The sequence below is a fragment of the Shinella zoogloeoides genome (assembly GCF_003574625.1).
Lineage (GTDB): Bacteria > Pseudomonadota > Alphaproteobacteria > Rhizobiales > Rhizobiaceae > Shinella > Shinella zoogloeoides_A.
The window spans coordinates 55,711-110,930 of record NZ_QNUJ01000008.1; the positions used below are offsets into that span (position 1 = coordinate 55,711).

Consider the following 55,220-nt stretch of genomic DNA (forward strand, 5'->3'; position numbering starts at 1 on the left):
GCGAGCCCGGCATGCTTCCTCCCGCAGTCCTTCGGCCTTTCCGGCGAGAATAGGCCAAAGCGGGCGGGAAGGAAATTGCGCCGAAGGTCGGGGTTGGAAATGTTCGCCTGTGCAAAGCGCCTGTAGATTGGCAATTGGCAGTTTCAACCCATGAAAAACTAAATTAGGCTGCTTCGGCCTCGCAGCAACAGGAGACCCTCATGCTCAATGAGTTCAAGGCGTTTATCGCCCGCGGCAATGTCATGGACCTCGCCGTGGGTGTCATCATCGGTGCAGCCTTCAACAAGATCGTCGAATCCGTCGTGAACGATCTGGTCATGCCGATCGTCGGCGCCCTGACAGGGGGAGGTTTCGACTTTTCCAACTACTTCATCGCGCTGTCGAGCAATGTGACGGCGACGTCGCTTGCCGCCGCCCGCGAACAGGGCGCGGTCTTCGCCTACGGCAATTTCATCACCGTCCTCATCAACTTCCTCATCCTCGCCTGGATCATTTTCCTGATGATCAAGGGCGTGAACCGCATGCGCACCTCGCTGGAGAAGGAAAAGGAAGCCGGCGCCGCCGAGCCCGCCCCGCCGCCGGAAGACGTGCTGCTCCTCACGGAAATCCGCGACCTGCTCAAGAGCCGCCCGGCGGTTTGAGGTCTTCAGCACCGCATTCAATGAAGAAAGGCCCGGTTTCCCGGGCCTTTTTGCCATGTATCAGGCCGTCGCGCCCACCGTCTTCGTCTGGTGGATCTCGACGAGGCTCGGGCCCTTGCGCCCGCCCGCCCGCTCCAGCGCCGCCGGCAGGTCCTTGACGTCCGCGAGCCGTTCGGAGGGCACGCCATAGGCGGTGCCGATGGCGATGAAGTCGGGGGCGGAGGGTTTGACGCCCTCCGGCGTGATGCCCGCGTCGATCATGTAGTTCTCGATTTCCTGGTAACCGTCATTGTTCCAGACGAGGAAGATGACGCGCGCCCCGGCATCCGCCGCCGAGCCGATCTCCGATAGCGAGAACTGCAGCCCGCCGTCGCCGACGAGGCAGATGATCGGCGCATCGGGCTCGGCCAGAGCCGCGCCGACGGCGGCGGGCGGAGCGTAGCCGAGCGCGCCGTAGCCCGTCGCGGCGTTGAACCAGCTTCGCGCGCGCGGCGCATCGCAATAGTAGTTGCCGGCATAGACGGCCTGCGTCGAATCGCCGACGACGATCGCCTTCGGCAGCGTGCGCCAGATCGCGTCGAGGACGCCGATCTCCGCCTGCATCTTGGGTGTCAGCTCCTTCCACGCCGCCTTGCGGGCGGTCTCGGCGCGGGATGCGCCCTCGCTGACCGGCTTGTGCCCTTCGAGGAAGCCGAGCATGCCGGCGGCCGCCGTCTTGGCGCTGGAGAAGATGGAAAGGCTGGTCTGCGGCGTGCGGGCGAGCTGCGCGGCGTCGATATCGACGCGGATCAGCGTCTTGAGCCGCGGGAAGCCGCCGTCGACATTGATGTCGTAGTCCGTCGGGCCGAATTCCGTGCCGAAGGCGACGACGAGGTCGGCCTCGGAAAGAAGCCGCCGCACCGCCTTCAGGCTGGGGCTGGCCGGCACGCACAGCGGATGGCCGGCGAGCATGCCGCGAGCGTTGACGGTGGTGACGACCGGCGCGCCGATGCGCTCGGCAAGCGCGCGGATCTCCTCTTCCGCCGTAATCGCCCCGCCGCCGGCGAGGATGACCGGGCGCGAGGCATTGGTGCAGAGAATGGCGGCGCGCTGCAGCGTTTCCGCATCGGCGCGCGGGCGCGTCGCGACGGCGGCGGGGAAGCTGCCGGTCTCGATGGGCTTGGCCATCACGTCGGTCGGGATCTCGATATGCACCGGGCCGGGGCGGCCGGAGAGCAGCACGGCGAAGGCGCGCTCGACGACGAGCGGCAGGTCGGCGGGGTTGAGCAGCGTGTGCGAATAGAGCGCCAGCGTCTTCATCATGCCCTGCTGGTCCGGCAGCTCGTGCAGCAGGCCGCGGCCGTGGCCGAGCGAATCGCGCTTGTTGACGCCGGAGATCACCAGCATCGGCACGGAATCCTGCCGCGCCTGCGCCATCGCCGTGATGGTGTTGGTCAGGCCCGGGCCGGTGATGACGAGGGCCACGCCCGGCTTGCCGGAAACGCGCGCATAGCCGTCGGCCATGAAGCCCGCGCCCTGTTCGTGGCGCGGCGTGATGTGGCGGATCTTCGAGGCGGCAAGGCCCCGGTAGAGCTCGACCGTGTGCACGCCCGGAATGCCGAACACCACCTCGACGCCGTTGGCTTCCAAAAGGTCGACGAGAACTTCACCGACTGTCTTCGTGGTCATGCGTAGCGCTCCTTGGGGCTCGTGGCACGGGTGGCAAGCGCGGTAATGCGCCGGCACGCCTCGTCGATATGGGTGTCCGGAACGGTGAGGCTGAGGCGGATGAAGCCTTCCGCCTGCTCGCCGAAGGAGGAGCCGGGCATCGTCGCCACGAATTCCTCGCGCAGCAGCGCCCAGGCGAAATCCTCGCCGCTCATGCCGGTCTGCGAGACGTCGACCACGATGAACATGCCGGCTTCCGGCGGCAGCGGCACGAGGCCGGGCGCGCGGGAGAGCGCATCGGCAAAGCGCGCGGCGCGCGCCTGATAGCTCCGGCGCATGGTGGCGGCGGTCGCGATGGGATTGTCGAGCGCATAGGCCGTCATGTCGGCGATGAAGGGCTGGCCGCCGAACAGCATGGTCTCGGATACGGCGAGCAGCCGCGCGCAGAACTCCGCCGGGCCGATCGCCCAGCCGCTGCGGAAGCCCGGCGCGGCGTGCGACTTGGAGATGGACGAGACGACGACGGTGCGCTCGGCAAGGTCCTCATGGTCGAAGGGCGAGGCGAAAGTACCGTGGAAGACGAGTTGCTCGTAGACCTCGTCGCAGACGATCCAGAGGTCGTGGCGGCGGCAGACGGCGCCGATTTCGGCGATCTCCTCCGCCGTCAGCACGGCCCCGGTCGGGTTGTGCGGCGTGTTGAGCAGCAGCACGCGGCATTCCGGCGTGATGGCGGCTTCGAGGTCGGCCCCCTTCATGTGGAATCCGTTTTCCGGGCGCAGCGGCACGGGCACGCAGCTTGCGCCCGTCGCACGGATGACGCCCTCGTAGCTGGCATAGAGCGGATCGCCGACAAGCACCGCGTCGCCCGCTTCCACGAGGCCGAGCATCACGGCGAAGAGGGCGGTCTGGGTGCCGGGAAAGCACAGGACGTTCTCCGCTGTCACGTCGCCGCGGCGCTTCTGGTACTTGCGCACCAGCGCACCGACGACGGCTGGCTCGCCCCGGCCGTTGGAATAGCGGTAACGGCCCGCATGCATGGCACGGATGGCTTCGGCGAGCAGCGTCGGGTCGGGCGCCACGTCCGGTTCGCCGATGGTCAGCTCGATGACGGGCTTGCCCTCGGCCTTCATGCGCCGCGCTTCGGCATGGATGGCCCATTTCTCCGAGCCGAGATTTTGAAGCCGGTCTGTGATGGATGCATAGCGCATGGCCGTCCTCCCTGGAAAATGTTGGTTTAGCCCGTCGCGGGCCTGAAGGTCAGTCCGAGAAGCGTCTCGATGGTGGAGAGCGCGATCTCGACGAGTTCGCTTTCGCCGAAGAGTTCGCCGGCAAGGCAGCCCTCCAGCCACAGGCCGTCGAGCAGGCCGTTGATGGCGATGGCGAGCCGCCGGCAACGCTCCGGCGAGGCGTCGACGCCGCGCTCGGCAAGGAAATCCGCGAGCAGCGCTTCCAGCGCGTTGCGGAAGCCGAGATAGCCTTCGCGGTGGATCGCGGCAAGCTCTGGATCGACGCTGACGCGGCTGATGAACGACGCCCATAGCGAAAGGCTGCGGCTGTTGGCGACCGGCTCCGTCAGGTTGATGACGATGAAATCGCGCAGCCGTGTTTCCGGATCACCCGTCACCCGCTCGGCCTTCTCGGTGAGCCGGGCGATGACGACGCGGTAGGCTTCCTGCAGGATATGTTCCTTGGACTGGAAGTAGTGCCGGATGAGGCCCGCCGTGACGCCCGCCTTGATGGCGATCTGCCGGACCGTCGCGCCCTCGAGGCCATATTCCGCGATGCAGTCGAGCGTCGCCTCGATCAGGTCGTGGCGGCGTTCGGCTTCGGGAGCGCGATGGAAGGTCCGGCGGGCCATTTGTCCTCCTGGTTTCAACGCAATTCCGGACGCAAAACCGTTTTACACTTTTGCTGGAATTGCTTTACGCCGCCCGGCGCAGCACCGGCCGCGTCAGGCAGGTCGGGCCGCCCTCGCAGGCGATGCACAGCGCGTCGGCCTCGAAGGTCTCGACCTTGCAGCCGGCCGCTTCCATCGCCGCCTTGGTGGCCGGGAAGCCTTCCACCATGATGACCTCGTGGGGCCGCGTCGGCAGCACGTTGAGCGACAGGCCGTTGCTGGCGTGGAACTCTTCCGCCGGGGCCTCGATGAGGCGCACGCCGCGCTTCTTCAGCATCTGGTAGAAGGCGGCCGGCAGGAGAGGCGCGAAGACGAGAGCGAGGTCCTCGGCAAGCGGGCTCATCACGCTCATCAGGTGGAGGCAGGCTTCCTCGCCCTGCCAGAGCGGCAGGTCGTAGGCGAGCACGCTGACGCCATGCGGCGCGAGCATCCGCATCAACTGGTCGATGCCTTCCTGGTTGGTGCGCACGCCGCGGCCGACGACGAGGGTCTTCGCGTCGAGCCAGATGCAGTCGCCGCCCTCGACGGTGCCGTCGCCCTCGATACGGCCGAGGATCGGGATCTGGCGCTCGGCATAGGCCTTTTCATGCAGGGCCGTTTCGGAAACGCGCAGCGGCTTGCCCATGCGCAGGAGGATCGCGCCGTGGTCGGACATCAGCGACGGGTCGTGCGTGAACATGGCGTCGGCGAGGCCATCGCCCTCGTCCTCCAGCCAGATGATCTCGGTGCCGGACTTTTCCACCAGCTCGGCAAAGGCCTTGTACTGGTGGACGGCGCGCGCGCCGTCGAAGGTCGGGCCGTAGTGCCACTTGGACGGGTCGGCGGCCTTCAGGCTTGCGCCCGGCCGGCGCATCAGCACGCGCAACAGAGGGGCCGACATTTCCTGCGAACCGTAGGCGGTCATTCAATGCTCCTCAAAGGAAAATTCATCTTGGACGGGCGCTGCCGGAAAAGTCAGCGATACGATTATTATACGCTTGAATAATTTCTTAACAAGTGCCACGATGGCTTCAACAAGACGAAACGACGGGCCGAAGATGCCCGCGGGAACGCTGAAAACAGGGGAATTTGGCATGGGTCATGCATCGATTTTCCGTGCGCTGGAGACGTCTCCGCGATGACGGAACGCGCCGAGGCAATCGCGGTCACGGACCTGCACAAGCGCTTCGGGCCTCTGGAGGTTCTCAAGGGCGTATCGCTGACCGCGCATGAGGGCGACGTCATCGCCATCATCGGCGGTTCCGGCTCCGGCAAGTCCACTTTTCTTCGCTGCATCAACATGCTGGAGCTGCCGAGCGCCGGCACGGTGACGATCCATGGCGAGACCATCGCCATGAAGAAGGACGGCCATGGCGGCATGATGCCCTCGGATCGCAGGCAGGTCCAGCGCATCCGCTCGCGCCTCGGCATGGTCTTCCAGAGCTTCAATCTGTGGCAGCACATGACGATCCTCGAAAACGTCATCGAGGCGCCGGTCCATGTGCTGGGCGTGAAGAAGGACGAGGCGGTCGAGCGGGCCGAGGCGCTGCTGCGCCGCGTCGGGCTCTACGAGAAGCGCGACGCCTATCCCGCCTTCCTGTCCGGCGGCCAGCAGCAGCGCGCGGCGATCGCCCGGGCGCTCGCCATCCAGCCCCATGTCATGCTCTTCGACGAGCCGACCTCCGCGCTCGACCCGGAACTGGTCGGCGAGGTGCTTTCCGTCATCGGCGACCTCGCCAAGGAGAAGCGCACGATGATCCTCGTCACCCACGAGATGAAGTTCGCGCGCAACGTGGCGAGCCATGTCGTGTTCCTGGCGGGCGGCGTCATCGAGGAACAGGGGCCGCCCGAGGAGATCTTCGGCGCGCCGAAATCCGAGCGGCTCAAGAAATTCATCAGCTCCATCCACTGAGAACCATAAGACCAACAGAGGGAAGAACATGAAGAATGCCCTGAAGACAATCGCCCTTGCCGCCGCCATCGGCCTTGCAGCCATTTCCGGCGCGGCCGCCGAACAGGTCCGCGTCGGCTTCGCCGCCGAGCCCTATCCGCCCTTCACCTCGCCGGATGCCTCGGGCAACTGGGAAGGCTGGGAAGTGGACTTCATGAAGGCGATGTGCGCCGAGGCAAAGCTCGACTGTGTCATCACGCCGGTCGCCTGGGACGGCATCATCCCGGCGCTGACCTCCAACAAGATCGACATGATCATCGGCTCGATGTCGATCACGCCGGAGCGCCAGCAGACCATCGACTTCTCCGACAAGTACTATAACACGCTGCCGGGCATCATCGGCCCGAAGGACCAGAAGTTCGAGCCGACGCCCGAGGGCCTTGCCGGCAAGACGCTCGGCGTGCAGGTGGCGACCATCCACCAGGTCTATGCCAACAAGTACTTCGCCCCGGCCGGCGTGACGGTCAAGGAATACCAGACGCAGGACGAGGCCAACAACGACCTCGCCGCCGGCCGCATCGATGCGGTGCAGGCCGATTCCGTGGCGATGCTGGAATTCCTCAAGTCCGAGCAGGGCGCTGCCTGCTGCGACATGAAGGGCATGGTCAAGGACGATCCGGAAGTTCTCGGCCTCGGTGTCGGTGTCGGCCTGCGCAAGGGCGAGACCGAGCTGAAGGACAAGGTCAACGCCGCGATCAAGGCGATCCGCGAGAACGGCAAGTACGAAGAGTTCTCGAAGAAGTATTTCGACTTCGACATCTACGGCGGCTGATTTCGCCTGCGGGGCGCTTGCCCCTCACCCTAACCCTCTCCCCGCTTGCGGGGAGAGGGGACGTGCCCAACGCAATGCCGGGGTCTTGGGAAACCGGTGCGGCATATTCCCTTCGCCCCGCAGCCAAGGAGAAGGCGGCTGGCAGGCCGGATGAGGGGCGAGCCTCTCCCCGAAGAAGAAACGCCGCGAAATTGACCTGAAGGAATCTGAACCCCCATGGCCGATGCCGGATCGCTGATCAACTGGAGCCTGCTAGCCATCCAACCGCCCGGCTGGGGCGGGGTCCTGCTCGGCGGGCTCTGGAATTCCATCCAGATCGCCGTCGGCGGCTATGGGCTCGGCCTCATCCTCGGCACCGGCGGCGCCATGGGCAAGCTCTATGGCGGGCCGGTCACGAAGGACCTGCTGGAGGTCTATACGACGCTCGTGCGCGCCGTACCGGAGCTCGTGCTGATCCTCATCCTCTATTATGCCGGCACGGACGTGCTGAACCAGATGTCCGCGGCCCTCGGCTGGGGGACGGTCGATATCAGCGGTCTTGCCGCCGGCATCTTCGTCATCGGCGTCGTGCAGGGCGCCTATTCCACCGAGGTGCTGCGCGGGGCGATCAAGGCGGTGCCGGCGGGCGAGATCGAGGCGGCGCGCGCCTATGGCATGTCGCCGGTGCAGATCATGCGCCGCGTCACCCTGCCCGCCATGTTGCCGCACGCCATTCCCGGCCTCTCCAATCTCTGGCTGATCGCCACGAAGGATACCGCGCTCTTGGCCGTCGTCGGCTTCAGCGAGCTGACGCTCGTCACGCGCCAGGCAGCGGGCAGCACCAAGGCCTATCTATTGTTCTTCTGCGCGGCCGGCGTGCTCTATCTGATGATCACGCTCGTCTCGAACGTGCTGATCGGCTTCATCGAGCGCCATTACCGGCGCGGCATGACGAGGCCGGCCTGATGAGCGAGCAAACCATCTCCGCCATGGCGCTGACCGAGCTGCCGTCCAAGCAGAGCTTCTTCAAGCCGCACCGCATCGTGCTGATGGCGATCGCCGCCATCCTCGTCTTCTGTGTCGTCTGGTTCATGCGCTGGGACTGGGTGCCGAGATATTCCGGCCGCCTTGCCTATGGCGTCGGCGTCACGCTGCTGATGCTGTTCAGCACCGCCTTTATCGGCTTCCTCCTCGCCGTTCCGATCGGCCTCGTGCAGGTGACGGGGCCGTGGCCGCTCAAGATGCTGGCGAAGGGCTTCTGCACCGTCATCCGCGGCACGCCGCTGCTCCTGCAGCTCTGGCTGCTCTATTACGGGCTCGGCTCGCTGTTTCCGCAGTTCCCGAGCATCCGCAGCTCCTTCCTGTGGCCCTATCTGCGCGAGGCCTGGCCCTATGGCGTGGCGGCGCTGACCATCTCCTTCGCCGCCTATGAGGGCGAGGTGATGCGTGGCGCCTTTGCCGGCGTGCCGCGCGGCGAGCTGGAGGCCGCCCGCGCCTATGGCATGAGCCCGTTCACGGCCTTCCGCCGCATCTGGCTGCCGCGCGCCGTGCACCGTGCCCTGCCGACGCTGAACGGCGAGACCGTTCTCCAGCTCAAGTCGACGCCGTTGGTCGCGACCATCACGGTGATCGACGTCTATGCCGTCATCTCCAAGGTGCGGCAGGAGACCTACATCACCTACGAGCCGCTGCTGCTGCTGGCGCTCATCTATCTCTGCCTGACCGCCATCCTGGTGGTCGCCTTCCGCTATTTCGAAAGCAAGATCCCGACGCGTGGTGCCTAGATGACGATCCATACGACCCTGCTCAATTCCATGCCGGAACTGGTGGCGATCCGCCGCGACCTGCATGAACACCCGGAACTCGGCCTCGAGGAGGTCCGCACCTCCGACGTCATCGCGGGGCATCTCGAAAGCTACGGCTACAAGGTGACGCGCGGCCTTGCGAAGACGGGCCTCGTCGCGACGCTGACGAACGGCACGGGCAGCAGGTCCATCGGCATCCGGGCCGATATCGACGCGCTGCCGATCCATGAGGAGACGGGCCTTGCCTATGCCAGCAAGACGCCTGGCAAGATGCATGCCTGTGGTCATGACGGCCACACCACCATGCTGCTCGGCGCGGCCAAGGCGATTGCCGAGCGGCGCAATTTCGACGGCACGGTGCACCTGATCTTCCAGCCGGCGGAGGAGAATTTCGGCGGGGCGAAGATCATGGTGGAGGAGGGGCTGTTCGAGAAATTCCCCTGCGACGCCGTCTTCGCGCTCCACAACGAGCCGAACCTGCCCTTCGGCCAGTTCGCGCTGCGCGAAGGGCCGATCATGGCGGCGGTCGACGAGGCGCGCATAACGGTCAACGGTGTCGGCGGCCACGGCGCCGAGCCGCAGGAGACGCTGGATCCCATCGTCTGCGGCGCTTCCATCGTCATGGCGCTGCAGACCATCGTGTCGCGCAACATCCATCCGCTCGATCCGACGGTGGTGACGGTCGGCTCGTTCCATGCGGGCTCGGCCAGCAACATCATCCCGAGCCGGGCGGAGATCGTCGTCGGCATCCGCTCCTTCGACCCGGCCGTGCGCGACGAGCTGGAGCGCCGCATCCGCCTCATCGCCGAGCGGCAGGCCGAGAGCTACGGCATGAGCGCGGCGGTGAACTACCAGCGCTTCTACGACGCGACCGTCAACCACAAGGCCGAGACCGATCTGGTGCGCGCCCTCGCCACCCGCTTCGCCGGCGCCGACAAGGTGGTCGATCTCGAGCGTCCCTTCATGGGCAGCGAGGACTTCGCCTATATGCTCAAGGCGCGGCCCGGCACCTATTTCTTCCTCGGCGGCAGCACCGGCGGGAACGACAGGTCGCTCCATCACCCCGCCTATAACTTCAACGACGATCTCCTGCCCGTCGGCGCCGCCTTCTGGACGGAACTCGCCGAGCACTACCTGCGCGCCGCCTGAGTTCGGCGGGCCTCCGCCCGCTGGTTCAGGCTCGGGATGTCGATGCGGCTCGCATGCATGGCGTCGGCGAAATGCCGCACGCGGGCGATTGTCGCGCTGCGGCAACGTGGGGCAGGGGGCCGGAATTGACCTTTCCCATTTCCGGTCCACATTCTTGCTGACGGCAGCCGAGAGGACTGCGGCGCTCGGAAAGGATGGGTCGAATGTTCGAAACGCTGGATGCAACGCTGCTCGCCCGGCTGCAATTCGCCTTCACGATCTCCTTTCACATCGTCTTTCCCGCCTTCTCGATCGGCCTTGCGAGCTATCTCGCCGTGCTGGAGGGCCTCTGGCTCTGGACGAAGGACGAAGTCTATTTCGCGCTCTTCAATTTCTGGAAGACGATCTTCGCGCTTACCTTCGGCATGGGCGTCGTGTCGGGCATCGTCATGTCCTACCAGTTCGGCACCAACTGGAGCGTCTTCGCCGACAAGGCGGGCCCGGTCATCGGGCCGCTGATGGGCTACGAGGTGCTGACTGCCTTCTTCCTCGAGGCGGGCTTCCTCGGCGTCATGCTGTTCGGCCTCAACCGCGTCGGCCCGAAGCTGCATTTCTTCGCCACGCTCATGGTCGCCCTCGGCACGCTGATTTCGGCGACCTGGATTCTCGCGGCCAATTCCTGGATGCAGACGCCCGCCGGCTTCTCCGTCAACGCGGCGGGCCAGTTCGTGCCCACCGACTGGTGGGCGGTGATCTTCAACCCGTCCTTCCCCTACCGGCTCGTGCATATGGTGCTGGCCGCCTACCTCACCACGGCCTTCGTGGTCGGCGGCGTCGGCGCCCTCCATCTCCTGCGCGGCGACGCGCCGAAGCGGGCGGGGAAGATGTTCTCGATGGCGATGTGGATGGCGGCGCTGGTCGCGCCCATCCAGATATTTGCCGGCGACATGCACGGCCTTAACACGCTGGAGCACCAGCCCGCCAAGGTCATGGCGATGGAAGGCCACTTCCAGAGCCATCCGGACGGCGCGCCGCTCATCCTCTTCGGCCTGCCGAATGCGGCCGAACAGCGCGTCGACTACGCTATCGAGATTCCTAAGCTGTCGAGCCTCATCCTCAAGCACGACCTGAATGCGCCGCTGGCGGGTCTCGATACGGTGCCGCGCGACCTGCAGCCGCCCGTCGCGGTCGTCTTCTGGTCCTTCCGCGTCATGGTCGCCATCGGCTTCGCCATGCTCGGCCTCGGCCTGTGGTCGCTCTGGTGTCGCTGGCGCGGCACCCTCGGCGAGAACCGCTGGCTGCATCGCGCCGCCGTGCTGATGGGGCCTGCCGGCTTCCTCGCCGTGCTCGCCGGCTGGGTGACGACGGAGGTCGGCCGCCAGCCCTACACGGTCTACGGCCACCTGCTGACGGCCGATTCCGTCGCGCCCGTCGACGCGCCGGCCGTCGCGACCTCGCTGATCGCCTTCATCATCGTCTATTTCCTCGTCTTCGGCGCGGGCACCTTCTACATCCTGCGCCTGATGGGCCGCCTGCCGCGCGATCCCCTGCCCGAGGAAGAAGGCCCCATCCGCACGGCCGGCATCACGCCTGCCGCCGCCGTCTCCAGCAAAGCCGGGAGCCATCGCCATGGTGCTTGACCTTCCCTTCCTCTGGGCGGCCATCATCGCCTTCGCGGTGCTCGCCTATGTCATCCTCGACGGTTTCGACCTCGGCGTCGGCATCCTCTTCCCCTTCTTCAAGCAAAAGCACGACCGCGACGTGATGATGAATTCCGTCGCGCCGGTCTGGGACGGCAACGAGACCTGGCTGGTGCTGGGCGGCGGCGGGCTGATGGCCGTCTTCCCGCTTGCCTATGCGACCATCCTGCCGGCGCTCTACATGCCGCTCATCCTCATGCTGCTCGGCCTCATCTTCCGCGGCGTCGCCTTCGAATACCGCTGGCGCACGAAGCGCGGCGAGTTTCTCTGGGACATCGCCTTTGCCGGCGGCTCCATGGTGGCCGCCTTCATGCAGGGCGTGGCGCTCGGCGCGCTGGTGCAGGGCATTCCCGTCACGGGCCGCGCCTATGCCGGCGGCTGGTGGGACTGGCTGACGCCCTTTTCCGTCGCGACCGGCATCGCCCTGCTCGTCGGCTATGGCCTGCTCGGCGCCACCTGGCTGGTGATGAAGACCACCGGCGAACTTGCCGCCCGCGCGCGCCGCTACGCCTTGCGCGCCGGCATCGGCACGCTCGCCGCCATGGGCGTCTTCAGTCTCTGGACGCCCTTCCTGGAGCCGCTCTATTTCGAGCGCTGGTTCGGCTGGCCGACCATCGTCTTCAGTCTGCTGGTGCCGCTGCTCGTGCTCGGCTGCTTCGCGATGCTGATCCATGGGCTAAAAACCGAGCACGATTCGCGGCCGTTCATCGCCGCGCTCGGCCTTTTCGTGCTCGGCTTTGCCGGCATCGGCATCAGCTTCTATCCCTATATCGTGCCGGCCTCGCTGACGATCTGGGAGGCCGCCGCGCCGGAGGAGAGCCTTGCCTTCCTCATCGTCGGCGCGGTCGTGCTCGTGCCGATGATCCTCGGCTACACCGCCTATGCCTACTGGGTCTTCCGCGGCAAGGTCGACCCGGAAGAGGGTTATCACTGATGGGGCAGGAGCGCTCGACGGTCACGAAACTGCTGTGGTTCGCCGGCCTGTGGGCGGGCGGCGTGCTCGCCGTCAGCCTCGTCGGGTTCGCCATCAAATTGGCGCTCGGGGCCTGACATCACCTTACGTGAGGGCGTCCAGCCTCGCGCCAGCTTTCTTGCCTAGGTTCCGCCTCGGCCAGCATGCAGGCCCGCAGGCGAAAGACAGGACCGCACCCTCCTTTTGCCCACCCCCGGGCCTGCATGTGGCCTTGCGACACGCAGCCGCCTTTTCCCCACACCATTCCTCTGCTATCCGGGTCCGCAAAACAGGAGACCGGAATGGCGAAGACTGCGGCAGACTGCACGACGATGGCGGAAATCCGGGAGAATATCGACCGGGTCGACAACGGGCTGATGGCGCTCTTCGCCGAACGCTGGACCTTCATCCGCCGCGCCGCCGAGATCAAGGCGGGCCTCGGCATTCCCGCCGACGTGCCGGAGCGCGTGAGGCAGGTGCGCGACAACGCCCACCGCAATGCCGAGGCGCACGGTCTCGAAGGCGGTTTCTATGAGGAGATCTGGGCGCAGCTCATCCAGCACGCCATCGCCTACGAGAAAGCGGAACTCGGCGAACCCTGATCGGGAGCGGAAGAGCTAGATCTGGTTGCGCCGGCCGAGATGGTCCTCCCAGTCGAGCGCGGTGCGCACGATGAAGGAAAGGTCGTCATGCTCGGGCATCCAGCCGAGCTCCTTCATGGCGACCGCCGGATCGGCGACGACGAGCACCGCGTCGCCCGGCCGCCGTTCGGCGAACCGCACCGGGAAGTCCTTGCCGGACGCGGCCCTGACCTTCTCCAGCACCTCCAGCACCGAGAAGCCGCGGCCATAACCGCAATTGGCGACGATCGACCCGCCGCCCGCCCGCATGCGCTGCAGCGCCTTCAGATGGGCATTGGCAAGGTCGGAGACGTGGATATAGTCGCGGATGCAGGTGCCGTCCGGCGTCGGATAGTCCGTGCCGTAGACCTCCATGCCCGTGCGCTTGCCGAGCGCGGCCTCGCAGGCGACCTTGATGAGATGGGTCGCGCCTTTGGTCGACTGGCCGGTACGCCCGCGCGGATCGGCTCCCGCCACGTTGAAGTAGCGTAGCGCCGTATAGGTGAAGTCATGCGCGGCGGCGGTATCGCGCAGCATGATCTCGGTCATCAGCTTGGAGGAGCCGTAGGGCGATTCCGGCCGGAGCGCGGCGGTCTCCGACACCGGCTCGGTGCCGTCCGGCGTGCCGTAGACGGCGGCGGTGGAGGAGAAGACGAAATGCGGCACCTTCGCCGCGACGGCCGCGGCGATCAGCGCGCGTGACTTGACCGTGTTGTTCTCGTAATAGGAGAGGGGATCGGCGACCGATTCCGGCACCACGATCGAGCCGGCGAAGTGGATGATCGCATCGATGCGGTTTTCCGCGAATATCTGCGCCAGCAGCGCGGCATCGGCGATGTCGCCCTCGTAGAACCGGGCTTCCGGCGCCAGCGCCCAGCGGAACCCGGTGGAGAGCCGGTCGAGCACCACGACGTCCTCGCCGGCATCGACCAGCGCCCAGACCATGTGGCTGCCGATATAGCCCGCCCCACCCGTTACCAGAACCGCCATGCAAACCTCCGAATCGCAAGAATAGCAGGCATATCAACCCGCCTGCCCATGGGACGCAACCGCAATTGCGCCCGGCCCTTTTCCCGTCCGAGAAAGGTAAGAATATGTCCGATCGCTTCATCGTGCTGTCCGGCTGCTCCGGCGGCGGAAAGTCCACCCTGCTGGAAGAGCTCGCCCGGCGCGGCCATGCCGTTGTCGAGGAGCCCGGCCGCCGCATCGTGCAGGAGGAACTGGCCGCCGGCGGCAGCGCGCTGCCCTGGCTCGACCTTGCCGCTTTTGCCCGCCGCGCGGTGGAGTTGGCGCTCGCCGACCGGCAGCGCATGGCCGGTCATCCCGGCCTCGTCTTCTTCGATCGCGGGCTGGTGGATGCCGCATCCGCGCTGGAAGCGTCCGGCGGCGAGCCGGTCCTGGCGGCGCTTGCCGCGGCACATCGCTACAACCGCAAGGTCTTCCTCACCCCACCCTGGCCGGAGATCTATGCCGGCGATGCGGAGCGCCGCCACGGCTTCGACGCCGCGCTCGCCGAATATGCCCGTCTCGAAAGGGCCTATCCCGCGCTCGGCTACGAGACGGTGAACCTGCCGAAGGCGCCGGTCATCGAGCGCGCCGATTTCCTGCTCGCTTGTCTGGCGGAATGATCAGCGCGCGGCGATGTAGCGGGCAAGCCGCTCGGCCGCTTCCGCGACCTGGCCGCTATCCCGAAGGAAGCAGGCCCGCATGAAGAACTCGCCGCCGGGACCGAAGGCCGTGCCCGGCGCAAGGCCGACATTGGTGCGGTCGACGATGTCGAGCGCGGCAAGGCGCGAATCCGTCACGCCGTCGATCTTCAGGAAGGCATAGAGCGCGCCGTCCGGCTTCAACGTTTCCACCCGGTTGGTGGTGATCAGCGCGTCGCAGAAGATGTCGCGGTTCCGCGCCGCCTTGTCGATATTCGCCTGCACGAAGGCATCGCCCTCGTCGAGCGCCACGACGGCGCCCTGCTGCAGGAACTGCGGCACGCCGGAGGTGGAATACTGGATGAGGTTTTCCAGAACCTGGCCGATTTCCGGAGGGGCGACGATCCAGCCGACGCGCCAGCCGGTCATCGACCAGTTCTTCGAGAAGGAATTGACGAAGATCACCCGGTCGCCGTCCTCCATCACGTCGAGAAAGGAGGGCGCCCGGCCGCCGGCATAGTGATAGAGCGCATAGATCTCGTCGGCCATGATCCACAGATCGTGCCGCCGGGCGATGGCGAGGAGGCTGGCAAGGTCCTCGCGCGTCGCCGTCCAGCCGGTCGGGTTCGACGGCGTATTGACGAAGAGCACGCGCGTCTTCGGCGTGATCGCGGCCTCGACGCGGCCAAGGTCGAGCTGCCAGCGCCCGCCGGTAAAATCGAGCGGCACGGCGATGGTGTTGGCGCCGGAAAGCTCCGCCGCCGCGGCAAAATTCGGCCATGCCGGCGTCAGGTAGACCATGTCGTCGCCCGGCGAGACGAGTGCCTCGATGGCAAGCTTGATCGCCTGCATGCCCGAGCCGACCACGTAGAAATGCTCGTCCGGCAACATCGCGCCGAAGCGCCGCGCATAGTAGCGCGACAGCGCCGCCCGAAGTTCCGGAATCCCCCGCTGCCAGGTGTAGAAGGTCTCGCCCCGCAGCAGCGCATCGGAAGCAGCGCGCGCGATGAATTCCGGCGTCGGCAGGTCCCCTTCGCCGACCCACAGCGGGATCAGCCCCTCGCGCCCGCGCGCATAGTTGACGACTTCGACGATCCCGCTCTCCGGCGCACGGAGCGAGCGGGGGCTGAGGCTTTCGACGATGGTCATGGCGTCACTCCGCAATCCCGCCTTCGCCCGGAACGGCGAGGTGCCCAGGATCCGGAGCTTTGTGTTTCAACCGCATTGTCCGATGCCGAAGCGATCCCGCCTCGGCTGCAAATGCTCTAGCGGTTTTTCCGCGGCCGTTCACGCGAGTTTCGCTGACGGATGCATCGAATTCGGTGATGGGAAGACACTCGCCCCTCGCTCAGCCGTCAAGCCCCATCAGGTCTTCCGCCCGCGGGCGGCGAAGGGGAACGTCCTTGAGGCTCTGGGCGACCTCGGCCAGCGCGGAAAGCGCATGCACGATGTTCTGCATGTCCCTTTCACGGGTGGCCGCGATGTCGATTGCGGGAAGGAAGGCAGGCTCTGACGATTCGGACTTCCGCATTGTCGCATCCTTTTCCGGATTGCTCTGCAAGGAAACGCCGGCTCCCACGACGCCCGGCTCACGAAATGTCACGCTCACTGTCACTCGAATGGTCTTTCACTCTGATTCGCCTAGCTTATCAGTTTTACCTTGCGTGAGAATCCCCTGAAACGAGATGGTGCTGTAAGCCGCGGAGGACGGGTCGGAAAAGCGTGCGATCACGCCGAAACGGCGATGGAATCGCAGGCAAAAGATCAGGAGACTTTGTGGCTTCTTGAGGGAAGAGATGGTGCCCGGAGGCGGATTTGAACCACCGACACGCGGATTTTCAACAGGACTGGGAACTATGACAACTTGGCTCGTCTTGTGCCGATTGGTTTCAACAAGATGTTGAGCGCCTTATATCCAGAGCTGCCGATCCGCATCATCCGATTTCAGCGTCACGCAGTCAAGATCAACGATTTTGACTCCCATAAGTTACCCATAGCTGGGCAAGCGAATAGTTAGCTTGGTGAACGAGGTCGCTCGCGGAAGGCACGTTCAAGAGTGACTGCATTGGGGCCGTGAATGGACAGTCGGCTCGTGGCGGCCGTCGTTCATTAGCATCATTCCTCGCGGACCTGTCACGAGTGTGGTGGTGGGGCCTTTGGCTAAACCTCGAATCCTGCGAAGATGTTTGGGAGGTAGAGGAGAGACTTCAGTTGGCCGCGCGATCAGCAACAGTTACCATTCCAGATGTAGAGGCGATGTCCGATGAAGAATTGGCCGAATTCGCCTTCATGCGCGACGGTAAATGGAGCAATCATACGAAGGCTCTACTGCGCCGGTTTAAGACCGAACGTCTGAGTCTGAACCGAGCATGGGCGGCGACTTGGCACGGTTGGTCATGTCCATGCTGCAAGCGCACGAAGCCGCAGATTGCGCGGCTCAATTCGGCCGGGGTGCTCCTATGCGAGCTTGAAGTGCATCACGATCACCTCGCCGATTGGGCGGGGAAGCTGTTCGAGGAATTGAACCCACTCACTGAAGACAAGGAATTCGCCGTTCAACGGTCGAAGGCAAAGACCGCCTTGCTCCAGTTTGTCGAGCGGTTCGAACGGACGCCCGTCTGCATTGATTGCAATCTGGCGGACAACAGGGCGAAGACGCTCATCGGTAAGGAGGTCGATGAGAACTTCACGTTCTCGCCGAAGGAAATAGCGGCCTTCATCAATGTCACGGACAACCACGTTCATGGGATCGACGTGGACAAGGCTCGCGAGATTTGGACACGCGTGAAGCCGGATTTCGAAGATCGACTCGACTTCACGGAGCGCATGGCGAAGCGTTTCGCAAACGGAAAGAACCGGCGCGAGATTGCACCGGTGCGGGTGAATTTCTGGATGGATGAAACTTCACTCCTCTGGGAACAGTTTTCCCGCGCCACACCGGGTCACGGGAATAGCTTCGGCTGGAGGTTGATCGAACGATCCGTCTCCAGAGACGCGATAGGTAAGTCGGCCAAGCGTAAGGTGATCATTCAGGGCAAACCGCCTACCGATGAAGAGTACGCGCGGGTCAATATCCAGAATAGGGAACAGAAGCATTGGCCGAAGGTCGGCGACGACTGGAAATGCGGATGCTGCCAGCGATCAAAGCGGGAAATATGCCGCAAATCCAGCAACTCCGGGAAATGGACGGCGAGAATCCATATCCTGTACGACTGGATCGCCGAGGAAGACCCGAGCGCGCTCTATTGGCGTGGGGCTGAGGCCATTGCGCATATGGTCATCGGAAGCCATGCCCCGGTGCTCGTCTGCCAAGACTGCCGGGAGGTTCAAACTCAGGCCAGCAAGCTTACGGGGCTAAGTTCGTGGTCCCTCACCGTACAGGACATCAACGCGGCGATCGTCAGCGTGACGCCTTACCAGCGGCACGAGGTGGACGAGGAGTTGGCGAAGGAGGCCGCTGAGAACAACCGCGAATTGGTTGTGGCCGTCACCGACTACCACGAACACGAGCGGGATGCCCGTGCCAAGCTGGGTCGTGCCAAATGGCTCGCTAAGCTGCACAGGTGTTCGTTTGAAGACATCATCCCGACGCTTGCCTTCGAGTATGCCGAAGCCGTCGAAGTCGAGATGGACGAAGGCCAAGCCTACATCACATGGCTTTTCGCAGAAGGGCAACGTTTTGAACAGTTGCGTTCTGCGGAGTAGATAACCGTCGCCTCGCGGAATTCGACCCGCCTCAGCCCGCTTCGCAGGCGACCACGTCTCCTCCTTCAAGCGGCAAGTAAAAATTACGCGCACCCCCACAATTCACAACTGTCCGTGACACTTGGGGATTTCCCGCTTGTTTATGATTTGTTCCTAATCATGTGCTATGTACGTTGCACAATGAACTGAGTCGGAGATTTTGGACCGATGAAGAAGCGTCATGAAGAGTGGTACAAGCTGACAGGTGAAACCAAGCCGAATGCTGCGAACACAGCATTGCCTCCTATCCGCGTGCTCGACCTGCCCGGTTTTCAGGGAATTGAAGATAAGCTTTGCATCTACACCCCGAACCGTGGCGCGCTGTCTCCAGAAATGGACGCCATGATCGATGACCTTTCGACGGCAACGTTCGGCATCACCGCGAACGATACTTTGTTCGAACTGCCTGAGAACTACAGCCGACTTTGCACCCGGAATATTGCATCTGGTCAACTAACAGGAACTTTACATCGATAAACATTCGCGGAAGTTCACATCAATATACCGGAATGGTGGACGATGTAGCAATTGTGGTGGGGCGACGGCTAAGAGGCATACGGGAAGCGGCCGGTCTCACCCAGGCGGAGCTTGCTGCTCTTGCTTTGAAATCTGTCGAGACCGTATCGAATTTCGAGCGTGGTAGGACATTGCCGAGTATTCGGACACTTGCGCTCTTAGCTGAGCGGCTTGACTGTTCGGTTGCTGACTTTTTTGATTTATCCCCCATAGCGCCGCGCCATGATGATCCGTTCATCGCGGCTGTAACCCTTAAGAGCAAACTTCTGAACGAGCGCGACAAGACGCTCCTCTTCGGAATTCTTGATCTCACGACTAACCAGTCGCGGGATTAATCCTGACAACCGAGCTCGTGTTCTCTTATTAGATGGATCGTCCTGAACCGAAGGAGACGATCATGATCGAGAAAGCCCCCGAAATCATCACTCTCAAAGCGTTGTGCGCCGAATTGAAGATCGACGCGAAAGAAGCGGGCGAAAGTTTGCGCGATGCAGTCCGCGATCCGAAGAAATATCCCGAACTGGTAAAGTCGCATAAGCCGCGCGCACCGCGGCAATGGCTGAAAGGATCACCAGGCGAAAAAGAAGCGAGAGGTCTCTTGGCGATAGCATGACAGTCTACCCAAGGTGGCCATGCCAATTCTAGGCAGTGGCCGCTTTGCGCAGTCGTTTCGCCACTCACCCGGCTTGCACGGCCTCCTTAAAACTGCCGCTCGGCTTATGTGGGCTACTTGTCCAGTTTGAGTTGGGGAGCAGCCGAGCCGGCTACGGTAGAAAAGTGCCCATATCGGCGTCTTCTCTTGTTCAATCGCATCATCTGGGCCGCTTTCACACAGAGAAGCTGTGTTTCGGCGTGAAAATAAAAAGGAAAATATTCTAATGAAGCGGGAGAAATAATTCAATTTTTGATAAATTATACTAAATCTATCATGGCTTCTCCGCCGTTTGATTAAGGTGCAGCAGAAAATTCTTATACGGCCGTCAACATTATGTCCCTGAGACCAAGCGCAAGTGCATTCTGACGCTGCCCATCGAGCGTTGGGGATATACAAACCATGACTGTCACGTTCGAGAGCGCGGGAAAGCCGTCGTCAGGTCCCAAAAGTCTTGTGCCGGGTAGTATGTCAGATCGAACAAGCGGAGAAACAGCAAGGCCGGCCTGAACGACAGCTTGAAGAGCGGATATATGAGCGCTCATATAAGCAATCTTGTATTCGCGACCAACTGACGCGAGCGCATTTATCGCCCATTTTCTGAAGATGCAGCCTTCTGGGAAAAGTGCCAGAGGAACCTGCTTGTGAAAATGGACGTTTGAATGCTCGGAGGTCACCCAGAACACAGGCTGCGTCTGCAATACCATTCCGTCTTTCGTATCCGTCTCAGATGAGAGGATCGATAGATCAAGCTCCCCGCGCGTTAGCATGGGTTTGAGTTCAACCGTGGGCGCGCAATGTAAGTATAGGCTAACGCTTGGGAACTCGTTTGAGAAGCGACTGAGAAAGCCTGGAAGAAGCGCTATATAGTCATCAGGTACCCCAAGTCTGACAGTCCCCGTAAGCTCACGGGATGTTGCGCGCTCGATAAGTTCGCCGGAAATTTTAAGTATTCGTCTCGCATCGGAGACGAGGTCACGGCCGCGTTCGTTAAGTTCGATTTTTCGACCTGAACGGACGAACAGGTTGGCACCTAAGTCCTCCTCAAGCTTCTTCAATTTGATGCTGACTGCGGATTCGCTGCGAAAAATGAGCTTTGCTGCTCCCTTGCAGGTGCCGGAATCGGCAAAGGCTACGATCGTCTGAAGTAGGTCGAGGTCAATTGTTTTCATCGCCAACAAGCTTTGGAAAACCGAAAGCTAAACTGAGATAATTTAGTTTTCCGCGAGAAAACCTAGCTGCTTAACTGAGCTCCTGTCAACGCACATGAGGGAGGGAAAGACAGCCTATGATTGCAGAAATCCGTAAAATCTCCGTCTCGATCGAAGAGACGTTGGAAGACATGGGTAAGAGGGTAAATCCCAAGGCAGTCAAGGTTGCAGTCGCAGCCGTGGTCAAGAACCCATTCGCTGGGCAATACGTCGACGACCTTTCCGGTCTTTATGACCTGGGCGCTGAGGTCGCGGACATCCTGACCAAGCGCGCGCAAGAGGCCCTTGGCTCCCTCGCGGGAGAAATCAGCGCTTATGGAAAAGGCGCGATCGTGGGCGTCGATGGGGAAATCGAGCATGCGGCAGCGCTTATCCATCCGAAATTTGGGGCGCCGGTCAGATCGGCAATCGGTGGCGGCAAAGCCATCATCCCATCGACCAAGAAAGTTGGTGGGCCAGGCGCTGCGATCACCATGCCACTCGTGAACCGCGACGACATCTGGGTTTTCGACGACATGGACGGCATCGAAATCAGCATCCCGGATGCGCCCCGGTCCGACGAGGTTGTCGTCGCGCTCGCCTTCGGCGTCAACGGCCGCCCCCTGAAGCGCATCAAGGGGGTATGACGGATGTTCAAAGCCGCAATTCTTCTCAAGCGAAAAGAGGGAGTTAGTGCGGAAGAGTTCGCCGATTGGTGGCTTAACCGACATGCCCCGCTCGCGCGAGACCTCCCGAAAGTTCGCCGGGTCGTGTTCAATCTGGTGAAGGACGGCCCGTACGACGGGATATCGGAACTCTGGTTCGACTCCGAAGAAGCGCTCCAGCAAGCCTACGCCTCGGACCATGGCAAGGCCGTCGCCGCCGACACGCTCTCAATGGTCGCTGAGCGGATACGCCTCCCCGTTTCGGAGCATGTGATCAAGGAGATGACGCCATGAACCAGCCTGTGCTTCAGAATTATCAGGAAACGAACCGAAGCCTGCTTGAGCGGGATAATCGGCATCTTCTGCATGCGCTACATAATCCGGAATCCCACCTTTCCGGTAACGCATGGGTCAAGGGGGATGGCACCGATCTGTACGACGGTGACGGTCGCCGATACATCGACGCAATGTCCGGCTTGTGGAACGTGACGCTCGGTCATGGCCGTAAGGAGCTGATCGACGCTGCCACTCGGCAATTGTCGACATTGGCTTACTGCTCGGGCTATTCGGGAAACACCAATCCGCGCGCGACGGAACTCGGCGAAAAGCTCGCGGAGATCACGTATCCCTCGATCAACCACTTCTTCTTCACATCAGGCGGTGGCGAATCCACCGATACGACGATCAAAGTGGCGCGCTCCTACTGGAAGGCCGTCGGCAAGCCGAACAAGGTGAAGATCATCAGCATGACCGGCGGATACCACGGCACCACGCTCGGTGCCATGTGTGCGACCGGAATGCCGTCCTATTGGGCAGCCTTCGAGCCCCGTATGCCTGGCTTCGTCCACATCCCGCTGCATCATCGCCATAGAGCCACGGCGCAGTCCGAAGATGAAGTCGCGGCTCTCGCCGCTGCGGATCTGGAAAACGCTCTCCTGGAGCAAGACCCGGAAACGGTTGCCCTTTTCATTATCGAGCCCGTCATGGGGGGCGGGGCCTATGTCGTTCCAGACGGCTATTTCAAGCGGGTGAGGGAAATCTGCGATCGACACAACATTCTTCTGGCTACCGATGAAGTCATTACCGGCTTCGGGCGGACCGGCAAAATGTTCGCGCTGGAGCATTGGGGCGTGCAGCCGGACATCGTGCAATTCGCAAAGGGGATTACCAGCGGGTACGTCCCACTCGGCGGGGTCGGCGTGTCTGATCGGATTTCTGAGGCGTTCGGTAACGTAAAAAATGCGCCGTGGATGCACTGCTACACTTACAGCGGACACCCAGTCGCCTGCGCGGTGGCCCTCGCAACGATCAATGTGCTTGAAAAGGAGCATCTTGTCGAACGGGCGGGAGCTCTCGGCGCTCGCCTTAAATCTCGTCTTGAAACACAACTCTCGGATAGCCTCCACGTCGGCGAGATCCGCGGTCTGGGTTTGGTCTTGGCCATTGATCTCGTTCAAGATCGCAGTGCCGGCACCCCCTTCGACGCCAAAGAGAACGCGGGACCGCGCGCGTTGGCGGCTTGCAGGGAGGCCGGCCTCATCACCCGTGGGCGGGGTGACACAATCTATCTCGGTCCTCCGTTCACTATCGCAGAAGGAGAAGTGGACCGGCTCGCCGACATCGTGACCGAAGCCGTGAGAGGTATCTAAACGCCGACCACGGACCTGCGCCCGAAAAATTGCCACTCACTAACAACAGGGGAACAACATGAAGTACGCATACGGAATTGGATTGCTGCTTGCCACTGTCGTCGGTTTTTCCAACCCGAGTCTGGCGGAAATCAAACTCGGCCTCGCGGGACCGCTGACAGGGCCGAATGCCTCGCTCGGCGCGCAGCTCAAACGCGGTGCCGAGCAGGCAGTCGCCGATATCAACGCCGAAGGCGGCATCCTCGGTGAGAAAATCGAAATCGTCGTCGGCGATGACGTTTCCGACCCACGACAAGGCGTTTCCGTTGCCAACCGATTTGTCGCCGAGGGCGTCAATTGGGTCGTTGGCCATATCAACTCCGGTGTTTCGATCCCGGCATCGGAAGTTTATCATGAAAACAATATTCTTCAGATCACGCCCGGATCTACGTCACCGACCTATACGGACCGCGGCATGTGGAACACCTTCCGAACCTGCGGACGCGATGATCAACAAGGCTCGGTGGCAGGCGACTTCATCGCAAAACATCTTGCCGGCAAAACGGTAGCCATCGTCCACGACAAGACGGCGTACGGGCAAGGGGTGGCGCAGGAGACACAGAAGGCACTGAACGGCGCAGGTGTGAAGGAAACCTTCTTCGAGGGTATCAGTCCCGGAGAGAAAGATTATACCGCCTTGGTGTCGAAGCTGAAGGAAGCGAAAGCCGATGTCGTATATTTCGGCGGCATGTATCCGGAAGCGGGGCTCATCATCCGCCAGATGAGAGACCAGAGCCTGGATACGGTCCTGGTTTCCGGCGACGGCATAGTGTCCAATGAATTCGCGAGCATCGCAGGGCCGGGATCGGCGGGAACGCTGATGACCTTTACCGCCGATCCCCGGAAGATCCCGGAAAACAAGCCGATCGTCGACAAATTCCTCGCCGCCGGTTTCAACCCCGAATCCTATACGCTTTACGCTTATGCGGCGGTGCAGATCATGAAGCAGGCCGCAGAAGCCGCTGGCTCCACCGACAGCCAGAAGATGGCAGAGGTCATGCACTCCGGCAAAGAGTTTGACACGGTGGCGGGCAAGATCAGCTACGACGAGAAAGGCGACATGAAGGACCCGCGTTACGTCGTCTATGAGTGGAAGCCCGATGCGACGGGCAAAATCGACTACGCTAACAACGAAGTCGAATGAAGGCGGGCTCCTCGAACCTGCAACGTGACGGTCGAGGGTTTACGTAACGGGCGACGTGGTTGGCCCGGCTGGGGCGACCGACGGGCATATTGCCGTGTTCGATGGAGCAACCGGCAAGGTGTTGAAAGATGGAGGCGCGCCGTTCAGTGGGGCCTACGCTGACCTTTCCGGCAAGCCCTCGCTTGGCGGCGCAGCGGCCCTCAACGTCGGGACCACGGCGGGAACGGTCGCTGCTGGTGACGACGCCCGCTTTTCGGCAGGCGGCAGCAGCAAGAACGAAGCTATCTTCGCGCTGGAGATAGCTGACCTTAAGGGTTCACGTCTCGGGATGGTTGGCGGCGTCGCGGATGCTTTCGATGACGAAAGTGGCGTGAATGTTGGTGGCTCGACAAACCAGTCCTACGATGCTGCGAATGATTGGTATGTGCCCGTAGCAGTGGAATCCAGCCAGATCTCTCCGCCCCTGACGTCCAACACTGGCGTCGGGGTAACGGTTTCCGCCTCGACGGTCTATGGGGCTGGGCAGGAGGCCTGGAGGGCGGCGGATGACGACAGCACCGACACGCATTGGCACTCGGGGAACGTCGCCCTTCCTGCGACTTGGTATTCGACTTTTTCGACGGCGCGTCGGCTGACGTCGTACCGCTTACGTTGGCGCGCAGCGACGTCAGCGCGGCCAACCGCATGGGAGATCTCCGGGTCCAATGATAACAGCAGTTGGACCGTCGTTGATACGAGAACCGGGCAGTCTCCCAATCCAAACGCCGGAGGGACATTGTATAAGATCGCTACCCCCGGATCTTATCTTTACTACCGTATAGTCTTTACCGCCTCCGACAACACTTTTGCGTCAATGCGAAACATCCAGTTGAATGTCGATTCAGCGCTCAACATGAGCTTGGTTTCCACTGCCTATCCGACGCCAATGGTGCCGCCAGTCGCGCGAATCGTTTTGCAGATCGTGCCAACTGACGCCATCGCCATCAATACCGACGTCACCGCAGAAGTGTCACGCGATGACGGCGCTACTTGGACAACCGCCGCGCTCGCCTTGGCCAGCAGCCTCAGCGGCATCGCTCTTTACGAGGACAACGATGTGAATCTCTCCTCCCAACCTTCCGGCACGTCAATGAAATGGCGCGTAAAAACCCTGAACAACAAGAACGTTGCCGTTTCTGGCGTCGTTATGCAGTGGAGTTAAAATGGCACCTCGAATTTTTGGAAATGTCGTGCGCGCTGAATGCGCTGTGATCCGCGTCACCGCCGAAGAGGCGATGGCGCACATGCAAGAGAAAATGAAAAAGGCGCAAGGCGCAGAAGCGGAGGCATTCAACAAAAAGTTGGAAAATCCACTTTCGCTTTTGCCTTACAAGCAAACGTGTCGCACAATGACGGCGTGGGAAAGATGAGAGCGTTCCAGCGCTCTCATCTCCCGCGGGCATAGCGCCAGTAGTCGGGGGAGCGGGAAATGCTGCGGTGTCAACGCACCCGCTTCCTCCGAACTACCCAAGCATTATGGCGCATGCTGTGGTGTGTCGCCTCCCCGCGAAACGAGTAATCCACAGACCAATTGCAGAATTTCGTTCTTGTATTGTTCCGTGCAGACGCGGAAGGCCTTGCGGCTGACGTGGTCTCGGGCGTGAGTACTTTACAAACCCCATTGCAAACCGACGGTTCCCATCCCTATCTGATCTAAGGGCAGAGGGGCGCATCGTGAGTTATCGGATTATCGCAGTTATTTTGCTTTTCGTATTGGTCGGCGCTTTGGGTGCCGCGACTTGGTTCCACGGAACTGGCTCGCTTTGTGAACCCGGAGAAGCATGTGTGCGAGAGTGGATTTCTGCGACAAGCGGGTGGGCGGCTGTGCTAGTGGCGCTGCCCACAATTCTCTATCTTTCACGGCAGGTGCGCGATGCGGACCGTCACCAGAAAACGAGCTTTGCAATCCAGATGCGAAGACATGCGATACTAGCAAATCGCACTCGAGACATTGCCTACACAGCAATTATGATGCTCGACTTGTACCTCAAGCGTGTTCCGGAGGGGCAGGCTCCAGACATCAGAGAGGTGGATAAAGAGACAGTCGTGGGGATTATTCATCACCTTAGAGATACGACTATATCGACTTTTGAGGGCGAAATCGCCAACCCTATGGGGCTGCCGGCCTATGGGACTTCGCTCATCGTCGAGAAAGGTTACGATGGTGACGACCGCGCCGCGTTCGCCGCTCCAGATATGGCAAGATCCTTTTTCGAGAGCATTGCGAAGCAAGCTGAAAGCTATCTATCGGAGGTGAAAACCATCACTGGGACCGGGTAGTTACAGGGCGCCTTTCCGACCAAAGCGACTGCGATCTCACGGTCGGTGGCGATGAGAGGGAGTTTTGAGAGGGGGTCGGTCACTCATACTTCCAGTTCGTCCATGTATCCCACCGCTTTAACTCTGCGCGCCCTTCCTTCGTTAGATACCATTGTTGCTCCCCACGAGGGTCGTTTTCGCCAGCTCGTACAACGCCGATCTCAGAAAGTTTCCGCATAGTCTTTTCGCCAGCCTGCGGGATGCGGTCAATGGTATTGCGTTTTCGGTTCTTGGACATAAAGCGCAGGACGCCCATTTCTCGGCCGTCGAGACCATATTGCGGCCGGTATTTGGCTCGCTCCGCGGTATTCCTTCGTGACCACTCTATCGTGCCTTTTGTCGCAGCGGCCTTCTCATATTCCTCGCGCCTTTCCTGTTCATCGACTTCGCGCCAGAACTTCGTTTCGTCTATCCATTCTTCTGCGACTTTGGTTAGGAACGGCGACGCATCAGTGGCACGTATCACCACGGCCCACCCTTCGTCTCCGTCGGCACTGTCGACGAATATCCGACGCTGAACACTGTAAAACTGAAAGGTCTCGCTGAGGATCTCGCGGCGGGCGATCGTGTCTCCCACGTTGGGGCATGCCCCACCGAAGCGACTGATTGGCCCGCCGCCCAGGGCCTCCAGTTTCCCATCGGGCAACAGCTCATAGAGCCTTATGGTGTAGTCGAGGCTCAATCCTGCCGATCCCGCAGGCGAACGCCGGGGCCGTTGCCGTTTTGGTCTATGAATATGACGCCCGCAGCCACAAGGGCTTGGCGGATGGCGGTGATGGCCTCGTTCGACACGATTCGTCGATTCTTCTCAAAATCGACCACGGTGGATAAGCCCAATTGTGCCGCCTCGGCCAGCGTCGGTTGCGTCCAATCTAAAAGAGCTCTCGCAGCTCGGCTCTGTGCAGGTGTCATCTATCAACATTTTCTGTTGACGCCCTAATGCGTCTGAGCTATCAACATATTATGTTGACGACTCAAACGCAACGAGGTGGTCCGAAATGACGAAGAACACGGTTAATGAATCCTTTCCGTTTGCAGCAATGGCGGCGCTCCATGCCGCGCTTAATGCGGTGGCTCGCGAGTATGAGCCCATGCCGGATGAGGCAATGGACTATATCAATGAGGCAATCGACATCGTTTCCCATGCCATCATAGCGGCTCCGGCAACTACTGAGGCTGAAGTCGCGCACAAGTTCAGGCATGCGGCGACTCTCATTGGTGATGAGGGAGGCATGTTTGTGCACGAACCCGCCGCGGTGCGCGCCGCTATGACTGCTCTGCGCGAACTCCGCTTCCGTGAGCATATTGAGAACTACGGCTGGCCTGTAAGCGGTTAATAGCCTGTCTCCCCAGGCCCGTTAGCTCAACCGGACAGAGCAGCAGCCTTGTTCGAGTCCGGGGCGGGCCACCATATTCGCCGTGACCGTTCCTCCTTTCCGGTCATGACGGCGCGCTCCCGGTTCTCCTCTGCCGGTCGAGCGCGGCCTTTTATTCCCTCGGCGCAAGCTGAGGGCGGAGCGGCGGAAGCCTGTCGGTATGCGAACGCTGTAAGATGCAGATGCGCCCGCTCCACATGAATCCCCGCACCTGCGCGCGATGGGGAGCGCCAGGGTGCGGTCCCGCCTGATAACAAGGGCGGGGGCTGCCGTGTCCTTTCCCTTCTTGTCGGGGACACGGCAGCTACACAGGGCTACCACAGCCTAGCGCGGTCTACCCCGCCCCCACACGTGCGGCGCGCTTGGCGACCCATCCGTGTTGCAAATGTGTTGCACGGAATTAATTGCAACACGTTGCAACCATTGAAAACATTGCGTTTTCTAGCAAACGTGTTGCAAGGCCGTTTTGAAGAGGAATTTAGGCTAAGCCTTTGAATTTTATGGTGCCCGGAGGCGGATTTGAACCACCGACACGCGGATTTTCAATCCGCTGCTCTACCAACTGAGCTATCCGGGCATCCGGCTTGGATTTCGAGTGAAATCCGTGGGGCGTTTGGTTTCGCCCCGGAAGCGAGCGGGGTTATAGCATCTTGCGAAAATGTGTCCAGCCCCATGGGCGGTTTTTTGCGGGAAAAATGGCGGGCTTTTCAAGTTGCGGAAAAGATTGCGTTTTTGCCTTTGCGGCAAGGCGTTACCGGTCGTCTTCGTCGGCTTTCGTCTCGTCGTCGGCGACGGGGATGGCATAGGAGCCGGAGAGCCAGCGGTTGAGGTCGACGTCGCGGCAGCGGTTGGAGCAGAAGGGATAGTTCTCGCGCGAGGAGGGGCGCCGGCAGATCGGGCAGGGGATAGCCTTGCGCAGGGGCGCCACGGTAGCGGAGGGCTTTTCGGTCTCGTCGGCCATGTCAGGCATCCGCCCAGCCGGCATGCACGTCGAAACCCTCGCCGGAAAGGAGGGCGAGCGTCTCGTAGAGCGGCAGGCCGACGACATTGGTATAGGAGCCCACCAGCTTGACGACGAAGCTGCCGGCAATGCCCTGGATGGCATAGCCGCCCGCCTTGCCGCGCCATTGGCCGGAGGCGAGGTAGTGCTCGATGTCGCTGGCCGAGAGGCGCTTGAAGCGCACCTTCGTGTCGATGACCCTCTGGCGCACGGTGCGATCCGGCGTGATGAGGCAGACGCCGGTGAAGACGCGGTGGCTGCGGCCGGAGAGAAGATGCAGCGCGCTGGAGGCCTCGTCGATCATCTCCGTCTTCGGCAGGATGCGCCGGCCGACGGAAACGACCGTGTCGGCCGCAAGGATGTAGCTGCCGGCAAAGGCCGGGTCGCCCTTGACGGCGGCGAGCGCCGCCTCGGCCTTGCCGGTCGACAGGCGCCGCGCCAGCGAGCGGGGATGCTCGGAGCGCTTCGGCGTCTCGTCGATATCCATCGGCATCAGGCGCGTGGGCGCAATGCCCGCCTGCGCGAGCAGTTCGACGCGGCGCGGCGAGCCGGAGGCGAGGATGAGCTTTTCGGTCTGCGCCATGATGTCTCCGGGAAAGCGCCGGGATGCGCCGGTCTTCGCTCTGCGGCGCAATGCCGGGCGAGGGCGCGGCCTCCGGGGCTTGCGGGAAGCCGCTTACTTGAAACGATAGGTGATGCGACCCTTGGTGAGGTCGTAGGGGGTCATCTCGACCAGCACCTTGTCGCCGGCGAGAACGCGGATGCGGTTCTTGCGCATGCGGCCCGCGGTGTGTGCGATGATCTCGTGCTCGTTTTCGAGCTTGACGCGGAAGGTCGCGTTCGGGAGCAGTTCCGTCACGACGCCGGGGAATTCGAGGACTTCTTCTTTTGCCATCTTTGAGCGATATTCCTGTGAGGTGGATTCGGGGAGGCAGGATGCCCGCCTCGAAAAGTTGCCGGAAACTACACAATCCCCGGTGCTTTGTGAACACCGAAGCGCCGGCTTTCTGCATTTGCCGTTCTTGCGGCCGTTTCCGCGTCAGCCGGGGCCTTTCAGCCGCTTCTCGATCAGCATCTTCAGGAACTCGCGAACGTCCCGGTAGGATGCCAGGATCTGCTCGCGCGTGCCGGTGGCGACCGTCGGATCGGGCGTCGGCCAGTACATCACGTCGACGGCCATGGAGCGCGTGAGCTCGAGGGCGGCATGGTGCGCCTCCGGGGCGAGCGTGACGATGAGGTCGAAGTAATCGTCCTCCAGCTCGTCGAGCGAATGGGGCGCATGGCGGCCGAGCGAAAGGCCGACCTCGCCGAGCACCGCGTCGACGAAGGGATCGCGCTCGCCGGGGCGCACGCCCGCCGAGGCGACATAGGTGCCGGGCAGGAGGCTGCGGGCGATCGTCTCGGCCATCGGCGAGCGCACAGCATTCATGCGGCACATGAAGAGGATCGAACGGGGCGTTCGCGGCCGGGCGTCCTGCACTGCCGGGAAGGCACCCTCCATCCGCTCACCCGCGCCAGTAGAGAACGCAGACGAGCGTGAACAGGCGCCGGGCCGTGTCGAAATCGAAACGGATCTTGCCGGAAAGCCTGTCCATTAATGTCTGCGATCCCTCGTTATGGATGCCGCGCCGGCCCATGTCGATCGCCTCGATCTGGCTTGGCGTGGCCGAGCGGATCGCCTGGTAGTAGCTCTCGCAGATCAGGAAGTAATCCTTCACGATGCGGCGGAAGGGCGTCAGCGAGAGGATATGGGTGGCGACTGCCTCGCCGGCCTCCGTGCGGATCGCGAAGACCAGCTTGGAATCGAGAAGCGAGATGTGCAGGCGGTAAGGGCCGCCAGCATGGCCGATCGGCTCGAAGGTGTTTTCCTCGATGAGGTCGAAGATGGCAACGGCACGCTCGTGCTCCACATCCGGCGTGGCCTGGCCGATCGTATCGTCCAGCACCACGTCGCAGAGGCGAAAGCTGCCCTTCGTGCCCATGCCTCACGTCTCCATGTTGAGCCGGATGGCGACGGAACGGGCGTGGGCGCCGAGCCCTTCGGCTTCGGCGAGCGTGACGGCGGCGGGGCCGAGGGCGCGAAGCTGGTCGGGGCCGAGGCGCAGGATCGACGTGCGCTTCATGTAGTCGAGCACCGAAAGACCCGAGGAGAAGCGCGCGGAGCGGGCGGTCGGCAGCACATGGTTGGAGCCGCCGACATAGTCGCCGATGACCTCCGGCGTATGGCGGCCGACGAAGATGGCGCCGGCGTTGCGGATTGCCGGCAGCAGGGCGTCGGGATCGGCGGTGGCGATCTCCAGATGCTCGGCGGCGATGCGGTTTGCCAGCGGCACGGCCTTTTTGAGATCGGGCACGAGAATGGTCGCACCGAAATCGCGCCAGCTTGCAGCGGCCGTCTCCGAACGCGCCAGCGTCTTGAGCTGGCGCTCGACGGCGGCCTCGACGGCATCGGCAAGGGCAGGGCTGTCGGTGACGAGGATCGACTGGGCGCCGACATCGTGCTCGGCCTGGGCGAGAAGGTCGGCGGCGAGCCAGTCCGGATCGTTGTCGCTATCTGCGATGATGAGGACTTCCGAGGGACCGGCGATCATGTCGATGCCGACCGTGCCGAAGACCTGGCGCTTGGCGGCGGCGACGAAGGCATTGCCGGGGCCGGTGATCTTGGCGACGGGGGCGATGGTCTGCGTGCCATAGGCGAGCGCGGCGACGGCCTGTGCACCGCCGATGCGGTAGATCTCGTCGACGCCGGCAATGCGCGCGGCGGCGAGCACGGCGGGGTTGATCTCGCCTTCCTTGGCCGGCACCACCATGACGATGCGCGGAACGCCGGCGACCTTGGCCGGCACGGCGTTCATCAGAACCGAACTCGGATAGCTCGCGGTGCCGCCCGGAACATAGAGGCCGACGGCGTCGATGGCTGTCCAGCGCGAGCCGAGGCCGACGCCGATATCGTCCTCGTAGATGTCGTCCTTCGGCATCAGGCGGGCATGGTGCTTCTCGATGCGCTGGGCGGCGAGCTCGAGCGCGGCGATGATCTTCGGATCGACGGCGTCATAGGCCGCCTCGATCCCCTCCAGCGACACGCGCATGGAGGTGGTCGAAAAATCGAGGCCGTCGAACTTCTTCGTATAGTCGGCGAGCGCCTTGTCGCCGCGGGCGCGCACATCGTCGATGATGGTGCGAACGATGGCGTTGACGTCCTCGGAGACCTCGCGCTTGGTGGTCAGGAAGGCAGCGAACCGGCTTTCGAAATCGCTGCTCTGGTAGTCAAGTCTGATCGCCAAGTCGCAAGTTCCCGTCGTCTCCCGGCGAAAAGCGCCGGACCAATGCCTTAAACCGCCGGATGGCGGGGTTTCAAGCTGGTTTCCCATGCTCCGCCGGTATCTGCAAGCTGAACTTCGACGCATTCCACATCGAGGGCGACGGAAGCATTGCCGGAGAGCACGAGTTCGAGCGTGCCGTCCGGGCCCTCGCCCTTCTGGGCGAAGTTCACGGCGAGGAGAGAGAAGACGCTTTCCTTGTCCTTGCGGTCGATACCGAGGGAGCGCACGGCGGTGACGCGCTTGAAGGCGATGACCGCGCGACGGCGCTCGAAGCTCTTGCCGCGCCCGCCGGCCTTTTCCCAGACGAAGCGGTTGACGACGACCGAAAAGACATGGTGGCGGGCGTCATAGGCAAGGCCGTCGGTCTTGAAGACCGCGTCCTGCAGGTGGGCCGAGACGACGGAGAGGTCTTCCGTGTCGAGGGCGAGCAGTTTCAGGCTGTCCATTGTGCGTCCTTCCCGCGGATATGCGGCATCTCGAAGTGTCAACCACGAGATAGGACGGCGCGCGGCGGACTGCAACTCCGCCGCGCGCAGAAGCTTAGTCGCTGACGCGTTCGACGATCGCACCGCAGCGCGTGAGCTTTTCTTCCAGCCGCTCGAAGCCTCGGTCGAGATGGTAGACGCGCGAGACCATTGTCTCGCCTTCGGCGGCAAGGCCGGCGATGACGAGCGAGACGGAGGCGCGCAGATCCGTCGCCATGACGGGCGCGCCGCGCAGGCGCTCGACGCCTTCGATCTTGGCCGTCTGGCCGGAGAGCGAGATCTTCGCGCCGAGACGGGCAAGCTCCTGCACATGCATGAAACGGTTTTCGAAGATCGTCTCGGTGATGTGCGAAATGCCGTTCGACTTGGTCATCAGGCCCATGAACTGCGCCTGGAGGTCCGTCGGGAAGCCCGGGAAAGGATCGGTCACGACATCGACCGGCTTGATGCCGCCGCCGTTGCGCACGATGCGGATGCCGCTTTCCGTCGAGGTGATCTCGGCGCCGGAACGGCGGATCGCTTCGAGTGCGGTGTCGAGCAGGGAGGCTTCCGTGCCTTCCAGAACGACGTCGCCGCCCGTCATGGCGACGGCCATGGCATAGGTGCCGGTCTCGATGCGATCAGGCAGCACGCGGTGGCGCGCGCCGGAAAGCTGGTCGACGCCTTCGATGGTGATGGTGGAGGTGCCGGCGCCGGAAATCTTCGCGCCCATGGCGTTGAGGCACTTGGCGAGATCCTGCACTTCAGGCTCGCGGGCGGCGTTGCCGATCACGGTCGTGCCGCGGGCAAGGGTCGCCGCCATCATCATGACATGCGTCGCGCCGACGGAAACCTTCGGGAAGCTGTAGCGCGCGCCGATCAGGCCGCCTTCGGGCGCCGTCGCCTCGACATAGCCGCCGTCGATCTCGATCTTCGCGCCGAGCGCGGCCAGCGCCTCGATGAAGAGGTCGACCGGACGCGTGCCGATGGCGCAGCCGCCCGGCAGCGAGACGCGGGCCTTGCCTTCGCGGGCGAGCAGCGGGCCGATGACCCAGAAGGAGGCGCGCATCTTCGAGACCAGCTCGTAGGGGGCGGTCGTATCGACGATGTTGCGCGAGGTGAAGTGGACGGTGCGCGAATAGCCTTCGCCCTGGCGCTCGCGGCGGCCGTTGACGGAGATGTCGGCGCCGTGGTTGCCGAGGATGCGGATGAGCTGCTCGACGTCGGCAAGATGCGGCACGTTTTCCAGCGTCAGCGTGTCGTCGGTGAGGAGCGAGGCGATCATCAGCGGCAATGCGGCATTCTTGGCGCCGGAGATCGGGATGATGCCCCGAAGCTCATTGCCGCCTACAATCCTGATACGATCCATGCGTGACTACGGGCCGTGCCCGCCTTTCCTAGTGAGTATAGGCTTTCGGAGATGGCGGCTTCTTAGAGCATCGCGATCGAAAAATGAAGACCGTGCCGGCCGCATGGTTATTTGCGCCCGGTTCCGGAAACCGTCCCCCGTAGCCTTCATGATGAAGACATCCCGACTAACCGTCCGATTCGTCTTTTTTTGCGGCAGGAAGACCCACCGTCTCGTCCGCATCGCCCGCGCGCCGGGCGCGCGCCTGCTGCTTGCGGCGCTGCAGATTGTCCCGCAGCGTCTTCGCCAGCCGCTCGGCCCGAAGCTCCGCTTCCGTCCTGATCTTCCGGCTTTCCGTCTCGTCTTTCCCGCTCATATCCCTTCTCATAATGAAATCCGCACCCCGAAAAAAGCGCCGCCCATATCAGATTTGTTACGATAATCGCGATTTGGCCGCTTGCACTGCCCGATCACCTGTGGCAATAGGCCCTCGCTCACGCGGAACAGCCCTGTTTCGCAAGATGCTGCTATAGCTCAGGGGTAGAGCACTCCCTTGGTAAGGGAGAGGCCGAGAGTTCAAATCTCTCTAGCAGCACCATTTTTCTCCCTGATAAATCGGCACTTGCGCGCATTTTTGTCATGCGGCGGCCTCGCGTCTCAATGCATGCACAAGCAACCTAGGGCGTGAACTGCACGGACTCAGCCGTGCAAACCTCTCGCAGTCCGTTCCGATCTGTTTCACATCGATATACAATCGGCTAACCGTCCCAATTCCTGGCGCATGGATTACTGGATGATGCCGACATAATGCGGGAGACGAGGATTGCGGCGGAAAGTCGAGCGTAAGGAGACGAACAATTGCGTATGATGATCGCCATCGCCTGTATCCTGATCTCCGGCCTAACCCTGACGAACTGCGCAGGGCGCCAGTGCAGCGATTGGCCGGGGACGTGCATAATTCAGTGATGGGCGCGCGCGCTGGCGCAGGCGTCAGGTCGCGATCTTTCCAGTCTCTCCTGCGCTTGTCGCCACCTTCTTGCGCGTCATGCCCGGCGGTTCTCCGACGATGCGTTTGAAGGCTCGGGCGAAGGCGGCTTGGGAGCTGAAGCCGAGGCGGCGGGCGGCGGTGTCTATGGTGAGTTTGTCGCGGCGGAACCATTGCTCGGCTAGGCGCATGCGTAAGGCGAGGACGTAGCGCTGCGGGGTGACGCCGGTTACCTCGACGAAGCGCTTGGCGAAGACGGAGCGGGAGCTGCCCATTTCCCGGGCCATGTCGGCGAGCGTCCAGTTGCGGCCGGGTTCGCGGTGGAGGGCGGCGATGACGCGGCCGAGCCGCGGGTCGCGCAGGGCCTCGATCCAGCCCGTGGCGTCGCCGCAGCCGCATTCCACCCAGCCGCGCACGATGGAGGCGGCGATGACGTCGGCAAGGCGCGCGAGGATGCCGGCGGAGCCGACGCGTTCCTCGGCCATTTCCCGTTCCATGGCGGCGAGCAGCGGCATCAGCTCCGGCTGGCGGCCGATCAGCGCGCCGACGGACATGACCTGCGGCATCAGGCCGACCAGCGGATGCAGTGTGTCGAGTTCGAATTCCATGCGGCCGGTGAAGATGAGGACGTCGTTTTCCCGGTTGGTCTCCTTGACGCAGGCCTCCACAGCCGCGACGTCCGAGCACAGCGGCTTTCGCGTATAGCTCTCGTAATCGCGGATCGTGACGTTCGCGGCGGTGACGATCTCGTGCATCTCGCCGCGCGGCAGGAGCACGGCATCGCCGCAGCAGAGCTCTCGCTGGATCTGCCCGGGCGCGCGCAGGAAAACGTTGCCGCGAGCGATGAAGTGGAAACGGGCTTCCGCCCGCACGGGAAAGCGGATGCCGAAGGGCGGGCTGAGTTGGAGCCGGCCGTAGCTGGCACCGCGCAGGCGCATGCCCATCAGGAGCTCGCTGACGGGGTCATGCGCATTTTTCGATGGGTCGGACGATCGATCAAACATTGCGGATAAAATGGCATTGTGCGTCTTGTGTTTCAACCCACTTCTGGAGCACGCACTGCAACAGGAAAGGGATGGCAGATGACGGATGCAACAATCGTGGCGGCGGAGAGCGAGGCGGATGCGCCCCCCGCCTGGGGCGCGGTCCTCGCGATGACGCTCGGCGTGTTCGGGCTGGTGGGCGCGGAGTTCCTGCCGGCGAGCCTGCTGACGCCGATGGCGGCGGACCTGCGCATCTCCGAGGGCATGGCCGGGCAGGCGGTGACGGCGACGGCCGCCGTCGCGCTGGTGACGAGCCTTCTCATCACCGTGGTGACGCGCAGGCTCGACCGGCGGCTTGTGCTCGTCGGGCTTTCGGTCCTGCTGATCTTCTCGAACCTTCTGGTCGCGATGGCGTCGAACCTTCCCATGCTGCTCGTCGGCCGTGTGCTGCTCGGCATGGCGCTCGGCGGCTTCTGGACGCTATCGGCGGCGACGATGATGCGGCTGGTGCCGGAACCCTATGTGGCCAAGGCCCTGTCGGTGATGTTCCTCGGCGTGTCGGCGGCGACGGTCTTCGCCGCGCCCGTCGGCAGCTATGTCGGCGACATCGTCGGCTGGCGGAATGTCTTCCTCGGCGCTGCCGTGCTCGGCGCGATCGCGCTCGTCGTGCAGCTTGCCACGCTCCCCTCGCTGCCGCCGCGCGGCCATTCGCGCTTCGGCACGCTCGTGGAGGTGCTGGCGCGGCCGGGCGTGGGTTTCGCGATGTTCGCGATCCTGCTCGTCTTCACCGGCCATTTCGCCTTCTTCACCTATATAAGGCCCTTCCTCGAAACGGTAACGGGGGTCGGCGTCGAGGGTGTCGCGGCCGTGCTGCTCGGCTTCGGCGTCGCCACCTTCTTCGGCAATTATCTCGGCGCGGTGCTGCTCGAACGCTCCATGCGCTTCACGCTCGCGATCATGCCGGTCGTGATGGCCGTGCTGGCGCTGTCGCTCTCGGCCTTCGGCGGCAATCTTGCGGGCGATGCGGCCATGGTCGCGCTCTGGGGCCTTGCCTTCGGCGCGGTGCCGGTCGCCTGGTCGACCTGGATCACCCGGGCAGTACCGGACGAAGCGGAAAGCGCCGGTGGCCTCTTCGTCGCGGCGATCAACTTCGCCATCGCGACGGGGGCGGCAGCCGGCGGAGCGCTGTTCGACGCGAGCGGCGTTGCGAGCGTCTTCGTCGCAAGCGGCGTCGTGCTGATCCTTGCCGCGCTGACCATCGTCTCGGCCGTCCGCACTCGCCCGGCATGACCACAGGCGGCGGCTCCGGCGAGCCGCCGCCACTATTCGGTGGCGCGAAAACCCGATATTGCGGAAGGATCGCTTCACCGGGGACATTTCATGGATTTCATGCGCCTGCTGCAGTCGCTGGAGGAACTGCTCTACGAGCTGGCATCCTGGCTCGTCTTCTATCCGGTGACGCTCTGGCGCACGCTCACCCGTCCGCGCGACATGATGCGCTATGCCGACAGCGAGCTGGGCGATACGCTCGAAAAGCGCTATACGGATACGCTGAGCCCGCCGCTCTTCCTGCTCCTGACCCTCCTCTTCGCCCACGGACTGGAACTGGCGCTGATCGCCCATCGGGACGACGGCATGCTGCCCGCCCTGCTGCGGGACGATGCGAACCTGCTGATCTTCCGCGCCTTCCTCTTCAGCATCTTCCCGCTGCTGATGGCGGTGCAGCTTCTGAGGCGGGCCGGCCTTGCGCTCGATCGCGAGACGCTGAAGGCCCCGTTCTACAGCCAGTGCTACGTCGCGGCGCCCTTCGCCTTCGGCTTCAGCGCCGGCATGAACATCATGCGGGCCGGCCGTCACGAGATGATCGTCGCGGGCGGCGCGATCGCGCTGCTTTCGCTGCTCTGGTATTTCGTCGTGGAGGTTCGCTGGTTCCGGCACGACCTCGGGATCGGGCGCTTCCTGGCGCTCTGGCTCGTGGTGCGGACGGTACTGGCGGCTTTCGCGCTGGTCGTTCTGGCCAGTTTGGCTCTCTCCTATGGACTGGGAAGCGGCCCGCACTGATTGGGCTGTCATCTTCCATCCGTTTCGGTCTAGAACACCGGTCGACGAAACTGGAAGGAGCGTTGCTGCACGATGACGAAGGCTGGAGATTTTTCGCGGGGAACGTTTGTCGGGCGCGTCTGGCGGCCGGATATGCAGGGGCCGGCGGTCGTGGCGCTGCGGGCCGGCAAGCTCTATGACATCACCTCCGGGGCCGCGCCTACCATGCGGGACCTGCTGGAGGCTGACGATCCGGCAGCGATCGTCCGCGCGGCCGGAGGTGAAGACCTCGGCGCGCTCGATGCGGTGCTGGAAGCCTCGGTCGAAGGCGCCGGCGATCTCTCCCGGCTCCATCTGCTCGCGCCCTGCGATCTCCAGGCGGTGAAGGCCTGCGGCGTCACCTTCGCCCGCTCGATGATCGAGCGCGTGATCGAGGAGAAGGCGGCGGGCGATCCGGCGCTGGCGGAGAAGATGCGCACGCGCGTCACGGCCATCATCGGCGACAGCCTGCGCGACCTGAAGGCGGGTTCGGAAGCCGCCGCGAAGGTCAAGGCCGCGCTGATCGAGGAAGGCGTCTGGTCGCAATATCTCGAAGTCGGCATCGGGCCGGATGCGGAGGTCTTCACCAAGGCCCCGGTGCTTGCCGCCGTCGGCTGGGGCGCGTCCGTCGGCTTGCACCCGATCTCCAGATGGAACAATCCGGAGCCGGAGGTCGTGCTCGCCGTCGACAGCGCCGGCCGCGTCAAGGGCGCGACGCTCGGCAACGACGTCAATCTGCGCGACGTCGAGGGCCGTTCGGCGCTGCTGCTCGGCAAGGCGAAGGACAACAATGCCTCCGCCGCCATCGGCCCCTTCATTCGCCTCTTCGACGAGACCTATTCCATCGAGGACGTGCGCAAGGCCGATCTCGATCTCCTGATCGAAGGCGAGGACGGCTTCGTGCTGAAGGGCCGCAGCACCATGCGCGAGATCAGCCGCGACCCACTCGACCTCGTTTCCCAGACCATCGGCCGGCATCACCAGTATCCGGACGGCTTCATGCTGTTCATGGGCACGCTGTTCGCGCCCGTCGAGGACCGCGACGCGCCGGGGCAGGGCTTCACCCACAAGATGGGCGACCGGGTGACGATCTCCAATGCGGAACTCGGCGCGCTGGTCAACACCGTGCGCCTTTCCACCGAATGCCCGCCATGGACCTTCGGTGTCTCCGCGCTGATGCGCAACCTCTCTTCGCGCGGCCTTCTCTGAGGCAATCGCAAATCCGCGATCGGCGGCCCGGAAATTAAGGGGCCGCTCCTCCCAATCCCCGCCAAAGCGACTACATTAGGAGAGTGGCTTTCGTGGAGGAGGGCCGCAGGCCGCGCGGCCGCGAGGGAGGATCGACATGTATGACGCCGGCATGAGCTTCGGGCTTGGCGAGGATATCGAGGCGCTGCGCGAGAGCGTGGGGCGCTTTGCGGCCGACAGGATCGCCCCGCAGGCCGCCGCGATCGACCGCAGCAACGACTTTCCGATGCCGCTCTGGCGGGAGCTGGGCGATCTCGGCCTTCTCGGCATCACCGCGCCGGAAAGTTTCGGCGGCGCCGGCATGGGCTATCTCGCCCATTGCGTGGCGATGGAGGAGATCAGCCGCGCCTCGGCCTCGGTCGGCCTCAGCTACGGCGCCCATTCCAATCTCTGCGTCAACCAGATCGTCCGCAATGCCTCGCCGGCGCAGCGGGAACGGTACCTGCCGAAGCTGATCTCCGGCGAACATGTCGGCGCGCTCGCCATGTCCGAGCCGGGGGCGGGGTCGGATGTCGTGTCCATGAAGCTGCGGGCGGAAAAGCGCGGCGACCGCTATGTGCTGAACGGCAACAAGATGTGGATCACCAATGGGCCTGACGCGGATGTACTGGTGGTCTATGCCAAGACCGATCCCGAGGCCGGCCCGCGCGGCATCACCGCCTTCCTCGTCGAGAAGGGCTTCAAGGGCTTCTCCACCGCGCAGAAGCTCGACAAGCTCGGCATGCGCGGCTCCAATACCTGCGAGCTGGTCTTCACCGACTGCGAGGTGCCGGAGGAGAACGTGATGGGCACCGTGGGACGCGGCGTCAACGTGCTGATGTCCGGCCTCGACTATGAGCGCGTCGTGCTGTCGGGCGGCCCGCTCGGCATCATGGCCGCCTGCCTCGATGTCGTGGTGCCCTATCTTCACGAGCGCAAGCAGTTCGACCGGCCCATCGGCGAGTTCCAGCTCATGCAGGGCAAGGTGGCCGACATGTATGTCGCGCTCAATGCCTGTCGCGCCTATGTCTATGCCGTGGCGAGCGCCTGCGACCGTGGCGAGACGACGCGCAAGGACGCCGCCGGCTGCATCCTTTATTCGGCCGAGATGGCGACCAAGCTGGCGCTGGAGGCCATCCAGTCGCTCGGCGGCAACGGTTATATCAACGATTATCCGACCGGCCGCCTGCTGCGCGATGCGAAACTCTACGAGATCGGCGCTGGCACCTCGGAAATCCGCCGCATGCTGATCGGCCGCGAAATCTTCCAGGAGACGCTGTGATGCCGGTTCTCCCTTCGGCCGTTAACACGCGCAGCGAGACCTTCGCGGCAAACCGCAAGGCGATGCTCGATGCGCTGGCCTTGGTGGAAGAGGCGGCGAGCCTTGCCATGGACGGCGGCGGGGCGAAGGCGCGCGAGCGCCACCTTTCCCGCGGCAAGCTGCTGCCGCGCGAGCGGGTGGCGCAGCTTCTCGACCCCGGCTCGCCCTTCCTCGAAATCGGCCTCACCGCCGGCCACGGCCTTTATGACGGCGCCTCGCCCTCCGGCGGCATGATTGCCGGCATCGGCCGCGTCTCCGGCCGCGAATGCATGATCGTCTGCAACGACGCAACGGTGAAGGGCGGCACCTATTATCCCATCACCGTGAAGAAGCATCTGCGCGCGCAGGAGATCGCGGCGCAGAACCGTCTGCCCTGCATCTACCTCGTCGATTCCGGCGGGGCGAACCTGCCCAACCAGGACGAGGTGTTTCCGGACCGCGATCATTTCGGCCGCATCTTCTACAACCAGGCGCAGATGTCCGCCGCCGGCATCCCGCAGGTCGCCGTGGTCATGGGAAGCTGCACGGCGGGCGGGGCCTATGTGCCCGCGATGAGCGACGAGACCGTCATCGTCGAGAACCAGGGCACGATCTTCCTCGCCGGCCCGCCTCTGGTAAAAGCTGCGACGGGTGAGGTGGTGACGGCGGAAGACCTTGGCGGCGGCGATGTCCACACCCGCCTTTCCGGCGTCGCGGACCATCTCGCGCGCGATGATCGCCATGCGCTCGGCATCGCTCGCCAGATCGCCGCCAATCTCAATACACGTAAGCCGGAGGTTACCACGTCAGGAGATGGCGACGCCCCGCTCTACGACCCGGAAGAGATTCTCGGCATCGTGCCGGCCGACACGCGCACGCCCTATGACGTGCGCGAGGTGATCGCCCGCGTGGTCGACGGCTCGCGTTTCGACGAGTTCAAGGCCCGCTTCGGCACCACGCTCGTCTGCGGCTTCGCGGCCCTCCACGGCCTGCCCGTCGGCATTGTCGCCAGCAACGGCGTGCTCTTCTCCGAGGCGGCGCTGAAGGGGGCGCATTTCATCGAGCTCTGCGCCCAGCGCGCCATTCCGCTTCTCTTCCTGCAGAACATCACCGGCTTCATGGTCGGCCGCAAATACGAGGCGGAGGGCATCGCCAAGCATGGCGCCAAGCTCGTCACCGCCGTCGCCACTGCAGACGTGCCGAAGATCACGGTGCTGATCGGCGGCTCCTATGGCGCGGGCAATTACGGTATGTGCGGTCGGGCCTATTCGCCGCGTTTCCTCTGGACCTGGCCGAACAGCCGCATCGCCGTCATGGGCGGCGAGCAGGCGGCCGGCGTGCTGGCGACCGTCAAGCGCGAGGGCATCGAGCGGGCGGGCGGGAGCTGGAGCATGGAGGAGGAGGCCGCCTTCAGGCAGCCGACCATCGACATGTTCGCTCGCCAGAGCCACCCGCTCTATGCCTCGGCAAGGCTCTGGGACGACGGCATCGTCGATCCGCGCCGGACGCGCGACGTTCTGGCGCTTTCGCTCTCGGCGGCGCTCAACGCGCCCGTCGAGCCCACCCGTTTCGGCGTCTTCAGGATGTAGAGGAGGCAAGTCATGAAACGCGAATCGATCAATGCCAAAAATGCACCCGCCCCGCGCGGCGGCTATTCGCAGGCCGTGAAGATCGAGGATTTCAAGACGCTGGTCTTCATCAGCGGCCAGATCCCCGTCTCGGACGACGACAAGGTGCCGGAGACGTTCGAGGATCAGGCCCGGCTCGTCTGGCGCAATGTCGATGCGCAACTGAAGGCGGCGGGCATGACCAAGGCCGACCTCGTCAAGGTCACGACCTTCCTTTCCGACCGGCACCACGCCACCGCCAACCGCGAGATCCGCAGCGAATATCTCGGCGCCGTCGCGCCGGCGTTGAGCGTCGTCATCACCTCGATCTTCGACGGAAAATGGCTGCTGGAAGTCGAAGCCGTCGCAGCCCAGTGAGAAGCGGAGCCGGGATGTTCAGGAAGATCCTCATCGCCAATCGCGGCGAAATAGCCTGCCGCATCATCCGCACCGCAAGGCGCATGGGTGTCGCGACGGTCGCCGTCTATTCGGATGCCGACCGGGCGGCGCTGCATGTCGGGATGGCCGACGAGGCAATCCGCATCGGCCCGGCGGAGGCGGCGAAGAGCTATCTGAACGGCCCGGCGATCATCGAAGCGGCGCGGGCGAGCGGTGCCGAGGCGGTGCATCCCGGCTACGGCTTCCTCTCGGAAAACCCCGATTTCGTCGAGGCGGTGGAGGCCGCCCGCCTCGTCTTCATCGGCCCCTCGGCCAATGCCATTCGGGCCATGGGCCTCAAGGACGCCGCCAAGGCGCTGATGGAAAAGGCCGGCGTGCCCGTTGTGCCCGGCTATCACGGTCACAGGCAGGAAGCGGCCTTCCTCGCCGGCGAGGCGGCGGCCATCGGCTACCCCGTGCTGATCAAGGCGCGCGCCGGCGGCGGCGGCAAGGGCATGCGGCGGGTGGATGATCCCGCCGATTTCTCCGCCGCGCTGGAAAGCGCCCGCCGCGAGGCCGAAAGCGCCTTTGGCGACGGCCGCGTGCTGGTCGAGAAATACATGGCCAAGCCCCGCCACATCGAGGTGCAGGTCTTCGGCGACGGGCATGGCGATGTCGTGCATCTCTTCGAGCGCGACTGCTCGCTCCAGCGCCGCCACCAGAAGGTGATCGAGGAAGCGCCGGCGCCCGGCATGACGGCGGAGATGCGCGCGGCAATGGGCGCGGCGGCCGTGCGCGCCGCGGCGGCGATCGGCTATAGCGGCGCGGGCACGGTGGAGTTCATCGCCGACGTTTCCGAGGGGCTCCGGCAGGACCGGTTCTATTTCATGGAAATGAACACGCGCCTGCAGGTGGAGCATCCGGTGACGGAGGCGATCACCGGCCTCGATCTCGTCGAGTGGCAGCTCCGCATCGCTGCCGGCGAGCCCCTGCCGAAGCGGCAGGAAGAGCTTGCCATCGACGGCTGGGCCTTCGAGGCGCGGCTTTATGCGGAAAATCCGGCCCGCGACTTCCTGCCCGCGACCGGCCGCCTCTCGGTCTTCGATGTGCCGGAGGGCGTGCGCGTGGATTCCGGCGTGCAGGCCGGCGATGTCATCACCCCCTATTACGATCCGATGATCGCCAAGGTGATCGCCCATGGCCGCGACCGCGCCGAGGCGCTGGCAAGGCTCGAAGGGGCGCTCCGGCAATGCCGTGTCGGCGGACTGGTGACCAATGCCGGCTTCCTCGCCCGCCTGTGCCGCCTGCCGGCCTTTGCGGCGGGGGACGTCGATACGGGCCTCATCGGCCGCGCGGGCGAAAGCCTGCTGGCGGAACCCGATGCCTCCGAGGAGGCCTTCGCGCTCGCCGCCCTCTCGGCGCTCGGCTTCCTCGAAGCCGCCACTGAACCCGATCCCTGGGGGCGGCTGCGCGGCTTCCGGCTGTGGGCCGAGGCGGCGCGAACGGCCTTCCTCGATCACGGCGGCGTGGAACATGCGCTGCGCGTGACGATCCGCGGCAAGGAGAATTTCCGGATCGAGCACAACGGCCTTGCGACGGACCTGCGCCTGCACTCCGTCGACGGATCGTCCCTCCAGGTAGATGTCGACGGCCATATCCTCCCGGCGACGGTTCACCGCGATGGGTCAGCCATCTCCGTCTTCTTCGGCGGCCACGGCCATGCCTTCGCGACTGCCGGAGAGGCCCGCCACCACGGCGAGGCGGCGGCGGGCGGCGACCGGCTTTCGGCGCCGATGCCGGGGCTGGTGCGGATCGTGGCGGTGGAGCCGGGCGCGCGCGTCGCAAGGGGCGAGCCGCTCGTCACCATGGAGGCGATGAAGATGGAACTGGTGCTGGCCGCTCCGCGCGACGGCGTGGTGGCGGCGGTGCCGGTGGCGGTGGGCGACCAGGTGGCGGAAGGCGCGCTGCTTCTCGCGCTGGAGCCCGAGGAGGCGACATGAAGCGGCGCATCGAAATCGTCGAAATGGCGGCTCGCGACGGCCTGCAGAACGAGAAGGCGATCATCCCGGCCGCCGACAAGATCGCCCTGATCGACCTCCTCTCCGGCTGCGGCTTCCGGCGCATCGAGGCGACGAGCTTCGTCAGCCCGAAATGGGTGCCGCAGCTTGCCGACGGCGCCGAGGTGATGGCCGGCATTCGCCGCCGGCCGGGCGTTTCCTATTCGGCGCTGGTGCCCAACATGAAGGGTTACGAGGCGGCGCGGGCGGCCCGTGCCGACGAGGTCGCCGTCTTCCTTTCGGCCTCCGAGGGCTTTTCGCAGGCCAATCTCAACTGCTCGATCGCCGAGAGCATCGAACGCGCCCGCCCGGTGGCCGAAGCGGCGCGGCAGGACGGTATTCCGCTGCGCGGCTATGTCAGCTGCGTCGTGCGCTGCCCCTATGACGGGCCGGTCGCGCCGCAGGCCGTGGCGGAGGTCGCCCGCCAGCTCCTCGACCTCGGCTGCCATGAGGTGAGCCTCGGCGACACGATCGGGCGCGGCTGGCCGAGCGAGGTGGCGGCCATGCTGGAGGCGGTGCTGGAGATCGCCGCGCCGGAAAACCTCGCCGGCCATTTTCACGATACGAGCGGAATGGCGCTCGACAATATCCGTGTCGCGCTCGATCATGGGCTCTCCGTCTTCGACGCCTCGGTCGGCGGGCTCGGCGGCTGCCCCTTCGCGCCCGGCGCGCGCGGCAATGTGGATACGCTCGCCGTCGCCGACATGCTGGCCGAGACGGATTACGAGACGGGGCTCGACCCGGAAAAGCTCGCCGCTGCCGCGGCCTTCGCCCGCCGCATCACCGGCATGCATCATGAGGAGGTGCAGCCATGAACTTCGAGACGATTTCCGTATCCGTCGACCGGCGCGGCGTCGCCGCCCTGACGCTGCGCCGCCACGCCCAGCACAATGCGCTGTCCGGCCTGATGATCCGCGAACTGACGGCCGTCGCCGGCCTGCTTTCCGAGGACCGGGCGGTGCGCGCCGTCGTCCTCACCGGGGAGGGCGAGAGCTTCTGCGCCGGCGGCGACCTCAACTGGATGAAGGAGCAGATCGCCGCGACGCGCGAGGAGCGCATCGCCGAGGCGCGCCGCCTCGCGCTGATGCTGAAGGCCCTGCGCGACCTGCCGAAGCCGCTCATCGCCCGTGTCAACGGGCAGGCCTATGGCGGCGGCGTCGGGCTCATCAGCGTCTGCGATGCGGCGATCGCCATGGAGGGCGCCCGCTTCGGCCTCACCGAAACCCGCCTCGGCCTCATCCCGGCGACGATCAGCCCCTATGTCGCCGCGCGCATCGGCCCCGCGGCCTTCCTGCGCTTCGCCACCTCCGCCCGCCTGTTCGATACGGCGACCGCACGGGACATCGGCCTCGTGAGCCGCATCGTGGCGCCGGAGGCGTTGGACGAGGCCGTGGAGGCAGAGGTCGTGCCCTATTTCGCAGCCTCGCCAAATGCAGTGGCAGCGGCGAAGGCGCTCGCCCATGCGCTCGCCCCGCCCATCGACGACAAGGTCATCGAGATGACGCTGACCCGGCTTGCCGATACCTGGGAGACGCCCGAGGCGGGTGAGGGGATTTCGGCCTTTCTGGAGAAGCGCAAGCCGGGTTGGGTGTTGGCCGACGCGAAGGCGTGACATTGCGGGTTTGGCTTGCCCCTCACCCTAACCCTCTCCCCGCAAGCGGGGAGAGGGGACGTGCCCCACGAACGGTTATTGCTTGAGGAAACCGGTGCGTCATATCCCCTTCGCCCCGCTTGCGGGGAGAAGGTGCCGGCAGGCGGATGAGGGGCATGCCGAAGACAAGAAGGAAATGCCTTCTTGTGCCGCCCCCTCATCCGACCCTTCGGGCCACTTCTCCCCGAGGGGAGAAGGGAAGGACGGCGACGTCGAATTCCATAGGCGATGACCTGGCCGCCTACGGGGAGCAGGGGGCGGGCCATTGGTTGAGGAAACCGGCGCGGCATATCTCCTTCGCCCCGCTTGCGGGGAGAAGGTGGCCGGCAGGCCGGATGAGGGGCAGACCCACCCTAAAATAAAGATCTCCCTACTCGATAAACACCCGCACGCTTGCCGCCCGCCCCGCGGCGTCGATCACCGTCAGCGTCGAGAAGCCTGCGCCTTCCGGCGTCCACTGCGTCGTGCGCCGGCGTGCGGCGTCGGGCAGCACCTTGCCGTTGGCGAGCCAGCGGAAGGGCGCGCGGCCGCCCTGGAGCTTCAGGACGAGCGGCGAGATCGCGCCCGCCGCCGTCGCGCCGAGTTCCACATGGGCGCCCTCCGGCGGATAGACGATTTGCGGCGCGGGCTCGCGCCCGGCGGTCGCGACGAGGCCGTTCGCGGTGGTGGAAAAGCGGCGCATGCTGGCCGGCAGTTCCGATTGCGCGATGCGCACGGCGCCCGCCGGCGCGCGGGGCAGCGCGGTGATGGCGATGCCGGAGCGCGAGAAGGCTTCGAAGAGGATGGGCGCGGCGGCGCCATAGCCCGTCAGGCCCGGCACGGCCCCGTTGTCGGCGCGGCCGACCCAGACGCCGAGCACATGCCGGCCGTCATAGCCGACCGACCAGGCGTCGCGGTAGCCGTAGCTCGTGCCGGTCTTGTAGGCGATGCCGAGCCGGCGGCTGCCGGTCGGCGGGATGACGGCGGACAGCACGTCCGAGACCTGCCAGACAGCGACGGGATCGAGCAGCGGATCGCCGTCGATGACGGCGGCATCGCCCGCGATGCCATCGCCGAGCCGGACCGGCATGCCGCGATTGGCGAGCGCGGCATAGAGCTGGGTGAGGTCGCGCAGCGTGATGCCGAGGCCGCCGAGGCCGATGGCAAGGCCGGGCGTCTCGCCCGGCGGCAGCTCGGGCCGCACCTCGGCGCGGCGGAAGCGCACCATCAGCCGCGTCGGGCCGACGGCGTCGAGCAGGCGCACGGCCGGTACGTTGAGGGACAGCTGCAGGGCCTTGCGCACGCTGATGTCGCCCTGGTAGGTCATGTCGAAATTGCGCGGGCGATAGCCGGAGAAATCGGCGGGACGGTCCTCGACGATGGTCTCCTGCGCGACGAGGCCTTCCTCGAAGGCGAGGCCGTAGATGAACGGTTTCAGCGCCGAGCCGGGCGAGCGGCGGATGCGCGTCATGTCGATCCAGCCGGCGCGGCTGCCGTCGAAATAATCCGCCGAGCCGACCTCGCCGAGGATCTCGCCGGTGCGGGCATCGGCCATCACCATGGCGATGGAGACCTTTGGGCCGAGCCGCTCGGCCGCCTCGCGGGCGACGGTCTCCAGCCCGTCCTGCACCGTGCGGTCGAGCGTGGTGCTGCGCGTGACCGCCTTCGGGTCCTTGCGCAGCGCGAGTTCCGAGAGATGGGCGGCGTAGGATGGAAGCTGCCGGCGGCGGGTGGGGATGGCCTCGGCGCTCGCGCGCTCGGCCTCGCCCTCGCCGATGATCTCCGAGACGGCCATGCGGTTCAGCACGCGCTCGCGCGCCTTTTCCGCGACGTCCCGGTGCCGGTCGGGCCGGCGCTTTTCAGGAAGCTGCGGCAGGGCGACGAGGAGGGCGGCCTCAGCGACGGAAAGCCGCTTCGGCTCCTTGCCGAACCAGGCGAGGCTTGCCGCCCGCACGCCTTCCAGATTGCCGCCATAGGGGGCGAGCGTCAGGTAGAGGTCGAGGATCTCGGCCTTGGAGAGCCGCCGTTCGAGTTGGACGGCGCGCGCCATCTGGCGCAGCTTGGCGAGCATCGACCGGCTCTCGCGCGGCTCGATCAGGCGGGCGACCTGCATGGAGAGCGTCGAGCCGCCCGAAACGATATGGCCGCTGGTGACGAACTGGCCGGCGGCGCGCAGCAGCGCCAGCGGATCGATGCCGGAATGCGCGTTGAAGCGCCGGTCCTCGTAGGCAAGCAGCATGCGGATGAACTGCGGATCGACATCGGCGGCGGTGGTCTTCAGCCGCCAGTGCCCCTGCGGCGTCGCGAAGGCGCGCAGCAGCCGGCCGTCACGGTCGAGCACTTCCTTCGAGACGGTATCCGCCACCGCGACGGGCGGCGGATAGGCGCGGTCCGCACGGTCGAGCCCGAAGGCGAGGGCGGCAATGGCCGCCGCCCCGCTCAGGGAACCGACGAGGAGCTTGCGCCAGAGCGCCATGGCGTCCCCTCCTACTCGGCCTTGACGACCTGCATGCGGCCGGTCGCCGTGCGGGCGGAGTATTGCGGACGATACATGTCCTCCACCTGCGCGGCCGGCAGGTCGTAGGTGCCGGGGGTCACGGCGCGCACGACATAGGCGAGCGTCACCTCGCGATTGTCGCCCTCGCTGCGGTTGAAGGCCGCCACGAAGCGGTCGTAGCGGAACTCCGTATGCGCCGCCTCGGTCTGGCCGAGCCAGTCGAAGTTGGAAAGCTTCGCGCTGTCGACGAGGCTCGGATTGTCGATCTCGAAGCCGGCGGGCAGGAGGTCGGTGATGATGATGCGCGACGGCCAGCTGTTGTGCTCCGTCACCTTCAGCACCACGACGTAGCGCTCGTTCTGCGTCGCCTCCGTGATGTTCGCCTCCTCGCCGTCGAGCGTGTAGTACGTACGCTCGATGGCGAAGCCGTCGCCGCCGGCCGGCAGCGGATCGGCGGGGGCCGCGACGGTGGTCAGCATGGCCGCGACCGGCTCGCCGGTGCGGTTGGCGACGGTCAGCGGATGTTCCAGCAGGGACTTGCCGGTCATCTGCGCGGCATAGCCGCCGTCGCGCGCCGCGCCATTGATCTCCAGCTTCAGGCCCTTGTCGGCATCGCGCACGGAGCGCGCGGCGAGCAGCATCCAGGTCTGTTCCTGCGTGCTGGTCCAGCGCTTGTTATCCCACTCCCTGGCGACGAGCTTGGTCAGGTCCGGGATGACGTCGGGAACCGGCCGGCTTTCCGCGGCGAGCGCCAGGATCGCCGCGCCGTCACGCAGCGACGAGCCGTAGTCGGTGCGCGAGAGGCTGGCATTCATGGCGGTCTCGCGCGACAGGCCGAGCGCGTTGGAGAAGATCGTCATCGAGCGCTGGGCATCGCCGTAGAGGCCGAGCGCGCCGGCGATCTGGGCGCGGGCGAGCGGCGAGGAGAACTCGGGGAGCTTCGTATCCGCATAGTAGCGCAGGTCGCTGATCGCGGCCTTGCGGTTGCGGGCGAGCACATAGAGCGCATAGGCGATCTCGTTGCCCTGGGTCGAGACGTTGACGTCGTAGGAGAGGGCGTTCTGCAGGTTGGAGAGCGCCTGCACCATGGCCTTTTCCGGCACCTCGAACTTCTGCTCGCGGGCGCGGGTCAGGAAGTCGGTGACGAAGGCGTCGAGCCAGAGGTCGCCATAGCCGGGAGACCAGAGGCCGAAGCTGCCGGAGGAGGACTGGTTGGCGAGGACGCGATAGATGGCGTCCTGCACCCGCTTCTGCGTTTCCGTGTCCTCCGGCAGGCCGGACTGCCTGGAAAGCTCGCTCAGATAGAGGAGCGGCAGGGCGCGGCTCGTCGTCTGCTCCGTGCAGCCATAGGGATAGCGGTCGAGCGCCATCAGCAGGGCCGGAATGTCGAAGGCGGCGGCGCGCGAGACGTTGAGGCTCACCGAGGCGCCGGCAAGCTGGCTGTCGGCGAGCAACTGGTCGTCGATGGTCAGGCTGCCATTCGCGGCGATCTCGATGGGCCGGCGCGTGGTGATGGGCATGGCGGCCGGACGCACCGGCACGTTGAGCACCTGCTCCAGCGACATGTCGGCCCCGTTCGTCAGCTTGACGGTGACAAGGCCGTCGCCGGCTTCCCCGCCGATCAGCGGCAGGGTGAGCGCGGTCTTGCCGCCGGGTTCGAGCTTCAGCACCTCGCCGGCGCCGGTCTGATCGACCATGACCGAGGCGTTGTGCGTGACCTCGACCGTATAGTCGCCGGCCGGCGCATCGGTATTGGCGATGTCGAGCCGCAGGTCCGCGCGGTCCCCGGGGGCGAGGAACTTCGGCAGGCTTGCCGTCACCACGACCGGATCGCGGATGACGACATCCTTCGACGCGCTGCCGACGCCTGTCTTCGTCCAGGCGACGGCCATGACGCGGGCGGTGCCGTTGAACTGCGGAATGTCGAAGCTGACCTTGGCATTGCCCTCCGCATCCAGCTTCACCGGACCGGCGAAGAAGGCGACGAGCTTTTCCTTCGGCGGGTTGCCCTGGAGCGCCCCTTCGCCGCCGTCGCCGCCGGTGCGCAAGCGCCCCGTCGTGCCGAGCGAGCCGTCGATCAGGCGGCCGTAGATGTCGCGGATCTCCATGCCGAGGCGACGCTGGCCGAAATACCAGCCGGCCGGATCGGGTGCCTCGTAGCGGGTGAGGTTGAGGATGCCGACATCGACGGCGGCGACCGTGATATAGGCCTCCTCATTCGCGCCGGCGCCCGCGACCTTCAGCGAAATGTCGAGCGGCTGGCGCGGCAGGGTCTTTTCCGGCACGTCGAGCGCGATGTCGAGTTTGCGCTCGGCGGGATCGACCTTCAGCCAGGTGATGCCGATGGCGCGCATCGGCATGCGGCTTTCCTGGTCGGAGCCGGGGCGGAAGAGCGTCGCGGTGACGTAGGAGCCCGAGCCCCATTCCTCGGTGACCGGGATTTCCACCTCGCCGCCTTCGGCGCCGATGGTGGCGGTCTGGGTGGCGATCAGGCTTTCCGCGCCGATGGTGACGAGGAGCTGGCCGGCATGGCGCGGCGAGACCTTGAGCTTCGCCGTCTCGCCGACGGCATAGCTTTCCTTGTCGAGCGAGATTTCCAGCGCGTCGGGCGTTTCCGTCGAGCTTGCCGCGACATACCAGCCGGCGTCGAACTCGATGCTGGTCGCCGGGCCTTCCGGCTCGGGGCTCTCCACTTCGAGGCGGTAGCGGCCCCAGGTGACGGGAACCGAGATGCGGCCGCCGTCGGCGGCGACGTCCAGCGTGCCGTTGGCGATCTGCGTCGTCGAGAGCACCGGCTCGTAGCGCCAGGAGCTGCCGTCGCGATACCATTGATAGTTCCGCTCGACGGAGAGCAGCTTCCAGGGCAGGCCCTGCATCGCCGCCTTCGCGCCGTCCGGATCGACGGCGACGACGTGGAAGTTGGCGACGCTGTTCTCCGAAAGCTCGCCGCCAAATTCCGGCTTCACGCCGATCATCGGGCCGGATGCCTTGACGGGCAGCGTCAGGTTGCGTTCGACGGCGCGGCCGCCCGCTTCCTTCATGCGCAGCGTCACGCGCGCTTCGAGGCGCTGCGTGGTAGAGGGAAGGTCGGAAACGGTGAGGTCGAAGGTCGTCTTGCCCTCGTCGTCGAGCACGTCGAGGCCGTCGAGCGGGACGCGGTTTTCCTCAAGCGCCTCCTCGTCGGCAAGGCCGAAGACATAGTTCGGATAGGCGGCATCCTGGCGCGTCGGCTTCAGGGCGACGTCGCCCTCGATCTCGAGCCCGGCGCCCGGCGCGCCGTAGAGATAGCGGCCCTCGACCGTGATGGGCGCCGGCGTCTCGGCATCGACGAACTTGGCGTCGGTCTTCATGTCGAATTCGATGCGGTCCGGCACGAAGTCGTCGACGAGGAACTGCTTCTCGGCGATCGCCATGCCCTTCGGGTCGGTATAGACCTGCATGGTCCAGGTGCCGCGCATGCTGTTTTCCATAAGCGGCAGGTCGACGGCATAGCCGCCGAGCGTCGCGCCGTCGGCCACCATGCGGCGGTCCTCGACGCCGTCCGGGCGGCTGAAGACGAAGGTGAGCGGCAGCTTCTCGACGGCGTTCGATTCGATATCGCGGGCGAGCGCTGCGACATGCACCGTCTCGCCGGCGCGGTAGATGCCGCGTTCCGTCCAGGTGAGCACGTCGATGGCGCCCGGCGCCGGGCGGCCGGTGACGCCGCGGTCGGAAAGGTCGAAGCCGGCGCGCGTCATGTCGAGGAAGACGAAGTCGCCTTCGCCTTTCTTCGCGAGGATCACGGCGGGCGTGTTGGCGGCGGTGCCGCGGATGAGGCCGGCGGTGAAGCTGGCGCGGCCGTCGGCATCGGTCGTCGCGGTGCCGAGCACCTCGTTGTTCTTGGCGATCAGCTGCAGCTCGACGCCTTCCAGCGGGCCGGCGCTGTCGAGCGAGCGGGCGAAGACGTTGAGGCCGTCCGTGCCGGCATAGGTGGTGAGGCCAACATCCGAGACGACGAACCATTGCGTCGCCTTCGAATCCCACTCGTTGCTGCGGCCGTTCGTCGCCGCGGCGGTCAGCACGTAGACGCCGGGCTTGCGCTCGGGCAGCGCCTCGTCGACCGGGAAGCTGGTGACGACGTCCTTGTTGAGTTCCGGCGAGATGTCGATCTTGCCCTGCCAGACGAGTTCGCCGTTGTCGTTCTCGATGCGGCTCGCCGAATAGCCGTCGAGCTGGGTGAGGAAGCGGCTGTCGGCCAGCAGCCCGGCGATGGCGCGGTCGCCGACGCGGTAGAGCTTCAGGTCGGCGCTGTCGGTGTTGACCGAGACGATGGGAATGCCGCGGCGGACGCTGTCGGGCAGTACGAAGCCGTCGCCGGTGAAGCGCACCATGGCGGTGCGGTCCTGCACGTAGATGTCGAGATCGACGGCAGCCGCGAGCGGCTCGTCGACGGAGGAGGGCAGGCCGGGACGGAAGGCGATCTTGTAGCGCTGGCCGTGTTTCAGACCCTCCACGCAGATCTGCCGGTCCTTGGCTTCCACGGCCTTGGGCGCAGCGCCGTCGAGCGTGACGAAGGAGGCGTAGTCGGCGCCGGACTTCACCAGCGGCTCGGAGAATTCCACGCAGGCCCGCGGGCTGGCGCTGTCGGAATCGATCGTGTGGCTCACCATGCGGAAGCCCTGCCGGGTCCGCAGGTTCAGATAGGCCGAGCGGACGGCGACGTCTTCCTGCTGCTCGAGGCTCGCCTTGTAGGCATTGATGCCGGCGCGGTAGCTGCCGGAAACGTCGAGCGTGTCGCCGAGCACGGCAAGCGCCCGGGCGCGCGTCTCGGTCGTGCGCGAAAGCTGGTAGGCGTTGATCGCCGCAAGCGCGCCCTGGCCGGCGAGATAGCTGTTGTTGGTCGCCCGGCCCATGGATTCGGCCGTCTCGATCCAGAGATAATAGTCGTCCGGAGCCAGCGACAGCGCGCCGCGGAAGGCGGCGAGCGCCTGGTCGAAACGGTCCGATGCGGTCTCGATGCGGCCGAGCGAGGCGAGGCTTTCCGCCCCCTGGCCGACCTGGTCCGCCGGCAGGGCGAGATTGTCGCGGAAGGCGCGGGCATCGTTCAGCATGTATTCGCTGATGAAGGAGAGCGCGGGCGCGGCGCCGATATCGGCGGCATTGTCGGCCTTGACGATCTTGCCGGCGATGGCGCCCTGGAAATGGTTGATCTGGTTGAAGTCGCTCTTCAGGAAGCACCACTTCACCTTGGGATTATAGGTGAAGGCGCGGCATGACATGTCGTCGATGCAGTCGGTCTTGCACTGGTCGAGCGTCACGTCCTGCACGGTGCGCAGGTCGAAGCCGAAATAGTCGCTGTTCTCGGTGGTGACGATGGTGCGGGTTTCTTCCGCATGGGCGGCCAGCGGTGGCGAGGCGACGGCCGAAAGAACAAGAGCCGTGAAACCGAAGAATGCGCGCATAGACATCAAGTCCTCCTACCGCTGCCGTCTCGTTGCCGCCACTCTTCAGACCCCGTCCCGGCTTGTCAATCGAAAGACCGGGCGTTTCGACGGGGCATGGAAGAGGTGACGCAGGAAATCAGGGGGAAGACGTTTGAGATCCGCCGTTCAATCGCCGGAAATGCGAAATTTTTCGATCCCTGCCGCGTTAACCTTTTGTTAACCATATGGACGCAGACTGCAAAACATCGACGGGCGCTCTTCTGTCATATCGCTGTAACAGCGGGCGGCTAGAACCTCGTCAGACACGAAAGTCGTGTTTCGCAAACGCGGTGACCACGGATGTACTGGCACCTGCGCGAAACACTTCCCCGGTCAGGCCGGGATGAGGAAGCGGGGGTTCAACCCTCGCTTTTTTCATTTGTGCGGCCGGGTTCGGCTCCCCCTTGTTGCGCAGGTTCGGGTGAAGGCGTGTTTCCGCGCCGGGCGGGAATTGCTCCGGCCCGCCGATTGCCTTACCCATGAGGCCGCAGGGCGGCCGCCTTGCGGCTCCTGCCTCTCCCGGACGGTTTCATGTCGGACGTCGCCTTCAATGTCCTGCCCATCTTCGCGCTGATCCTGATCGGCTGGCTGCTGGTCCGCACCGGCTATCTCAGGGAGGAGCTGGGCGAGGGGCTCGGCGAGTTCGTCTTCCGCGTCGCGGTGCCGGTGCTGCTCTTCCGCACCATCGCGGAGGCGAATTTCTCCGGCGAATCGCCGCTGCGCATCTGGGTCGCCTATTTCGCCGGCGTCGCCTTCACCTGGACCGTCGCCCATCTCGCGGCGACGCTCGGTTTCGGGCGCGACCGGCGCATCGGCGTGCTCGCCGGGGT

The 55,220-nt window shown here is 64.5% G+C and carries 55 protein-coding genes and 2 tRNA genes (2 of these 57 only partly in view); 33 read left to right on the forward strand and 24 right to left on the reverse strand.

Annotated features, from left to right (window positions below; all coding sequences use genetic code 11):
• Window positions 1-13: the beginning of a hybrid sensor histidine kinase/response regulator gene (locus DSD28_RS16695; RefSeq protein WP_119257560.1), read on the reverse strand. Its footprint begins 3,488 nt before the window's first position; the window shows 13 of its 3,501 coding nt (coding positions 1-13); the start codon lies at window positions 11-13; the stop codon falls past the left edge of the window.
• Between the two features lie 187 nt (window positions 14-200).
• Between DSD28_RS16695 and mscL the strand changes: the two genes are divergently transcribed.
• Window positions 201-641 carry a large conductance mechanosensitive channel protein MscL gene (mscL, locus tag DSD28_RS16700; RefSeq protein WP_119257561.1) on the forward strand — a complete coding sequence of 147 codons (441 nt, stop codon included), beginning with the start codon at window positions 201-203 and terminating at the stop codon, window positions 639-641.
• A gap of 60 nt (window positions 642-701) precedes the next feature.
• Here mscL and DSD28_RS16705 read toward each other — a convergent pair whose 3' ends face one another.
• The 4 genes from DSD28_RS16705 to DSD28_RS16720 all read right to left on the reverse strand — a co-directional run bounded on the left by DSD28_RS16705 (window position 702) and on the right by DSD28_RS16720 (window position 5,089).
• Entirely contained in the window at window positions 702-2,309 is a 1,608-nt protein-coding gene (locus DSD28_RS16705; protein WP_119257562.1) for a 5-guanidino-2-oxopentanoate decarboxylase, read from the reverse strand.
• A complete protein-coding gene (locus DSD28_RS16710) occupies window positions 2,306-3,496 on the reverse strand; it encodes a pyridoxal phosphate-dependent aminotransferase (RefSeq protein WP_119257563.1) in 1,191 nt (396 codons plus the stop codon). The genes DSD28_RS16705 and DSD28_RS16710 overlap by 4 nt, the downstream gene beginning before the upstream one ends.
• Before the next feature lie 26 nt (window positions 3,497-3,522).
• Entirely contained in the window at window positions 3,523-4,146 is a 624-nt protein-coding gene (locus DSD28_RS16715; RefSeq protein ID WP_119257564.1) for a TetR family transcriptional regulator C-terminal domain-containing protein, read from the reverse strand.
• 64 nt (window positions 4,147-4,210) lie between these two features.
• On the reverse strand, window positions 4,211-5,089 hold the full coding sequence (locus DSD28_RS16720) for a dimethylarginine dimethylaminohydrolase family protein (protein WP_119257565.1): 879 nt from the start codon (window positions 5,087-5,089) through the stop codon (window positions 4,211-4,213).
• Between the two features lie 213 nt (window positions 5,090-5,302).
• On the opposite strand from DSD28_RS16720, the gene DSD28_RS16725 reads away from it, so the two are divergent.
• The 8 genes from DSD28_RS16725 to DSD28_RS16760 all read left to right on the forward strand — a co-directional run bounded on the left by DSD28_RS16725 (window position 5,303) and on the right by DSD28_RS16760 (window position 13,053).
• Window positions 5,303-6,076 carry an ABC transporter ATP-binding protein gene (locus DSD28_RS16725; RefSeq protein WP_119257566.1) on the forward strand — a complete coding sequence of 258 codons (774 nt, stop codon included), beginning with the start codon at window positions 5,303-5,305 and terminating at the stop codon, window positions 6,074-6,076.
• Window positions 6,077-6,104: 28 nt separating this feature from the next.
• The gene (locus DSD28_RS16730) at window positions 6,105-6,887 is read left to right on the forward strand and encodes a transporter substrate-binding domain-containing protein (protein ID WP_119257567.1); all 783 of its coding nucleotides are present in this window, start codon (window positions 6,105-6,107) and stop codon (window positions 6,885-6,887) included.
• A gap of 216 nt (window positions 6,888-7,103) precedes the next feature.
• The gene (locus DSD28_RS16735) at window positions 7,104-7,832 is read left to right on the forward strand and encodes an ABC transporter permease (RefSeq protein WP_119257568.1); all 729 of its coding nucleotides are present in this window, start codon (window positions 7,104-7,106) and stop codon (window positions 7,830-7,832) included.
• Window positions 7,832-8,650: an ABC transporter permease gene (locus DSD28_RS16740; RefSeq protein WP_119257569.1), complete on the forward strand. Its 819-nt coding sequence runs from the start codon at window positions 7,832-7,834 to the stop codon at window positions 8,648-8,650. Before DSD28_RS16735 ends, DSD28_RS16740 begins: the two co-directional genes overlap by 1 nt.
• Window positions 8,651-9,820, forward strand: a complete 1,170-nt coding sequence (locus tag DSD28_RS16745) for a M20 aminoacylase family protein (RefSeq protein ID WP_119257570.1) — start codon at window positions 8,651-8,653, stop codon at window positions 9,818-9,820. It abuts the gene before it with no gap.
• A gap of 203 nt (window positions 9,821-10,023) precedes the next feature.
• Entirely contained in the window at window positions 10,024-11,439 is a 1,416-nt protein-coding gene (locus DSD28_RS16750) for a cytochrome ubiquinol oxidase subunit I (RefSeq protein ID WP_119257571.1), read from the forward strand.
• Entirely contained in the window at window positions 11,429-12,433 is a 1,005-nt protein-coding gene (gene cydB / locus DSD28_RS16755) for a cytochrome d ubiquinol oxidase subunit II (protein ID WP_119257572.1), read from the forward strand. The genes DSD28_RS16750 and cydB overlap by 11 nt, the downstream gene beginning before the upstream one ends.
• A 320-nt stretch (window positions 12,434-12,753) precedes the next feature.
• Window positions 12,754-13,053, forward strand: coding sequence for a chorismate mutase family protein (locus DSD28_RS16760; RefSeq protein WP_119257573.1), 300 nt, complete (start codon window positions 12,754-12,756; stop codon window positions 13,051-13,053).
• A 15-nt stretch (window positions 13,054-13,068) separates the two neighbouring features.
• Here the strand turns inward: DSD28_RS16760 and galE are convergent, their stop codons facing one another.
• Entirely contained in the window at window positions 13,069-14,061 is a 993-nt protein-coding gene (gene galE / locus DSD28_RS16765; protein ID WP_119257574.1) for a UDP-glucose 4-epimerase GalE, read from the reverse strand.
• Window positions 14,062-14,165: 104 nt separating this feature from the next.
• Here galE and DSD28_RS16770 point away from each other — a divergent pair, with 104 nt between their 5' ends.
• A complete protein-coding gene (locus tag DSD28_RS16770) occupies window positions 14,166-14,699 on the forward strand; it encodes an AAA family ATPase (protein ID WP_119257575.1) in 534 nt (177 codons plus the stop codon).
• Here the strand turns inward: DSD28_RS16770 and DSD28_RS16775 are convergent, their stop codons facing one another.
• Window positions 14,700-15,866, reverse strand: a complete 1,167-nt coding sequence (locus tag DSD28_RS16775) for a pyridoxal phosphate-dependent aminotransferase (RefSeq protein WP_119257576.1) — start codon at window positions 15,864-15,866, stop codon at window positions 14,700-14,702.
• Window positions 15,867-16,065: 199 nt separating this feature from the next.
• On the reverse strand, window positions 16,066-16,248 hold the full coding sequence (locus DSD28_RS16780; RefSeq protein WP_119257577.1) for a hypothetical protein: 183 nt from the start codon (window positions 16,246-16,248) through the stop codon (window positions 16,066-16,068).
• A gap of 680 nt (window positions 16,249-16,928) precedes the next feature.
• Here DSD28_RS16780 and DSD28_RS16785 point away from each other — a divergent pair.
• The 4 genes from DSD28_RS16785 to DSD28_RS16795 all read left to right on the forward strand — a co-directional run bounded on the left by DSD28_RS16785 (window position 16,929) and on the right by DSD28_RS16795 (window position 19,590).
• Entirely contained in the window at window positions 16,929-18,422 is a 1,494-nt protein-coding gene (locus DSD28_RS16785) for a hypothetical protein (RefSeq protein ID WP_162911433.1), read from the forward strand.
• Between the two features lie 207 nt (window positions 18,423-18,629).
• Complete coding sequence (locus tag DSD28_RS25960) at window positions 18,630-18,938, forward strand: hypothetical protein (protein ID WP_162911434.1); 309 nt, start codon at window positions 18,630-18,632, stop codon at window positions 18,936-18,938.
• 32 nt (window positions 18,939-18,970) lie between these two features.
• Entirely contained in the window at window positions 18,971-19,312 is a 342-nt protein-coding gene (locus DSD28_RS16790; RefSeq protein ID WP_119257579.1) for a helix-turn-helix domain-containing protein, read from the forward strand.
• Between the two features lie 62 nt (window positions 19,313-19,374).
• Entirely contained in the window at window positions 19,375-19,590 is a 216-nt protein-coding gene (locus DSD28_RS16795) for a hypothetical protein (protein WP_119257580.1), read from the forward strand.
• A gap of 356 nt (window positions 19,591-19,946) precedes the next feature.
• Here the strand turns inward: DSD28_RS16795 and DSD28_RS16800 are convergent, their stop codons facing one another.
• Window positions 19,947-20,801 carry a LysR substrate-binding domain-containing protein gene (locus DSD28_RS16800; protein WP_119257581.1) on the reverse strand — a complete coding sequence of 285 codons (855 nt, stop codon included), beginning with the start codon at window positions 20,799-20,801 and terminating at the stop codon, window positions 19,947-19,949.
• Between the two features lie 116 nt (window positions 20,802-20,917).
• Here DSD28_RS16800 and DSD28_RS16805 point away from each other — a divergent pair, with 116 nt between their 5' ends.
• The 7 genes from DSD28_RS16805 (at window position 20,918) to DSD28_RS25965 (ending at window position 26,635) form a co-directional block, all read left to right on the forward strand.
• Window positions 20,918-21,466: an amino acid synthesis family protein gene (locus DSD28_RS16805; protein WP_119257582.1), complete on the forward strand. Its 549-nt coding sequence runs from the start codon at window positions 20,918-20,920 to the stop codon at window positions 21,464-21,466.
• Between the two features lie 3 nt (window positions 21,467-21,469).
• Window positions 21,470-21,778 (forward strand): EthD family reductase, encoded by a 309-nt coding sequence (locus DSD28_RS16810; protein ID WP_119257583.1) that lies wholly within the window; start codon window positions 21,470-21,472, stop codon window positions 21,776-21,778.
• Window positions 21,775-23,133, forward strand: a complete 1,359-nt coding sequence (locus DSD28_RS16815) for an aspartate aminotransferase family protein (protein WP_119257584.1) — start codon at window positions 21,775-21,777, stop codon at window positions 23,131-23,133. The genes DSD28_RS16810 and DSD28_RS16815 overlap by 4 nt, the downstream gene beginning before the upstream one ends.
• 58 nt (window positions 23,134-23,191) lie before the next feature.
• Window positions 23,192-24,316, forward strand: a complete 1,125-nt coding sequence (locus DSD28_RS16820) for a branched-chain amino acid ABC transporter substrate-binding protein (protein ID WP_119257585.1) — start codon at window positions 23,192-23,194, stop codon at window positions 24,314-24,316.
• Between the two features lie 94 nt (window positions 24,317-24,410).
• Complete coding sequence (locus DSD28_RS16825) at window positions 24,411-25,517, forward strand: discoidin domain-containing protein (RefSeq protein WP_162911435.1); 1,107 nt, start codon at window positions 24,411-24,413, stop codon at window positions 25,515-25,517.
• Between the two features lies 1 nt (window position 25,518).
• Window positions 25,519-25,725: a hypothetical protein gene (locus tag DSD28_RS16830; RefSeq protein WP_162911436.1), complete on the forward strand. Its 207-nt coding sequence runs from the start codon at window positions 25,519-25,521 to the stop codon at window positions 25,723-25,725.
• Between the two features lie 304 nt (window positions 25,726-26,029).
• Window positions 26,030-26,635, forward strand: coding sequence for a hypothetical protein (locus tag DSD28_RS25965; protein ID WP_162911437.1), 606 nt, complete (start codon window positions 26,030-26,032; stop codon window positions 26,633-26,635).
• A gap of 79 nt (window positions 26,636-26,714) precedes the next feature.
• On the opposite strand, the gene DSD28_RS16840 is transcribed toward DSD28_RS25965, so the two are convergent.
• Together DSD28_RS16840 and DSD28_RS16845 are read right to left on the reverse strand one after the other, a co-directional pair.
• Window positions 26,715-27,356 carry a hypothetical protein gene (locus DSD28_RS16840; protein WP_119257589.1) on the reverse strand — a complete coding sequence of 214 codons (642 nt, stop codon included), beginning with the start codon at window positions 27,354-27,356 and terminating at the stop codon, window positions 26,715-26,717.
• Window positions 27,353-27,586 (reverse strand): helix-turn-helix transcriptional regulator, encoded by a 234-nt coding sequence (locus DSD28_RS16845; protein WP_119257590.1) that lies wholly within the window; start codon window positions 27,584-27,586, stop codon window positions 27,353-27,355. The genes DSD28_RS16840 and DSD28_RS16845 overlap by 4 nt, the downstream gene beginning before the upstream one ends.
• A gap of 86 nt (window positions 27,587-27,672) precedes the next feature.
• Between DSD28_RS16845 and DSD28_RS16850 the strand changes: the two genes are divergently transcribed.
• Window positions 27,673-28,011, forward strand: coding sequence for a hypothetical protein (locus DSD28_RS16850; protein ID WP_162911438.1), 339 nt, complete (start codon window positions 27,673-27,675; stop codon window positions 28,009-28,011).
• Between the two features lie 540 nt (window positions 28,012-28,551).
• Here DSD28_RS16850 and DSD28_RS16855 read toward each other — a convergent pair.
• The 10 genes from DSD28_RS16855 to DSD28_RS16900 all read right to left on the reverse strand — a co-directional run bounded on the left by DSD28_RS16855 (window position 28,552) and on the right by DSD28_RS16900 (window position 34,561).
• Window positions 28,552-28,627, reverse strand: a tRNA-Phe gene (locus tag DSD28_RS16855).
• Between the two features lie 174 nt (window positions 28,628-28,801).
• Window positions 28,802-29,011, reverse strand: coding sequence for a DNA gyrase inhibitor YacG (gene yacG / locus DSD28_RS16860; RefSeq protein ID WP_119257592.1), 210 nt, complete (start codon window positions 29,009-29,011; stop codon window positions 28,802-28,804).
• 1 nt (window position 29,012) lies between these two features.
• A complete protein-coding gene (locus tag DSD28_RS16865) occupies window positions 29,013-29,633 on the reverse strand; it encodes a Maf-like protein (protein WP_119257593.1) in 621 nt (206 codons plus the stop codon).
• A gap of 93 nt (window positions 29,634-29,726) precedes the next feature.
• Window positions 29,727-29,945, reverse strand: coding sequence for a translation initiation factor IF-1 (gene infA / locus DSD28_RS16870; protein ID WP_004435948.1), 219 nt, complete (start codon window positions 29,943-29,945; stop codon window positions 29,727-29,729).
• Window positions 29,946-30,089: 144 nt separating this feature from the next.
• Complete coding sequence (locus tag DSD28_RS16875; RefSeq protein ID WP_119257594.1) at window positions 30,090-30,551, reverse strand: low molecular weight phosphatase family protein; 462 nt, start codon at window positions 30,549-30,551, stop codon at window positions 30,090-30,092.
• 4 nt (window positions 30,552-30,555) lie between these two features.
• Window positions 30,556-31,032 (reverse strand): UPF0262 family protein, encoded by a 477-nt coding sequence (locus DSD28_RS16880; RefSeq protein WP_119257595.1) that lies wholly within the window; start codon window positions 31,030-31,032, stop codon window positions 30,556-30,558.
• A 3-nt stretch (window positions 31,033-31,035) separates the two neighbouring features.
• Window positions 31,036-32,334, reverse strand: a complete 1,299-nt coding sequence (gene hisD / locus DSD28_RS16885; RefSeq protein WP_119257596.1) for a histidinol dehydrogenase — start codon at window positions 32,332-32,334, stop codon at window positions 31,036-31,038.
• 47 nt (window positions 32,335-32,381) lie between these two features.
• Entirely contained in the window at window positions 32,382-32,819 is a 438-nt protein-coding gene (locus DSD28_RS16890; protein ID WP_119257597.1) for a DUF2948 family protein, read from the reverse strand.
• Between the two features lie 94 nt (window positions 32,820-32,913).
• Entirely contained in the window at window positions 32,914-34,206 is a 1,293-nt protein-coding gene (gene murA, locus DSD28_RS16895; protein WP_119257598.1) for a UDP-N-acetylglucosamine 1-carboxyvinyltransferase, read from the reverse strand.
• 166 nt (window positions 34,207-34,372) lie between these two features.
• Window positions 34,373-34,561, reverse strand: coding sequence for a hypothetical protein (locus DSD28_RS16900; protein ID WP_160787610.1), 189 nt, complete (start codon window positions 34,559-34,561; stop codon window positions 34,373-34,375).
• Window positions 34,562-34,708: 147 nt separating this feature from the next.
• Here DSD28_RS16900 and DSD28_RS16905 point away from each other — a divergent pair.
• A tRNA-Thr gene (locus DSD28_RS16905) sits at window positions 34,709-34,783 on the forward strand.
• A 392-nt stretch (window positions 34,784-35,175) separates the two neighbouring features.
• On the opposite strand, the gene DSD28_RS16910 is transcribed toward DSD28_RS16905, so the two are convergent.
• On the reverse strand, window positions 35,176-36,174 hold the full coding sequence (locus tag DSD28_RS16910) for an AraC family transcriptional regulator (protein ID WP_119257600.1): 999 nt from the start codon (window positions 36,172-36,174) through the stop codon (window positions 35,176-35,178).
• Window positions 36,175-36,252: 78 nt separating this feature from the next.
• Here DSD28_RS16910 and DSD28_RS16915 point away from each other — a divergent pair, with 78 nt between their 5' ends.
• From DSD28_RS16915 to DSD28_RS16955, 9 genes are all read left to right on the forward strand, one after another.
• A complete protein-coding gene (locus DSD28_RS16915) occupies window positions 36,253-37,443 on the forward strand; it encodes an MFS transporter (protein WP_119257601.1) in 1,191 nt (396 codons plus the stop codon).
• A 90-nt stretch (window positions 37,444-37,533) separates the two neighbouring features.
• The gene (locus tag DSD28_RS16920) at window positions 37,534-38,214 is read left to right on the forward strand and encodes a hypothetical protein (protein ID WP_119257602.1); all 681 of its coding nucleotides are present in this window, start codon (window positions 37,534-37,536) and stop codon (window positions 38,212-38,214) included.
• Between the two features lie 72 nt (window positions 38,215-38,286).
• Window positions 38,287-39,441, forward strand: coding sequence for a fumarylacetoacetate hydrolase family protein (locus DSD28_RS16925; RefSeq protein WP_119257603.1), 1,155 nt, complete (start codon window positions 38,287-38,289; stop codon window positions 39,439-39,441).
• Window positions 39,442-39,592: 151 nt separating this feature from the next.
• Entirely contained in the window at window positions 39,593-40,741 is a 1,149-nt protein-coding gene (locus tag DSD28_RS16930; RefSeq protein WP_205536214.1) for an isovaleryl-CoA dehydrogenase, read from the forward strand.
• Window positions 40,741-42,348 (forward strand): carboxyl transferase domain-containing protein, encoded by a 1,608-nt coding sequence (locus DSD28_RS16935; protein ID WP_119257605.1) that lies wholly within the window; start codon window positions 40,741-40,743, stop codon window positions 42,346-42,348. The genes DSD28_RS16930 and DSD28_RS16935 overlap by 1 nt, the downstream gene beginning before the upstream one ends.
• 12 nt (window positions 42,349-42,360) lie before the next feature.
• Complete coding sequence (locus tag DSD28_RS16940) at window positions 42,361-42,744, forward strand: RidA family protein (RefSeq protein ID WP_119257606.1); 384 nt, start codon at window positions 42,361-42,363, stop codon at window positions 42,742-42,744.
• Between the two features lie 14 nt (window positions 42,745-42,758).
• A complete protein-coding gene (locus DSD28_RS16945) occupies window positions 42,759-44,744 on the forward strand; it encodes an acetyl/propionyl/methylcrotonyl-CoA carboxylase subunit alpha (protein WP_119257607.1) in 1,986 nt (661 codons plus the stop codon).
• The gene (locus tag DSD28_RS16950; protein ID WP_119257608.1) at window positions 44,741-45,616 is read left to right on the forward strand and encodes a hydroxymethylglutaryl-CoA lyase; all 876 of its coding nucleotides are present in this window, start codon (window positions 44,741-44,743) and stop codon (window positions 45,614-45,616) included. The genes DSD28_RS16945 and DSD28_RS16950 overlap by 4 nt, the downstream gene beginning before the upstream one ends.
• On the forward strand, window positions 45,613-46,413 hold the full coding sequence (locus DSD28_RS16955) for a crotonase/enoyl-CoA hydratase family protein (protein WP_119257609.1): 801 nt from the start codon (window positions 45,613-45,615) through the stop codon (window positions 46,411-46,413). Before DSD28_RS16950 ends, DSD28_RS16955 begins: the two co-directional genes overlap by 4 nt.
• A 409-nt stretch (window positions 46,414-46,822) precedes the next feature.
• Here the strand turns inward: DSD28_RS16955 and pbpC are convergent, their stop codons facing one another.
• Complete coding sequence (pbpC, locus tag DSD28_RS16960; RefSeq protein ID WP_119257610.1) at window positions 46,823-48,907, reverse strand: penicillin-binding protein 1C; 2,085 nt, start codon at window positions 48,905-48,907, stop codon at window positions 46,823-46,825.
• 11 nt (window positions 48,908-48,918) lie between these two features.
• A complete protein-coding gene (locus DSD28_RS16965; RefSeq protein WP_119257611.1) occupies window positions 48,919-54,369 on the reverse strand; it encodes an alpha-2-macroglobulin family protein in 5,451 nt (1,816 codons plus the stop codon).
• 552 nt (window positions 54,370-54,921) lie between these two features.
• Here DSD28_RS16965 and DSD28_RS16970 point away from each other — a divergent pair.
• Window positions 54,922-55,220: the 5' portion of an AEC family transporter gene (locus DSD28_RS16970; RefSeq protein WP_119257612.1), read on the forward strand. 646 nt of this gene lie beyond the right edge of the window; only the first 299 of its 945 coding nucleotides appear in the window; its start codon is at window positions 54,922-54,924; its stop codon lies beyond the right edge, outside the window.

What these genes read in the sequence shown, in the direction of transcription:
- DSD28_RS16770 (WP_119257575.1), top strand. Translation starts at nt 14,166, where the DNA reads ATGTCCGATCGCTTCATCGTGCTGTCCGGCTGCTCCGGCGGCGGAAAG.
- DSD28_RS16815 (WP_119257584.1), top strand. Translation starts at nt 21,775, where the DNA reads ATGAACCAGCCTGTGCTTCAGAATTATCAGGAAACGAACCGAAGCCTG.
- DSD28_RS16945 (WP_119257607.1), top strand. Translation starts at nt 42,759, where the DNA reads ATGTTCAGGAAGATCCTCATCGCCAATCGCGGCGAAATAGCCTGCCGC.
- DSD28_RS16900 (WP_160787610.1), bottom strand. Translation starts at nt 34,561, where the DNA reads ATGAGCGGGAAAGACGAGACGGAAAGCCGGAAGATCAGGACGGAAGCG.
- DSD28_RS16790 (WP_119257579.1), top strand. Translation starts at nt 18,971, where the DNA reads ATGGTGGACGATGTAGCAATTGTGGTGGGGCGACGGCTAAGAGGCATA.
- DSD28_RS16715 (WP_119257564.1), bottom strand. Translation starts at nt 4,146, where the DNA reads ATGGCCCGCCGGACCTTCCATCGCGCTCCCGAAGCCGAACGCCGCCAC.
- DSD28_RS16820 (WP_119257585.1), top strand. Translation starts at nt 23,192, where the DNA reads ATGAAGTACGCATACGGAATTGGATTGCTGCTTGCCACTGTCGTCGGT.
- cydB (WP_119257572.1), top strand. Translation starts at nt 11,429, where the DNA reads ATGGTGCTTGACCTTCCCTTCCTCTGGGCGGCCATCATCGCCTTCGCG.
- DSD28_RS16760 (WP_119257573.1), top strand. Translation starts at nt 12,754, where the DNA reads ATGGCGAAGACTGCGGCAGACTGCACGACGATGGCGGAAATCCGGGAG.
- murA (WP_119257598.1), bottom strand. Translation starts at nt 34,206, where the DNA reads ATGGATCGTATCAGGATTGTAGGCGGCAATGAGCTTCGGGGCATCATC.
- DSD28_RS16880 (WP_119257595.1), bottom strand. Translation starts at nt 31,032, where the DNA reads ATGGGCACGAAGGGCAGCTTTCGCCTCTGCGACGTGGTGCTGGACGAT.
- DSD28_RS16720 (WP_119257565.1), bottom strand. Translation starts at nt 5,089, where the DNA reads ATGACCGCCTACGGTTCGCAGGAAATGTCGGCCCCTCTGTTGCGCGTG.
- DSD28_RS16950 (WP_119257608.1), top strand. Translation starts at nt 44,741, where the DNA reads ATGAAGCGGCGCATCGAAATCGTCGAAATGGCGGCTCGCGACGGCCTG.
- DSD28_RS25960 (WP_162911434.1), top strand. Translation starts at nt 18,630, where the DNA reads ATGAAGAAGCGTCATGAAGAGTGGTACAAGCTGACAGGTGAAACCAAG.
- DSD28_RS16745 (WP_119257570.1), top strand. Translation starts at nt 8,651, where the DNA reads ATGACGATCCATACGACCCTGCTCAATTCCATGCCGGAACTGGTGGCG.
- DSD28_RS16910 (WP_119257600.1), bottom strand. Translation starts at nt 36,174, where the DNA reads ATGTTTGATCGATCGTCCGACCCATCGAAAAATGCGCATGACCCCGTC.
- DSD28_RS16830 (WP_162911436.1), top strand. Translation starts at nt 25,519, where the DNA reads ATGGCACCTCGAATTTTTGGAAATGTCGTGCGCGCTGAATGCGCTGTG.
- DSD28_RS16965 (WP_119257611.1), bottom strand. Translation starts at nt 54,369, where the DNA reads ATGCGCGCATTCTTCGGTTTCACGGCTCTTGTTCTTTCGGCCGTCGCC.
- DSD28_RS16740 (WP_119257569.1), top strand. Translation starts at nt 7,832, where the DNA reads ATGAGCGAGCAAACCATCTCCGCCATGGCGCTGACCGAGCTGCCGTCC.
- DSD28_RS16775 (WP_119257576.1), bottom strand. Translation starts at nt 15,866, where the DNA reads ATGACCATCGTCGAAAGCCTCAGCCCCCGCTCGCTCCGTGCGCCGGAG.
- DSD28_RS16780 (WP_119257577.1), bottom strand. Translation starts at nt 16,248, where the DNA reads ATGCGGAAGTCCGAATCGTCAGAGCCTGCCTTCCTTCCCGCAATCGAC.
- DSD28_RS16805 (WP_119257582.1), top strand. Translation starts at nt 20,918, where the DNA reads ATGATTGCAGAAATCCGTAAAATCTCCGTCTCGATCGAAGAGACGTTG.
- DSD28_RS16730 (WP_119257567.1), top strand. Translation starts at nt 6,105, where the DNA reads ATGAAGAATGCCCTGAAGACAATCGCCCTTGCCGCCGCCATCGGCCTT.
- DSD28_RS16865 (WP_119257593.1), bottom strand. Translation starts at nt 29,633, where the DNA reads ATGGCGCAGACCGAAAAGCTCATCCTCGCCTCCGGCTCGCCGCGCCGC.
- infA (WP_004435948.1), bottom strand. Translation starts at nt 29,945, where the DNA reads ATGGCAAAAGAAGAAGTCCTCGAATTCCCCGGCGTCGTGACGGAACTG.
- DSD28_RS16940 (WP_119257606.1), top strand. Translation starts at nt 42,361, where the DNA reads ATGAAACGCGAATCGATCAATGCCAAAAATGCACCCGCCCCGCGCGGC.
- DSD28_RS16725 (WP_119257566.1), top strand. Translation starts at nt 5,303, where the DNA reads ATGACGGAACGCGCCGAGGCAATCGCGGTCACGGACCTGCACAAGCGC.
- DSD28_RS16935 (WP_119257605.1), top strand. Translation starts at nt 40,741, where the DNA reads ATGCCGGTTCTCCCTTCGGCCGTTAACACGCGCAGCGAGACCTTCGCG.
- DSD28_RS16925 (WP_119257603.1), top strand. Translation starts at nt 38,287, where the DNA reads ATGACGAAGGCTGGAGATTTTTCGCGGGGAACGTTTGTCGGGCGCGTC.
- DSD28_RS16750 (WP_119257571.1), top strand. Translation starts at nt 10,024, where the DNA reads ATGTTCGAAACGCTGGATGCAACGCTGCTCGCCCGGCTGCAATTCGCC.
- DSD28_RS16955 (WP_119257609.1), top strand. Translation starts at nt 45,613, where the DNA reads ATGAACTTCGAGACGATTTCCGTATCCGTCGACCGGCGCGGCGTCGCC.
- DSD28_RS16735 (WP_119257568.1), top strand. Translation starts at nt 7,104, where the DNA reads ATGGCCGATGCCGGATCGCTGATCAACTGGAGCCTGCTAGCCATCCAA.
- pbpC (WP_119257610.1), bottom strand. Translation starts at nt 48,907, where the DNA reads ATGGCGCTCTGGCGCAAGCTCCTCGTCGGTTCCCTGAGCGGGGCGGCG.
- DSD28_RS16795 (WP_119257580.1), top strand. Translation starts at nt 19,375, where the DNA reads ATGATCGAGAAAGCCCCCGAAATCATCACTCTCAAAGCGTTGTGCGCC.
- galE (WP_119257574.1), bottom strand. Translation starts at nt 14,061, where the DNA reads ATGGCGGTTCTGGTAACGGGTGGGGCGGGCTATATCGGCAGCCACATG.
- mscL (WP_119257561.1), top strand. Translation starts at nt 201, where the DNA reads ATGCTCAATGAGTTCAAGGCGTTTATCGCCCGCGGCAATGTCATGGAC.
- DSD28_RS16810 (WP_119257583.1), top strand. Translation starts at nt 21,470, where the DNA reads ATGTTCAAAGCCGCAATTCTTCTCAAGCGAAAAGAGGGAGTTAGTGCG.
- DSD28_RS16850 (WP_162911438.1), top strand. Translation starts at nt 27,673, where the DNA reads ATGACGAAGAACACGGTTAATGAATCCTTTCCGTTTGCAGCAATGGCG.
- DSD28_RS16710 (WP_119257563.1), bottom strand. Translation starts at nt 3,496, where the DNA reads ATGCGCTATGCATCCATCACAGACCGGCTTCAAAATCTCGGCTCGGAG.
- DSD28_RS16800 (WP_119257581.1), bottom strand. Translation starts at nt 20,801, where the DNA reads ATGAAAACAATTGACCTCGACCTACTTCAGACGATCGTAGCCTTTGCC.
- DSD28_RS16705 (WP_119257562.1), bottom strand. Translation starts at nt 2,309, where the DNA reads ATGACCACGAAGACAGTCGGTGAAGTTCTCGTCGACCTTTTGGAAGCC.
- yacG (WP_119257592.1), bottom strand. Translation starts at nt 29,011, where the DNA reads ATGGCCGACGAGACCGAAAAGCCCTCCGCTACCGTGGCGCCCCTGCGC.
- DSD28_RS16890 (WP_119257597.1), bottom strand. Translation starts at nt 32,819, where the DNA reads ATGGACAGCCTGAAACTGCTCGCCCTCGACACGGAAGACCTCTCCGTC.
- DSD28_RS16915 (WP_119257601.1), top strand. Translation starts at nt 36,253, where the DNA reads ATGACGGATGCAACAATCGTGGCGGCGGAGAGCGAGGCGGATGCGCCC.
- DSD28_RS16930 (WP_205536214.1), top strand. Translation starts at nt 39,593, where the DNA reads ATGAGCTTCGGGCTTGGCGAGGATATCGAGGCGCTGCGCGAGAGCGTG.
- DSD28_RS16875 (WP_119257594.1), bottom strand. Translation starts at nt 30,551, where the DNA reads ATGGAGGGTGCCTTCCCGGCAGTGCAGGACGCCCGGCCGCGAACGCCC.
- DSD28_RS16920 (WP_119257602.1), top strand. Translation starts at nt 37,534, where the DNA reads ATGGATTTCATGCGCCTGCTGCAGTCGCTGGAGGAACTGCTCTACGAG.
- DSD28_RS16845 (WP_119257590.1), bottom strand. Translation starts at nt 27,586, where the DNA reads ATGACACCTGCACAGAGCCGAGCTGCGAGAGCTCTTTTAGATTGGACG.